The organism is Acinetobacter pecorum (assembly GCF_014837015.1).
In the GTDB taxonomy this organism is placed as follows: domain Bacteria; phylum Pseudomonadota; class Gammaproteobacteria; order Pseudomonadales; family Moraxellaceae; genus Acinetobacter; species Acinetobacter pecorum.
Map to the genome: position 1 here is coordinate 115,344 of NZ_JACSPT010000007.1, position 51,466 is coordinate 166,809.

The following is a 51,466-nucleotide window of genomic DNA, read 5'->3' on the forward strand; positions in this document are numbered from 1 at the left end:
GTAAGGGCTGAGCCCCCCAGATTACCCAGATCAATATTGATCACTCGATGTTCTACACCCGCACGTTCAGTTAACGCTTTTGCTGCATCCAGCTCGGTGGTTGAACGTTGACCATAGCGAAAACTGAGTGCGATACATTCATAGCGTGCCTGTGCCCAAGCCAGACATGTGGTTGAGTCTAAACCGCCAGATAACAGGACAATGGCACGAGGGCGCATAAGCTGATTCTCCAAAAAATACTTTACAAAAAATTAACGACCAGTTTCATCATTCCATAACAACTTGTGCAGTTGTAACTGGAAACGAACAGGGAGATGGTCTTCTAAAATCCATTGAGCTAAGTCACGTGCCAATTGTGGTAAATGAACTGCACCTTTTTCTACCGCAAATGCAGGCGAAAACCAAACTGTACTGACTTTCTCTTGAAGTTGATACTGTTCAAGCTGCTGCTTTGACCATTCATAATCCTCACGATTGCAAATGACAAACTTGATTTGATCGTGTGCAGTTAAATGATCGAGATTAGCAAGCAAATTTCGTGCAACTTCACCTGAAGTGGGTGTTTTTAAGTCGAGGACTTTGGAAACACGTGAATCCACCTTGGACACATCTAAAGCCCCACTGGTTTCAAGTGAAACCTGACATCCTAAATCTGCCAGACGCTGCATCAGGGGCAGGGCATTGGGCTGTGCCAGAGGTTCGCCACCGGTCACACAGACATAAGGTGTTTTAAAATCAAGCGTAGTCTGGATAATATCTTCCAGAGACTGACGCTCGCCACCTTCAAAGGAATAGGTGGTGTCACAGTAGCTACAACGTAGTGGACAACCGGTTAAACGGATAAATACCGTTGGCAGTCCTGCGGCATTGGCTTCACCTTGTAATGAATAGAAAATCTCCGTAATGCGTAAACCCGCAGACGGATCAGAAACTGGGATTGCAGAAGATCGAAGCGTATTCATAACAAAACTAACCAATGAAAAATAAATAACCGGGTATAAAAATAAAAATCCCTACGATTATTACTAATCGTAGAGACGAGGAGCGGTTGAAGCTCCGATGAACACAAATGTGTCCTCTAAGTTAAGACATCTTAGTCTTCGCGTAATAGATCGTTCAAGCTTGTTTTAGAACGAGTTTGTGCATCAACTTTTTTCACGATAATGGCAGCATACAGGCTGTAAGTACCACATTTAGATGGAAGGCTACCCGCAACAACAACCGAACCTGCTGGTACGCGACCATAATGGATTTCGCCAGTTGCGCGGTCATAAATCTTGGTCGACTGGCCAATGAATACACCCATTGAAATTACCGAGCCTTCTTCCACGATTACGCCTTCCACGATTTCAGAGCGTGCACCGATAAAGCAGTTATCTTCAATAATGGTTGGATTTGCTTGAAGTGGCTCAAGAACACCACCAATGCCCACACCACCTGACAAGTGTACATTTTTACCAATTTGCGCACATGAACCGACAGTTGCCCAGGTATCTACCATTGTGCCTTCATCGACATAAGCACCGATGTTGACATAAGAAGGCATCAAGATCACACCTTTAGCCTGGAAAGAACCCTTACGTGCTACTGCAGGCGGTACAACACGTACACCCGCTGCCTTGAATTGTTCTTCAGACCAGCCTGAGAATTTAGTATCTACTTTGTCATAGAAACGAAGATCACAAGCTTCCATTGGTTTGTTGTCGTTTAATTTAAATGATAACAATACTGCTTTTTTAATCCATTGATGAACAACCCATTCACCATCGATTTTTTCAGCAACACGTAAAGTACCATTGTCTAGACCAGCAATTACTTCCTCAACTGCTTGACGAATTTCAGCAGAGCAATCTGCAGCTGTAAAATTTGCACGGTCTTCAAACGCCTGTTCAATGATTGTTGAAAGCTGCGACATGATCTTCCTTCCAGAAAAAAATTTTCTAGATTTTACACTATATTGCAGGAAAAATAGTTGAAAGCACCAAAAATAGGTGAAAAATAACCAAAACTATAGAAGAGGTAAAATTATTAAAGTGATAATTATTATTTTCCATAAAATTAAAGTGTAGGAGAAGTGTTAGAAAATGCTTGCTTCTAAACAAGAAAAATTAATTTGTATCAAAAAATAACAAAAGATTAGCAAAATGTGAATAAAAAATATTTTTTAAGTCCTTTATATTGAGCCTATCACGAATAACTAATGATCAAAAATAAGTTCTTTTGAGGAGAGGAATAATGAAACCTTTGAATAATATTTTAGCAGTATCTATTTTAGCTATAGCCGCTAGTTCTGCTATGGCCGCAGATGAAATTATCGTAACAGATGAGGGCGTTACTGAATTCTCTTTCTTTAAACCAGCTTCTGTTCGTGCTGAAGTAGGTACTACCGGTTACGGTGGTGCAATTTCCTGGAGTGCTAACCCATATGTAGGCGTCACTTTAGGTTATAACGGTGGTGATATTTCCTGGTCTGATGATTTATCTATCAATGGAACAAAGTATGATTTGGATCTGGATAACAACCTGACTTACTTGAATGCTGAAATTCGTCCTTGGGCGAACTGGTTCTATATGGCAGCAGGGGTAGCATATACTGATAATGATTATGGTTTAACTCGCAGTATTGGTGGAGGTAACACTTTAAGTATTGATAACAATGATTATCAGCTTGCTCCAGGTGCTACTGAAGGTCGTGTGGATGGTAAACTATCATATAAAAACAGTATTGCACCTTACGTAGGCATTGGTTTTTCACCAGCCATTACCAACCGTTGGGGTATATTTGGTGAAGTTGGTGCCTATTACAATGGTAACCCAGAAGTTAATTTAACAGCTACTGGTCTTGCGCCTGTAACAGGTTCCCCTAGTGTAGCGGAAGCAATTCAGAACGAAGAACGCAAAATTCGCGAAGATAACAAGTATGAATGGTTCCCGGTAGCGAAACTCGGTGTAAGCTTCCGCTTCTAAGATTTGACCTTAAAAAAAACGAGCTTCGGCTCGTTTTTTTATGCATTTTTAAAAGTATTTTTAAAATCTTAAACTGGTTTTAAGTCTAGGACCCTCTCGTAAAAAGCTATGTATAAATCTATAAGCCGTGTAATAGGCCTATGTGGTATAAACGCAAACTTTAAAATTTTTATTAGATTGACCTGTTACTACATCCTAAGTTGCTTGCATCTGTTAGAGAGGTACTACTCTAATATTTGAACTGGTATCTGGAGTGAATGTTGCCCTCGGAGTTCCCGTTCCAGAATTTTATAACAAAGGTTTGATCGAATTGTTATACCTGACAGCTGATTTCAGGTTCAACCCAAGTAAAGAGAACTTCAGCTGTAATGAATTTTTCAAAATTAATATTTTCAATGCTTGTCTATATAAAAATAAAAAAAGAGGCCACTTAGCCTCTTTGATCAAAAACTGAAAATCATGCAGTTTATTCGTCTGGATAAGCCACTTTTTTCAGTGCTTTAATATCCGCATCTGGCGAGCAGAGTGAAATAAACTCGTAGCCATAACCACGCAGTAAGTGACCTTTACGTACTGCAATCCAGGTGGTATTTACTCCGAAAACATCGGTTTTAATCTGTTTTAAACGGTAATCACGCTCAGGGTCATAAGCCACATCGTTAACGATGCCGACGCCCATATTCATTTCTACATAGGTCTTGATCACATCAGCATCAAGAGCAGACATCACAATATCTACATCAAAACCGGCCTCTTCAAAAGCGGTGTCAATCTTGGAGCGACCGGTAAAACCACCATGGTAGGTAATGATCGGATAATTTGCCAAGTCTTCGATAGTGACTTTTTCTTTCTGGGTCAGAGGATGATTCTGTGGGGTAATAATACTGTGCTGCCAGTTATAGTAAGGCACACTGGCCAGATTATCTTCAGTGGTGAGTGCTTCAGTTGCAATACCGATATCCGCCTGACCTTGCAGCAGCATTTCCGTGATTTCAACCGGGCTTGCCTGTTGTAAAATCAGGTGAACTTTGGGGAATTCTTTTTTAAACTGACTGACAATCGGCGGCAGCACATAACGTGCCTGCGTATGCGTGGTCGCTATGGTCAAGGTGCCTTCATCGACTTTGTTAAAATCATCAGCCAGACGTTTGATATTGTCAGCATCAACCAGCATGCGTTCCACAATCCCTAAAAGTGCCTGACCTGGCTCAGTTAAGCCTAACAAACGTTTACCCTTACGGATAAAGAGCTGCACCCCGAGTTCATCTTCCAGATCTTTAATGTGCTTACTTACCCCAGACTGTGAGGTATAAAGTGCAGCTGAAGCTTCAGTTAAGTTAAAGTTCTGTCTAACTGTTTCTCGTATAATTCTTAATTGTTGAAAATTCATGATTTTCTTTACCCTTTAAGAGGATGGGGTATTTTAAAACCCCATCTTTTGATCTTAAGCGACCTGGTTTTCAAATAGATGCAAGTTAACTGCACTTAACCACACGGTTTGATTTGGGCGGAATTGATGTGCTCTCGCTTCATCAGGTGTGAGTAAAATTTCAATCAGGTTGCCTTGTCGATCATTCAGTTCTGCAACCACTTTGCCAGCAATCCACAATTCACGAATAAAGGTGGCCTGAATTGCATTGTCATGTGGCTGCGCATGAATGCGTAAGTCATCTGGACGTGCGAATAAAATAACTTCGCCTTGAGCAGCATTTTTTGCACCCTCAAACTGGATGCGGTCTTCACCGAGCTGGAGGAGGCCACCATGATTCTGACCTTCAAAACGATTTGCCTGACCCAAAAAGTCAAATACAAATGGCGTTTTCGGTGTTTCATAGACTTCACGTGGTGAACCGATTTGCTCCACATCACCTTTGTTCATCACTACGATCTGATCCGCAACTTCAAGTGCTTCTTCCTGATCATGAGTTACAAAGATCGATGTAATATGCAGTTCATCATGCAGGGTACGTAACCAGCGACGTAGCTCTTTACGGACTTTGGCATCCAGTGCACCAAAAGGTTCATCCAGTAATAATACACGTGGTTCAACTGCCAGAGCACGTGCCAGTGCAATACGTTGACGCTGCCCCCCAGAAAGCTGGGCTGGATAACGATCAGCCAGGAAACCAAGCTGAACCAAGTCAAGTAAACGCGTCACACGTTTTTTAATTTCAGCTTCTGATGGACGGGTTTTACGTGGGCGCACACGCAGGCCAAAGGCAATATTGTCAAATACCGTCATATGGCGGAACAGGGCATAGTGCTGGAATACAAAGCCGACTTCACGCTCCCGTACATGCACATTGGTAGCATCTTCGCCCTCAAGAATGACCTGACCGCCATCTGCCGATTCCAGACCAGCAATAATACGTAGCAGGGTGGTTTTACCACAGCCTGATGGACCCAGTAGAGCCACTAACTGACCATCCGGGAAATCTAGTGAAATGTTTTTCAGTGCATGGAATGCACCAAAGTGTTTTTCAATATTTTTAACTTGAATACTCATGTGGGCATTCCTTAAGAAACTGTTAAATCATCATTACGTTTGTCTTGTTTTTCCTGGCGCAGTTCTACCCAGGTTTTTAGAACCAAGGTCACAATTGCGAGGAGAGCCAGAAGTGAAGACACGGCAAACGCAGCACTGAAAGTATATTCGTTATAGAGAATCTCGACGTGAAGCGGCAAGGTATTGGTTTCGCCGCGGATATGACCAGAAACCACCGATACTGCACCAAACTCGCCCATGGCACGTGCATTACATAGAATTACACCGTAGATCAGGCCCCACTTGATGTTTGGCAGGGTCACTTTCCAGAAAGTCTGCCAGCCAGAAGCACCGAGTACAATTGCCGCTTCTTCTTCTTCAGTACCTTGTGCTTCCATTAACGGAATCAGCTCACGGGCAACAAAAGGTACGGTAATGAAGACGGTTGCCAGAACAATCGCAGGCACCGCGTACAGGATCTTGATGTCATTGTCCATCAGCCAGGAACCCATCCAGCCTTGGGTACCAAAAATCAGTACCAGCATTAACCCGGCAATTACGGGTGAAACCGAGAAAGGCATATCGATCAGGGTGGTGAGGAATGACTTGCCACGGAAATTAAACTTGGCCACTGACCATGCAGCAGCAACACCAAATATGACATTGAGTGGTACTGCGATTGCAGCAGTCAACAGGGTGAGTTTCACTGCCGACAAGGTATCCGGATGTACCAGAGCCTGGGTATAAACACCTATTCCCTGTTTGAAAGCTTCTACAAAAACCAGAATCAGCGGCAGAATCAGACAGCTCAAAAAGAAAAGCAGTGCAATGGTAATCAGGGTATAACGTACCCAGGTTGGCTCGCGGGTTGCATCACGGGATTGCAGCTTTTCAGCCAGCGCATTGCTGTTGGTATTTAAACTCATCGTGCAGTTCTCCCGGTACGGCGGCTTGCCCAGGCTTGCAGTAAGTTAATCAGGAACAGCAAGACAAAAGAAATCAGCAACATCACTACTGCAATGGTGGTTGCACCTGCATAGTCATATTCTTCCAGGCGAGAAATAATCATTAAGGGGGCAATTTCTGTTTCAAAAGGCTGGTTACCAGCAATAAATATCACGGAGCCATATTCACCAACACCACGGGCGAAGGCCAAAGCGAAGCCAGTGATCAGCGCAGGCAGAAGGATTGGAAAAATCACTTTGGTGATAATCTGAAAACGGTTGGCACCCAGTGCAGAAGCCGCTTCTTCCAGTTCAGTTTCCAGATCACTCAGTACCGGTTGGACGGTACGCACTACAAAAGGCAGACCAATAAAGATCAGCGCTAATGTAATACCAATCGGGGTATAGGCGACTTTGATACCGATCGGTTCTAGATATTGACCAATCCAGCCGGTCGGTGCATATAAAGAGGTCAGGGCAATACCCGCAACCGCGGTGGGTAAGGCAAATGGCAAATCTACCAAAGCATCGACAAGACGCTTGCCCGGAAAGCTGTAACGTACCAGACACCAGGCCAGTAACAGGCCAAATACTACATTTACCAGTGCGGCAAAAATCGCTGCGCTGAAACTGAGTTGCAGTGATTTTTGGATACGTTCAGAGCTCAGGATCTCCCATAAGCCTTCCCAGCCAATGCCTAGTGATTTAATAAAAACAGCAGACAGGGGGATCAGAACGATTAATGACAAATACGCTAGGGTAAAGCCTAGAGAAAGACCAAATCCTGGCAGCACTCGGGATCGCTGCGACATGATTACTCCTCAAAAGAGAGAATGCTCGTTAAAAATAACCAGCGAAATTAGAAAATAAATTTGGCACAAGCATAGTTTGCAGCGACTAAAATGCAAATTTAAAATAATACTTGCTATCATCAACTTTACTGATATAAGGCATAGCGTTTTCTGAAATCAAATATTGTTTAATTTCGGGAAAAGGACCGAAGCCTGAAGCGACATTGACATGACCGACTGCCCCCAGATTGACCGGTTTGATTTTCCAGGCCTGGGCCAGTAAGTGCGCATCTTCAAAGCTTAACCATGGATCATTTTCACTGATCAATAATTTGGTAGGTACTTGAAGTTTGAGCTGTTGAAAATAGGCGCTGTAGTCTGTTTGACTATCACGCGCAAAACCATTTTCCCCAAATCGTGCCGGATTAGCTGGAGCTACCAATAGCAGATTTTTTACTTTTGCATTGAGTTCCGGATGTTGGGCAAGGGCAGCTACACTGGTCAGACAGCCAAAGCTGTGTGCCACAATCTGTACGTCTTCTGGAATAGCTTGCAGGATATTGACAAATTCAATGATCCATTTCTGCAAAACCGGATGATTCCAATCCTTTTGTTGCACACGAGAGCATCGAGTTAGCCGTTGTTGTAACCATGTTTGCCAGTGATTGTATTCGCTACCACCGACACCTGGAACAATAAGCGTATGGGTCATATCAATGCTCCTCAGAGACCAGCTGTGAATTACTTTGCGCTGTTTGCCTTTACAATTTGATCAAACACGCCACCATTTTCAAAATGTGTTTTCTGCACTTTATCCCAGCCCCCAAATTCCTGATCAATGGTGACAAGTTTTAATGGCTTAAATACCTGGCTGTATTTGGCCAGAACTTTGGCAGTACGTGGACGATAGAAGTTACGTGCCGAAATTTCCTGACCAAGGGGGGAATACAGGAAGTTTAAATAACCCTGAGCCAGGTATTTGTTGCCTTTTTTAGCAGCATTTTTTTCTACAATCGCAACCGGCGGCTCAGCCAGAATCGACAGTGATGGGGTTACAATTTCAAACTTGCCCGGCTGTTCACGAAGGGCAAGATGCGCCTCATTTTCCCAAGCCAGTAAAACATCCCCAATCCCGCGTTCAGCAAAAGTCGTGGTTGAGCCACGTGCTCCAGAATCTAGCACTTTGGTATTTTTATAGATTTTACGGACAAATTCTTGCGCAGTTTTATCGTTTCCACCTGCCTGATGCTTGGCCCAAGCCCATGCAGCCAGATAATTCCAGCGCGCACCGCCTGAGGTTTTCGGGTTTGGCGTAATGATCGCTACACCGGGTTTAACCAGATCTCCCCAGTCTTTAATCCCTTTGGGATTGTTTTTGCGCACCAGGAAAACGATAGTTGAAGTATAGGGTGTCGAGTTATTGGGTAAATTCTTTTGCCAGTCTGCAGGTAACAGTTTGGCTTTCGCTTCCAGTACATCAATATCAGCGGCCAGAGCTAATGTCACGACATCGGCATCCAGTCCATCAATTACCGCGCGAGCCTGTTTGCCTGAACCGCCATGCGATTGCTTAAAATTGATTTTTTGACCGGTACGGCTTTCCCAGTATTTGCCAAAATTCTTATTTACATCTTCATACAGTTCACGGGTCGGATCATAGGATACATTGAGAAAATCACGTGCTGCTGCACCAAATGAGGTTACCGAGATAACAGCTGCTAAAACCCCAAGTTTTAATGTATTTGAAATGCTCATCTGGACTGAATCTCTGATATGTTCTGTAACATAAGTGCAGAATAAACTCATTCTTTATGCATAAAAAATAATTAAAAATGAATTTTATATGAAAAAAAGAGATAAATAACCTCTTAAGTGTTTGAAATAAGAATGGCCTTATGAATAAAGGCCATAATGAACTGCATTTAAAGTATTATTTTGCGTGATTGGCTTTAACAATCTGGTCAAACACACCGCCATTGTCAAAATGCTGTTTCTGAACTTTGGTCCAGCCACCAAACTCTTTATCAATGGTTACCAGCTTCAATGGCTTGAATACATTATTGTGCTGCTTCAGGACATTCGCATTACGTGGACGGTAAAAGTTTTTCGCCGCCACAGTTTGCCCAGCAGGTGAATAGAGGTAATTTAAATAGGCTTTGGCGAGGTTTTCATTACCGTCTTTTTTTGCATTTTTTTCTACAATCGCCACCGGTGGTTCAGCCAGAATAGACAGAGAAGGGGTAATAATCTCAAATTTACCCGGTTGTTCACGGACAGCTAAATGCGCTTCGTTTTCCCAGGCCAGTAATACATCCCCAATCCCACGTTCAGCAAAAGTCGTTGTGGCACCGCGTGCTCCAGAATCCAGTACTTTGGTCTGTTTATAGATTTGACGCACAAAGTCTTGTGCTTTAGCATCATTGCCACCTTTTTGATGTTTGGCCCATGCCCAGGCAGCCAGATAATTCCAGCGTGCACCACCTGAAGTTTTTGGGTTCGGGGTAATAATGTCTACGCCCGGTTTAACCAGATCTCCCCAGTCTTTGATCCCTTTTGGATTGCCTTTATGTACAAGGAAAACGATAGTTGAAGTATAGGGTGTCGAATTCTGCGGGAATTTCTTTTGCCAGTCTTTAGGCAGCAAACCTCGTTCTGCAATCTCATCAATATCTGCTGCCAGTGCCAGTGTCACAACATCGGCATCCAGTCCGTCAATCACGGCACGTGCCTGTTTGCCTGAACCACCATGTGACTGTTTATAGTTAATATCCTGACCGGTGGTTTTTTTCCAGTATGCGCTGAATTCCTTATTGAAATTATCATATAATTCACGAGTCGGGTCATATGAAACGTTTAGGAAATCTTTTGCAGAGACACTAAAAGCGCTTGCTGATACCAGTGCTGCCAATACCCCAATTTTTAATTTACGAATGCTCATTTTTGCCTCAAGTTTTTTAGCTTTTGTTAGATGAGGCAAGAATAGCTTGAGTTTTTTTGCATAAAAAATAATTAAAAAAGAATTGGATGTGAGTAAAAGAGATATATAGGTGAAGCCTGGATATTACTGCCCAATTTATATTTTAGAGACCGTAAAAATATGCTGTATTTAAAAAATGCCCAACGTGTCAGTCATATAGAGGTGCTGGATCGTGGCTTTCATTATGGTGATGGTTGTTTTACGACGGCCCGGATTCGACATAACCGGATTGAATTGTATGATCGTCATTTGACACGTTTGCAAAACAGCAATCAGAGCTTAAGCCTGAATGCCAATCTCGATCTGATCACGGAAAGTTTACAGCTTCTAGGGAAATCACAGGGTAAGCTGAACGGGACATTAAAGATTGTGCTCAGTCGTGGAGTGGGTCAGCGCGGTTATAGTTTGCCGGATCATCCAGCAGATCTCTGGCTGTTTTATTATCCTCAAGACATACAGGATTTTAGGTTTGAACAGATTCAAAGTGGCGTATTGCAGCGGGCAGTGGGATTGACCATGCCCAGTCTGGTTGGACTGAAAACCCTGAACCGCCTGGAGCAGGTTTTACTGAAACAGGAAGCAGATCAACGCGGCTGGCCTGAGGCAATAGTGACAGATGTACAAGGTGGCATTGTCGAAGGGGTGAGCAGTAATTGTTTCATTCTTATAAAGAATACATGGATTACGCCGGAACTCCGTTATAATGGCGTCTTCGGTGTCATGCGTGCAGAAATTCTACAACGTATGCAAGATCAGGGTATTGTCTGTGAACAACGATATATGGGTATGGATGAAATTTCCCATATTCGGAGTCTGTTTTTCTGCAATGCACTCAGCCCGATGAAAATTGTCACACAATTTGAGCAGCGCGCCTTGGATGGCAATGCTTGTATTGAACTTTTTAACCGTCTTCGATTAAACCAGATGTCTTAATATGTCAGCTTCCAAACCTAAAGCCAAAAAGAACAATAAGGTGAGATCTTCCTCATCTTTCAAAGGAATTGTCTTAGTACTGATTGGTATTGCTTTGATTTTGGGGTTAATCCTAAAGAGCAGTTTGTGGAAAGATTATCCTGTTGAAGGAAAAAAACAGCTGCTCGCGATTGAATCTGGTCAAACCTATTCCGGTTTCATTGATCGCCTGGCCAAAGAAGATCAGGTGAGTTTTCCGATCATCCTGAAACTGTATCAGCGCATCATGATTCATGACACCATGAAAGCGGGCGTGTATGAAGTACGCCAAGGCATGAGTTTTCGTCAGGTATTGGAAATGATTTCCAATGCAGACAATGCCCAGATGAGCCGGATTCTGGTGATTGAAGGCACAACATTTAAACAGCTGGTCGATATCCTGAAGAAAAATGATCTGGTTACTAAGGAAGTGCTGCATCTGCCTACTGCGCAATTACTGAAAGAACTCAATATTACGTATTCACATCCCGAAGGGTTGTTTGCACCGGATACTTACTTCTTTGCCAAAGGTGAAACAGACCGCAAAATTCTGACCAATCTGTATCAGCGACAGATGAAAATACTGGATGAAGCGTGGGCAAAACGCGCGGCTGATCTACCGTATCAGAATAAATATGACGCGCTGATTATGGCATCAATTATTGAAAAAGAGACCAGTATTGACCGTGAGCTGGAACAGGTTTCCGGGGTGTTTATACGCCGTTTAAAAAATGGTATGCGTTTACAGACTGATCCAACGGTAATTTACGGAATGGGTGACAGCTATAACGGTAATATTACCCGCAAGGATTTACGCACACCGACGCCGTATAATACCTATACCATTTCAGGGTTGCCGCCAACACCAATTGCCTTGCCAAGCAAGAAAGCCATTGAAGCAGCCATGCATCCGGATAATTCTGAGAATCTGTACTTTGTAGCGACCGGCGATGGTGGACATAAATTCACCACCAATCTGAATGATCACAATAAAGCAGTGCAGGAATATCTGACGATTTTACGTTCGAAAAGTAAGGAATGAGTATGTTTATTAGCTTTGAAGGCACAGAAGGTGTGGGTAAAACTACGCTCATTCGTTCGATCTATGCAGATTTTATTGCACAGGGCAAGGACGTTATTCTCACTCGCGAACCGGGGGGAACACTAATGGCCGAGCAGATTCGTTCGCTATTGCTGACAGTGAATCATGAAGAAACTATGGCACATGATACCGAGTTACTGTTGATGTATGCAGCACGTGCACAGCATCTGGCACAAGTGATTCTGCCTGCATTAGAAGCCGGAAAGATTGTGCTATGTGACCGTTTTAGCGATGCCAGCTTTGCCTATCAATGCGCGGGTAGGGGCCTGAGTGAAACCAAGTTGCAGGTACTGAATACCCACTTTGTTGCACGTATGCCAGACATTACCTTCTGGTTAGAAGCCCCTATTGAGCTGGGAATGAACCGTGCACGTGAACGTGGGGCACTGGATCGTTTTGAACAGGAGAAAGTCACTTTCTTTGAGAAAGTGAGGGCAGGTTATGAAAGCTTGTGGCAACGTTATCCAGAACGCATCAAACGTCTGGATGCGACCCAAACCCCTGAACAGGTATTTGAGCAGGCCTTAAGTTATCTAAAATAAGCTGGGTCTTAAAATACTTTTTTTATTTGAGTTTTCTCTAGGGTGATTCGTGAAAAATCTTCTATATTAAGATGAATATAGAAGATTTTTTATAATATGAGAACGACTAAAACTGAAATAGAACAATTTTTACAACAAGAGTTTCCACAAAGCCTGGAGAAGTGCCGGATTGAGGAAATTTCTCCGCGTGGAGCTACTTTGCTGTATCAGGTGAGATCAGAGGAATTGCGTCCAGGCGGCACCGTTTCTGGTCCAACCATGATGACCTTGGCAGATTTTGCTCTTTATGTTGCGATTCTGGGTGAAATTGGATTGGTCGGTTTGGCCGTGACCACTAACTTGAATATCAATTTCTTACGTAAGCCTTCAGGTGGAACCGATATACGCGGAGAATGTAAGCTGATCAAGGTCGGTAAGGCGCTGATTGTGGGAGAAGTCTGGATTTATTCGATAGATCATGAAGAACCTGTGGCGCATGTGACCGGAACATATTCAATTCCACCACAACGTTAAATATTTGAAAGTTAGAAGACTGGCTATAAATAGCCTAAGCTAAGTTGAAGCAAATAAAAATTTAAAAATAAAAGGAGATATGCTGCCGATCAGCATATCTCCCCAGATTATTTAAATATTGACCAGTGGGGTTTCGACTTCAAAATTTGGTGGGGTAAGTACAGTTTTGCGTAGTTCAGGCAATAGCGCTGGATAATCAAGCGTGAAATGCAGACCACGAGATTCTTTACGGTGCATGGCACAGCGTACAATCATCTCGGACACTAACACCAGATTACGAAGCTCGATCAGGTTTTTACTAACCTGATAATCCTGATAGTACTCGGTGATTTCTTTTTTTAGCATTTCAATACGATGCAAGGCACGTTCCAGACGCTTCGTCGTACGTACAATCCCGACATAATTCCACATGGTTTGCCGTAACTCGTCCCAGTTTTGCAGAATCACCACATCCTCATCCGGGTTGGTTACCTGGGAATCATCCCAAACTGGTACTGCGGGAAAGGTATAGGCAGGATTGAAATGAGTTTGGATATGTTCGGCCGCACTCATACCATAAACAAAGCATTCTAAAAGTGAGTTACTGGCCATACGGTTAGCACCATGCAGGCCGGTATAAGAGGTTTCCCCAATTGCATAGAGTCCGGCAATATCAGTCTGACTATTTTCATCGACCACCACGCCACCGCAGGTGTAATGGGCTGCCGGAACAACTGGAATCATGTCCTTGGTAATGTCGATCCCTAGTTCAAGTAAACGGGCGTACAGGGTAGGGAAATGCTCTTTGACAAAGTTTTCATCTTTATGGGTAATGTCCAGCCAGACATGCCGAATACCGAGCCGCTTGATTTCATAGTCGATGGCACGTGCCACGATATCACGCGGTGCGAGTTCCGCGCGCTCGTCAAAACGCAGCATAAAGCGTTCGCCATCTGGCAGGCGCAGATAAGCGCCTTCGCCGCGCATTGCTTCAGTAATCAGGAAAGAACGTGCTTGCGGATGATAAAGACAGGTCGGATGAAACTGGTTAAATTCCATATTGGCGACCCGGCAGCCGGCACGATAGGCCATGGCAATACCATCACCTGTGGCAATGTCCGGATTTGAAGTATATAAATAAGCTTTCATGGCACCGCCACAGGCTAGGGCGGTAAATGAGGCCAAGAAGGTATGCACTTTTTCAGTTTGTTCATCTAGGGCATATAAACCCAGAGCACGATTATTACCGTCTAACCCCAGCTTTTGTGAACAGATCAGGTCAATCGCAATATAATTTTCAAAGATTTTAATATTCTGTTTTTCTTGAGCCCGTTGGACCAGAGTAGTGGAAATCGCTCGACCCGTGGCATCGGCAGCATGAATAATTCGGCGCTGTGAATGACCACCTTCACGGGTAAGATGTAACTGTTCCTGTTCGTCGAGGGTAAATTGCACGCCGTGTTTTAGCAAGAATTCAACTGACGGTTTCCCACCTTCTACTGTCTGTTTTACCGCTTCCATTTCACACAGTTGTGCACCTGCAATCATGGTGTCATCAATATGCTGTTCAATTGAGTCCATTTCATCGAGGACTGCGGCTACCCCGCCTTGTGCATAAAAGGTACTGGCATCTGTCAGGGTAGATTTCGCTAAGACTGCAATATTAAAATGGTCTGGGAGCGATAAGGCTAAGCTTAAACCGGCACCGCCGCTGCCCACAATAATGACGTCAAATTGATGGGTAAGAGATGAATGAGACATGTCCATCAGCTAATTTTAAAAAAGTTTGGTAATAACAGCGCTTTTTTGTGCAAAAGGCAAGCATTGAAGTGCTCATTTATTGATGAAAAAAATTAATCAAAGTCTTAACTTAGGGTTTTGATAATGAGATATTGTCCAGAGAGACGTTTTGAAACATATTATTACTTAAACTTTACAGTGTTTGTGATAAAACCTATTTACATAAATTTATCAACAATTTGAGTGAATAATTTATATGAAAATTCTAGACTTAAAAAAAGGATTATTTGCAGCGACCCTCACCATGAGTGCTGCACAGTTGCAGGCGGTCACGCCGGTTGATTTTTCAAATCTGGTGGAGCAGGTCAGTCCTGCTGTAGTCAGTGTCAATGTCGTTAAAAAAATGAGCGAAGAAGAGCTCTTACAACAACAAGTTCCAGAAATTCTGCGCCGCTTTTTTGGCAATCAGGTGATTATTCCGCAGCAGCGTATGCCACAGGAAAAGACGGGCTATGGCAGTGCATTCTTTATCAGTAAGGATGGTTATCTGCTAACCAATCATCATGTGGTTGAGGATGCTTCCAAAGTCACCATTACCCTGAATGACCGTCGTGAAATTGATGCCACTGTTGTCGGTAGTGATGCACGAACTGACGTAGCTTTGCTTAAAGTTAATGGCTCGAATTTTCCAGAATTACGGACAGGAGATGTCGGACGCTTACGTGTTGGTGAGCCTGTACTCGCCATTGGTTCGCCATTTGGCTTTGATTATTCCGCTTCTGCCGGAATTGTCAGTGCCAAAATGCGCAACATGATGGGTGAAACTGCAGTCCCTTTTATCCAGACTGATGTAGCTCTAAACCCAGGTAATTCCGGTGGCCCTCTGTTTAACCAGCGTGGTGAAGTAGTCGGTGTTAACTCACGGATATTTAGTGGAACCGGTGGGTATATGGGTTTGTCCTTCTCGATTCCGATTGATGTCGCGATGGAAGTTGCGGATCAATTGAAGAAGAATGGTAAAGTGACGCGTTCATATCTGGGCGTAAGTTTGCAGGATATCGACCGTAACCTGGCTGAATCCTATAATCTGCCTAAACCAGAAGGTTCTCTGGTAACTCAGGTTGCACCAAACTCTCCGGCTGCACGTGCAGGTCTGCGTGCCAGTGATGTCATTTTAAAATACAACGGTACCCCAATTTCACGTACCAGTGAATTGTTGAACTATCTGAACCGTACTGCACCCCAGCAGCAGGTACAGCTTGAAATCTTGCGTGATGATAAACGTCGTAGTCTTTCAGCGACTTTAAGTGCGGCACCAGATGATACGCCAGCAAAAGCAGGCACACAGGCTCAGCCGAATAAAGGACCAATAATCGGGGTTTCAATTCGTGATCTTAGTCCGGCAGAGTTAGCGCAGTTAGAAATCAAAGGTGGGGTAGTGATTCAGGATGTACGACCGGGGGGTATTGCGGCACAGGCACGAATTATGCCGAATGATGTGATCACGCAAATTAATAATCAGAAAGTACTGAATTCTAATCAGTTTGTGCAAGAGGTGTCTGAACTGAAAAAGGGTAGCATTGCGCGCGTGACCTTGATCCGTCAGGGTCAGCTTGCGGTAGTCGGCATGCGTATCTCATAAGATTGCTGGATTTTCTTGAAAAACCGCTTGTAGAAGCGGTTTTTTATTTTTTGCAATTTACCCCAGCGATAAATTCGGTAGACTCTATAACCTTAAAATCATGGAAAGGATAATAGCAAAGTGAGCGGTATTTTTGATCTTGCTTTAAAGGTTCAAGCCAAACATATTGATGGATTAGGTCATGTGAACAATGTGATCTATGTGCAATGGATGCAGGATGTCGCATCAGCTCATATTGAAAAACTGGGCTTGGGATTAAAGCAATATGTGGAACTGAAACATGCCATGGTCGCGGTTGAGCATCAGGTGCAATACCGTAAGGCGGCTTTTGAAGGCGATGAGATTATTCTGCGCACCTGGCTGAATGATCTTAATGCCCTGTATTCCTTTAGACAATACGCATTTTATCGGCCCCAGGATCAGACCCTGTTGTTTACCGGCAGTACTCAATGGGCCTGTATTGAAATGGCCACAGGGCGCCCAAAACGCATGTCACCGACATTTACCCAGGCTTATCAGCCACTTTCAGAACATATAAATCCTTTTGATTTTTCAAGTTTACATTTGGATTAATGAGACAAAATTTTCCAGTTTGAGCAGTACATCTGGATAATATTGAGGAAGAAGGGGAGTTGGGGAACTATTTTCTAATCATGGTGATCCAGACTTCATCTGACTGATATGTATGCGACATAGGGAATAAAGGAAAAAATATAATTCTTTTTCTAGATCACCATTCTGCTATAATCCTTCGCAATTTCTATTCGGCTTTTGTTATGTAATATTTTTAAATTACATAGCGCGTTTTTTCTCAAGGTAACCCATGGCGCAAGCTAAAAAATCTGTTGATATTAAAAACATTCGTAACTTCTCGATTATTGCGCACATTGACCACGGTAAATCGACCCTAGCGGATCGCTTTATTCAAACTTGTGGCGGCTTGCAAGATCGTGAAATGCAGGCTCAAGTCCTTGACTCAATGGAGCTTGAGCGCGAACGTGGGATTACCATTAAAGCCACTTCGGTAACCTTGTACTATACTCATCCCAATGGTCAAGAGTATCAGTTGAACTTTATTGATACGCCGGGACACGTCGACTTCTCTTATGAAGTATCACGCTCGCTCGCTGCCTGTGAAGGTGCATTGCTGGTGGTAGATGCTGCGCAGGGCGTAGAAGCACAGTCGGTTGCCAACTGCTATACCGCAATTGAGCAAGGTCTGGAAGTACTCCCGGTATTGAACAAGATTGACTTGCCGCAAGCTGAGCCTGAACGTGTGATTCAGGAAATTGAAGATATTATTGGAATTGAAGCTACAGAAGCCCCGACCTGTTCTGCAAAAACAGGTTTGGGTATTGAGGGTGTGCTTGAAACACTGGTCAATGTAATTCCTGCACCGGAAGGTGATCGTGAAGCACCATTGCAAGCCCTGATTGTAGATTCATGGTTTGATAACTACCTGGGTGTCGTTTCTCTGGTACGCGTCAAGCAGGGTCGTGTGCGTAAAGGCGACAAGATGTTGATTAAATCAACAGGTCAAACGCACATCATTACTTCTGTGGGGATCTTTAACCCGAAACATACTGAAACAGGTATGTTGGAAGCGGGTGAAGTTGGTTTTGTCATTGCCGGTATCAAAGATATTTTCGGTGCGCCAGTCGGTGATACGATTACCTTGGCAACCACACCTGAAGTGGCAACATTGCCGGGCTTCAAAAAGGTGAAACCGCAGGTTTATGCTGGTCTATTCCCGATTGATGCCAGCGATTTTGAACCTTTCCGTGAAGCTTTGCATAAGCTACAAATCAATGACTCGGCCTTGTTCTTTGAACCTGAAAGTTCAGATGCACTGGGTTTCGGTTTCCGTTGTGGCTTCTTGGGTATGTTGCACATGGAGATCGTACAGGAACGTCTGGAACGTGAGTACGATCTTGACCTGATTTCTTCTGCGCCAACCGTAATTTATGAAGCGGTGATGAAGAATGGCCAGACAATTTATATCGACAGCCCATCCAAAATGCCAGATGGTTCAACGGTTGAAGATTTACGTGAACCGATTGCTGAATGTCATATCCTTGTGCCGCAAGAATACCTAGGTAACGTCATGACATTGTGTGTTGAGCGCCGTGGTGTGCAAAAAGATATGAAGTTTATGGCGAATCAGGTTTCAATTACTTTCGAAATTCCAATGGCCGAAGTGGTCATGGACTTCTTTGATAAATTGAAGTCATGTTCACGTGGTTTTGCCTCTCTCGACTATAACTTTGTCCGTTTTGAAAGCTCCTCTTTAGTCAAAGTAGATGTCTTGATCAATGGGGAAAAAGTCGATGCCTTGGCGATGATCTGTCACCGTAACGATGCACGCCATCGTGGTATTGCATTGGTTGAAAAGATGAAAGACTTGATTCCACGTCAAATGTTTGATGTGGCGATTCAGGCGGCAATTGGGGCGCAAATCATTGCCCGTTCTACTGTAAAAGCCATGCGTAAAAACGTATTGGCGAAATGTTATGGTGGTGACGTGTCACGTAAGAAAAAACTTCTGTCTAAACAGAAAGAAGGTAAGAAGCGCATGAAACAGGTGGGTAGTGTAGAAATCCCGCAAGAAGCGTTCTTAGCCGTATTAAAAGTCGAACGCTAAAATAATAAGGATATAAGCCCATGGATTTTGATTTTAATTTGATTCTTGTGCCTGCGACTCTGTTTTTTGTCGCAGTATGGTTGCTAGACAAGTTTGTCTTGAAACAAAGGCAAACCCGGGGCAAGGGTAACGAGAATTTCATTATCACTTGGGCTTATGATTTTTGGCCGGTACTTGCCATTGTGCTAATCCTGCGTTCATTTTTATATGAGCCTTTTAATATTCCATCCGATTCGATGGTGCCGACCCTGGAAACTGGCGACTTTATTCTGGTGAACAAGTTCGACTATGGCATCAAACTGCCTATTGTGAATACCAAAATTATTGATACTGGTAGTCCAGAACGTGGTGATGTCGCGGTGTTCCGTTATCCGCCTCAACCTTCCATCAGCTATATCAAACGAATTGTCGGCTTGCCAGGTGATCATATTGTTTATGATCATGGTCAGCTGAGTATTAATGGAAAAAAAGTAGCAAAAGTTCCGGTTGAGTTTAGCCGCGAAAAAGACCGTTTAGATACACCGACAGCTATTTATCATAAAGAAACCCTGGGTGAACATACTTTTACCATGCGTGAGCTGGAAGGGGTTAATGTTGCTCGTCAGGCACCTTATATTAACTATCTGGAAAATGGTAAATATTCAGGTGAAAATGGTTTATATTGGGAAGTAACAGTGCCAGAAGGTCACTACTTCGCGATGGGGGATAATCGCGATCAGAGTGCTGACAGTCGTTTCTGGGGGCTTGTTCCGGAAGAAAACTTAACAGGTCGTGCATTCTATATCTGGATGCATAAAGAACCTGGCTTTAAATTGCCATCGTTTAGTCGAAACGGAACAATTGATTAATTGTTTCAAGCAGGAAAATAAAAAATGAGACATCAACAAGGTGCTTCTTATATTGGGGTTTTAATTGCAATCGTGGGCTTTGCATTTCTTGCAAAAGTGGCGATTGCGGTGTGGGGGCCATACTTTGATGATCGTATGGTCGATGGTGAGATTGAGGCGCTGTTAAAAAGTGCTCCTGCAAATATCACGCCGGAGAAATTTAATTCTGATCTGTCTAAGCGTTTAGAGATGAATAATATTCGTAATTTTGACATTAAACAGAATGTTATTCTCGATAATGCGCAAGCGATGGTCGTAAGAAAGAATTATGAAATTCGTAAAAATTTCATAATGAATATCGATTTAGTGATGAAGTTTGAGAAAGAGTTTGATCAAAGCACAGTCAAAGCTAAATGATGAACGTCTTGCCAAACGAATCGGCTATCAGTTTAAACAGGCTGATTTGCTGAAACTGGCATTGACTCATCGTTCAGTCAGTCATAAACACAACTACGAACGCCTGGAATTTCTGGGCGATTCGCTTTTAGGGATGATTATTGCGAATTATCTTTTTAATGCCTATCCAAGCGAAAATGAAGGCCGGTTGACGCGTATGCGTGCCACCTTGGTTCGTCAGGAAGCATTAGGAAAAATCGCCAATGATTTAAAACTGAGCCAGAATTTAATTCTCAGTACCGGTGAATTGAAATCTGGTGGTCATCATCGTGAGTCTATACTGGCAGATACGGTAGAAGCTATTATTGGTGCGATCTATGTCGACTGCGGTGATCTCACCGTGCTAGAACCGATTGTGTTAAAATGGTATGAACCCTATTTAGACCATATTGAGCCGACAGACCAGCTTAAAGACCCTAAATCCCGCTTACAAGAGTATTTACAAGCACGTAAGAAACCTCTCCCGGTTTACGAGGTTGTGGATATTCAAGGTGATGCACCCAATCAGCATTTTAAAGTGGAATGCCAGATTGCGGGATTACCGACTATGCAAGGCGAAGGTGCGAGCCGGCGTTTTGCTGAACAAGCCGTTGCGGCGGATATTTTGAAACTTTTGGAGCATAAGTCTTAATGACTACTCATTCCGATCACATTGATGCTGATCACGAGTCGCAAAGCGACAGTCACGACCTGGTAAATCAATTTTTTAGTGCACAAGGCACTGAGATTCCATCGGATTACCGCAGTGGTTTTGTTGCTATTGTCGGTCGTCCAAACGTGGGTAAATCCACATTGATGAACCATATTTTGGGACAGAAACTTTCGATTACTTCACGTAAGCCACAAACCACACGTCATAAAATTGTGGGAATTGATTCACGTGAAAAATCTCAGGCAGTATTTGTCGATACTCCAGGGATGCATAAAAAAGAAGTACGTGCCATCAATAAAATGATGAACCGTGCAGCGCACTCTGCACTGCGTGATGTTAATCTGGTGCTATTTGTAGTAGATGCCCAGAAATGGACACCGAATGATGACCTGGTTCTGGAAAAGCTGAAAAACGCTGAAATGCCAGTGATTCTGGTGATCAACAAGCTGGACACCTTTGAAAACAAGAACGAAGCTTTGCCGCTTATTCGTGAACGCGAAAAGCTGATGAACTTTGCGGAAATCGTGCCGGTATCTGCGCTTCGTGGTGCCAATCTTGAACATTTACGTGACACGATTGCCAAGTATCTTCCATTCCAGCCACCACTGTATTCGCTGGATCAACTGACCGATCGTTCAGAGCGTTTCCTGGCATCTGAAATTATCCGTGAAAAGATCATGCGTCAGTTGGGTGAGGAGCTTCCGTACGATTTGACCGTTCAGATAGAATCATTTAAAACTGAAGAACCGGTCTTGAATGAAAAAACCGGTCGTATGAAAGCCGCCTGTACCTATATTGATGCCACGATTTTTGTCGATCGCCCGAGCCAGAAAGCGATTGTGATTGGTGAGAAAGGTGTCAAACTGAAAAAAATCGGTATGGATGCGCGTCTCGATATGGAAAAAATGTTCGAACAGAAAATCATGCTGACGCTTTGGGTGAAAGTTAAAGGTGGCTGGTCTGATGATGAGCGTGCATTAAAAAGTTTAGGTTATAGTGATATCTAAGCGATAAAAATTTGTAAGACCCTTTAAGGAATGCCGTGATGATAAAAGTGTTAGCAGTCGTTACATGTATTGTATTTCTGCAAGGCTGCATTCATAAAGTAGTCACGGTTCCTGTCAAAGTGGCTTATAAAACCACAAAAGTCGCAGTCAAAGGCACTGCGGCTGTTGTGGGTGCCGTCATTCCTGATGGGGATGACGAAGAAGATGAGAAAAAATCAAAAAAGAATAAAGATTAAAGAAGTAATCTATGCGTAATGAAGTACTGCATGGATATTTAATTCATCATCGCAAATATCGCGATCGCAGCCATATCGTACATTTATTTACTCAGGAATATGGCCGTATTGACGGAATTTTAAGGCAGACGCCGCCGCCACAATATCAGCCCATTCGTTTGCAAGCCTCAGGTAAGTCAGAACTCAAAAATTTTACGAAGCTGGAAATTGTTAATCAGCCCATTTTCTTTTTCGGGGATGCATTCTTTTCAGGATTTTATCTGAATGAGATTCTGCTGCGACTGTGCCCACTTGAAGTCGAAATGCCGCAAACTTTTGCCAAATATGGCGAAACTCTAGTGGCCTTGCAGCAGCTTTCTACGCAAATTGATCCGAATACTTATCTCAAGCAGATCTTGCGTCAATTTGAACATATCTTGTTGGAAGAACTTGGCTATGGTCTGGATTTTTCAGTCGATGCCAATCAGGCGCAGATTAATCCTGAGCAACATTACTATTTTCAGCTTAATGATGGTTTCATGCCCTCTGCCAAAGTTTCACGTTCGACCATGTCTGGACAGCAGATTTTAACTATGCTGAGCCATGAAAATGGTAGGGATTTTAATCCAGAACAGTTACAATTATTGACGAAGCTTTATCGACAGGTCATCACTGCCTTACTCGGTGATCGACCACTCAAAAGTCGGCAATTGTGGATCCAAAATTCTCAATCTCAATCGTAGTTAGGAAAATATTATGGCTGCATTACTTGGTGTCAATATTGACCATGTCGCAACTTTAAGACAAGCACGTGGTACGACGTACCCAGACCCAGTCAATGCTGCATTGATCTGCGAACAGGCGGGGGCAGAGGGCATTACCCTGCATTTGCGCGAAGACCGTCGTCATATTCAGGATGATGATGTACGTCGTATGCGTCCGGTATTGACCACGCATATGAATCTGGAAATGGCGGTGACGGATGAAATGGTCGCTTTTGCTAAAGAAATTCAACCGCAGCATGTCTGTTTCGTGCCTGAAAAGCGCCAGGAAGTGACTACTGAAGGTGGTCTGGATGTGGTTGGCCATTTTGAAGATGTGAAAAAAGCCACTCAAGAACTGACTGCGATTGGCTGTGATGTGTCGTTATTTATTGATGCAGACATTGCCCAGATTGATGCTGCAGTTGCTTGCGGTGCACCGACGATTGAAATCCATACTGGTGCCTATGCCGATGCAGAAACTCCAGAAGCGCAACAAGCGGAACTTGAACGCATTGTGAAAGGTGCTGAATATGCTGCATCTAAAGGTCTGGTGGTGAATGCAGGTCATGGTCTGAATCTGGAAAATGTCACTCCGATTGCTGCGATTCCGCAAATTCATGAATTAAATATTGGTCACTCAATTATTGCAGATGCAGTTTTTGTTGGTCTGGCGCAAGCTGTACAACAAATGAAGGCTGCAATTAAAGCTGCGCGTTAAGATTTCAAGAAACATATGTCAAATAATGATTACGATGAACTCATGAAGCCTGTGATTGGTTTCCTGGGTTGTGAAACTCCTAAAGCCTGGGTGGATGAAGCATTAAAAAATTTAGATATTTTGATGCAAGACCATGCCAACTGTGAAAAGAAAGCCGCCAGTACCGCGATGAACCTGATGTTCCGTTACAGTTTCTTTGTGGATTTGCAGGTCAAGCTGGCACAGCTGGTCCGTGAAGAAATGCTGCATTATGAGCAGGTACTTGAACTAATGGCAAAACGTGGTCAGCAGTGGACTGGTCTCAGTGCAGGACGTTATGCCGGTGGCTTGCGTAAAGAAATCCGTACTTATGAGCCAGAAGCACTGATTGATGTGTTGGTGATTGGTTCATTTGTAGAAGCACGCTCCTGTGAACGTTTCTATGCACTTGCACCGCATGTTGATGAAGAGCTGGGGCGTTATTACCGTTACTTGCTCAAGTCTGAATCGCGTCATTTTGAGGACTATTTGGCCTTGGCGATAGATGTGGCAAGAGAGGCGAAGCTGAAAAATCCAAAAGAGGATATTCAGGCACGGATTGAGCATATCAGAGAAGTGGAAAAGAATCTGATTTTAAGCCCTGATGATATGTTCCGCTTCCATAGTGGTGTGCCTACCAAAGCAGCTTAGAAGCTATATTAAGATTAAGAAAATCCTCCATTGACTGGGGGATTTTTATTTTCTGATGAGGGTTGGTAAATCTCAGGCAATAAAAAAGCCCAAGTCTTAAATGCTTGGGCTTTCTTGAATTTGGCTCTCCCACCTGGGCTCGAACCAGGGACCTGCGGATTAACAGTCCGTCGCTCTACCGACTGAGCTATGGGAGAATCTGAATGCGATTATAGAGAGATTTCAGCAGGGGTCAAGCAAAAACTGTCATATTTCTAACAAATTCAATTTATATGATTTTAATTTAAACAATCATATAAAATTCATAAAAAAAGCTTGTCAGAATAAATATCACTTGCTAGATTAAAAATATAAAGTCGTTTGACCAGATGGTCAAACAGTGTGGATTTAAACCTACTTGCCAGCACAAAAATGGCTAAACCGGAGAAAGCGAATGAATACGCTCACCATCCCTCAAATTTTCTCGCAACTATCTTTTTATCAAGATCATTATCTCGAAATCATTCAAGATTCTGCACAGTATTTTACCCCTGTTGCAGATGCGAAAATTGATTTATGGCCATTTGCGGCTAAGCAGTTGTACTTGGGCGACTTGCTACAATTGTGGTTTGCAGAAAAATGGCTGGTTGAAAAAGAACGCCAATTCAGCTTTGAAGTATTCCTGAATATGCCTGAAACACGACCAAAAGAGCTCATTATTTATGCCATTTCAGGCAATCTACTAACTGGTACAAATCAGTCTAAAGTTTGGCAGGTCTCCTCTGCGCAGACCCAGAAACTGAGTGTTGCAAATGTCTCCAAACATTATTTCGAATATTGTGCTCTGACCCGCCCCAAACCTGCCAAAGTGGCGCAGACAGGATGGGGGATACTGTAAATCCCTGATTAGGGAAGCTGCCTCGATTTAACGTGTAATCACACAGGCGGCTGTTGCATAAGCATAAAGCTCGCCATTTTCATCGATGATTTTTCCTTCTGAGATTCCTAGTTTTTCACCGAGGTTAATGACCTTGCCAATGGCATTTAACGGTTTATTTTGCGGGATGGGACGACACATTTTAATATTGAGATCAACAGTGCCATATTTGGCGCCTGCTTCTAAAAGTGTATGAATTGCACAGCCTGTTACGGTATCCAGTACAGTCGCAGCAAAACCCACGTGTACATTACCCAGCGGGTCTAAATGGTGTTGATCTGCTTGTACCTCGAACGTGATCTCACCACTTTCAATTAAGGTGGGGCGCATTGGAATGGTTTGGCTCATGGTTGGTGCGGGAATTTTTCCATCCATCATCGCTTGTATCATTTCAAAACCTGAAAGATTCTTAATATCCATTGCTTGTCCTTATTATTTTAATTTCTAGTTTGGAACTTATATTTTATAGAGAGGGGTATTGGATTAACAAATTAAAGATTGTATAAGGAAATGTATAAAGGTTTTTACGTATAGCCAATATAGTAAAATGATTAAAAATAATAATACCGACGAGAAACAGCCATGAAAGCAAAATTTTTATGCGGTGCTTCTCAATTTGAAGTAGAGCTTAAAAACCACGAAGTGGTAGCATATCATTGTTCGATGAGTCGCCCTCAGACCTGATGGAACTTGAATGTCTGTTGATATAAAGAATATTCATTTTATTGACCAGCAGCATTTATCAGTCACCAATATTTTCGAATGGGCGGAATAATCCTAGAAAAAACGACAAGAGCTGAAATTATTGTTATGTTTCAGCAGCCTAATTCCTGGAAATAATAAGATTAAGATAAGTAAAGAATGAATCTGTTGTATCTGGCGAAAATATTCAATATGAAGCTAAAGCTCTCAATAAATCATTATAAACCCGCAAGTAAAAAATACGATTCCTGTAAAAGGGTCAAACTCTATTTTCGTAGAGCGATTAAAAACTCAAAAGAATAAATTGCAATTTCTAAACTAATCGAATTATTCTTCTTCAGAAGAAAAATTGAAGGCGGTTGCATGAATATTTTCTATAAAATTAATAAATTTAAAGATTTATGGCACAATAATGGTATATATTTTTACTGATATATCTCAGTTTTAAATAATCTGCCAAAAAACGAAAATTTATAAAAAAATTAAAAATCGAGTGCTAGGGTAATGAAACAGTTTTTGCATCTTTGGGTGCCTATTTTTCTCAGTAATGCCATTATTATGCTAAGTGGTTTATTCGATGTGATTTTCCTGTCACATTTTTCATCTCAGCATGTTGCTGCTATGGCTGTGTGTCTTTCAATTTATTCATTGTGTTTTGTTTCAGGGATTGGAATTCTGCAAGGCATGATGCAAGAACTGGCTGAGGCCAAGGGGAGACAGGCTTTTTCTGATATACAGCGGATTGTGAAACAAGGTGTTTTGATCGTACTTATCGTGTCTGTTTTTGCGGCTTGGCTATTTACCCATGCCACACCCTTACTCAATCTTTTAAAAGCCGATGATGAACTGCAAGCCCTGATTACACCATGTTTGATGTTAATGGCATGGATAATTCCAGGACACCTTTTATTACGTATTTTATATATTCTGACGCAAACTTGTGGACAGGCTAAACGGGTATTTTATGCTAACATTTTATATTTGATTTTCAAGGTTTTATTAGGATATTGCTTGATTTTTGGTATTGAAGGTTACATTGCTGCTTACGGTGTGCAAGGTGCTTTTATTTCAAGCTTGATTATACAATGGTTAATGTTATTTATTTATTATTTTGTATTTCTAGAGAAAAAATTAAGAATTCAATGGTCAGGCACATTTTTACATTGGGCTACTCTAGTTAAAATTCTCAGAATTGGTGTGCCTAATGGTATTGTCACGTTTGTGGATGTATTTGCAGTCAGTGCGATTGCACTGCTGATTTTACCCTTGGGTGACATTGTTATAAATTCCCATCAAATTATGCTGGGTCTGTTGGGCTTGATGTTTATGGTGCCGCTGTCAATGGGATCTGCCTTTAGTATTTTGGTATCGACGAAAATTGGTGCAGAACATATTGAATCAGCATGGCAGTTAAGCAAAAAAGCAGTGGTAGTTGTTCTGTCGATTGGATTGTGCCTTGCTAGTTTTGTCTGGATATTTCAGCGTTGGATTATTGCTTTATTTAGTGGTGACCAGCAGGTATTGGCGGTGGCATTCAGTTTGATGATGCTCGTGTGTTGGATGCATATCTTTGATGCCATTCTGGTGATTAGTGTCAATATGCTGCGCTGCTGGAAAGAAGTGGTGTTGCCCATGTTTATTTTTACCACTACAGTTCTGGTGCTTGGTTTGGGTGGCGGCTGGTATATTGCCTATCATCCTATTTCATTTATGAATATTGATTTCAATGCTTTGGGAATATATGGCTTTTGGTGGATGCTTGCTATTGCCTATACGGTTGCTGCCTGTTTATGTTTGCTATGCCTGAGCCTAAAGTATCGATATTATATTCGTCGCACATAAAAAAACCCGCGAATTTCGCGGGTTTTTCAAATCTGATGTTTCAGTCAGATTATTTGGCAGCTTTTTCAGCTTCGATTGAAGCAATTGCTTCATCTACGCCTTCGATAGAATCAGCAGCTTTCTTGATACGTGCCAGTGCATCTACCAGTACTTCGTCGGCAGTTGCGTAAGAGATACGCATGAAGCCGCCTAGACCGAATGCATCACCAGGAACCACTGCAACACCAGTTTCTTCCAGTAACCAAGCAGAGAATTCTGTGCAAGATTTAAGACCTTTGGCACGAATTAACGGTTTGATGTTTGCATATGCATAGAAAGCACCATCAGCAGGTAGGCAAGAAATACCTTTGATGTCATTCAAGCCATTTACAACCAGGTCATGACGGCGTTTGAATGCTTCAATCATTGGCTCAAGCACGTCTTGGGGGCCATTCAATGCAGCTTCAGCAGCAACTTGCGAAATTGAAGTTGGGTTCGAAGTAGATTGAGACTGGATTTTCTTCATCGCACCAATCAGTTTAGCAGGGCCCGCTGCGTAGCCGATACGCCAGCCAGTCATTGCATATGCTTTAGACACACCATTCAATACGATTGTACGGTCGTAAAGGTCAGGTGCAACTGTTGCGATGTTGTAGAACTCGTCCTCCCAACGGATTGGTTCGTACATGTCATCAGATGCGATAAATACTTCTGGGTATTTACGCAGTACTTCAGCCAAAGCAAGAAGTTCTTCTTTAGTATAGATCATACCTGTAGGGTTAGAAGGGCTGTTTAATACCACTAGACGAGTTTTGTCAGTGATTGCAGCTTCTAATTGTTCAGGCGTGATTTTGAAGCGTTGCTCTTCACCACATTTCACAATTACAGGTACACCTTCAGCGATGATGACCATGTCTGGGTAGCTTACCCAAAATGGTGCAGGAATAATCACTTCATCGCCTTTATTTAACAAAGCCAAAGCTAAGTTAAAGAATGATTGCTTACCACCACAAGATACTAGGATCTGGTTTGCAGCATATTCAAGGTTATTGTCACGTTTGAATTTGGCAATAATGGCTTTTTTAAGACCTGGCGTACCGTCAACAGCGGTGTATTTGGTGAAACCGTTGTTAATTGCTGCAATTGCTGCATCTTTGATGTGTTGAGGGGTATCAAAATCTGGTTCACCTGCGCCCAAACCAATCACGTTATGACCTGCAGCTTTTAATTCAGCAGCTTTGTTAGTCACAGCAAGCGTAGGGGACGGTTTGATGGCATTCACACGATCAGAGAGACGTACGTCCACGGCAGTATTCCTTCTTACTAGGGATAAAAAAATAAAAAGCACATTATCTTAGCCTAAAATGGTGCAGATAGGGCAAAAGAATTTAGAAAACTTTAAGGAAAAAATGGTGTATTGACCGAACTTTATCTTGAATTTCGATATGCTCGGAGTAGGAGAGAAGAGACTTGATACATCTCGGTCATGCATGTGGATGCATGAAATATAAAATAAAAATGGCCACTTTAAAGTGGCCATTGTGCTGCACTAAGATTGTAGTTATGCCGTAAAGCGTGACAAATCCTCTTCTGGACGTGCTGTCAAAATTTCCACACCAGTTTTGGTTACTAGAACTGTATGTTCGTATTGTGCTGACAATGAATGGTCTTTGGTGACCACTGTCCACTTATCACCTAATAGTTTGGTTTTCCAGTCGCCCCCATTGACCATCGGTTCAATGGTAAAGGTCATGCCTTCTTCAAGGATCATACCGGACTCTGGCTGGCCATAATGCAGGACTTGCGGTTCATCATGGAAAGTCGTACCAATCCCATGTCCACAATATTCACGTACTACGCCAAAACGTTCGGATTCAACATACTGCTGAATGGCATGACCGATATCACCAATGGTTGAGCCCGGTTTTACAGTTTCAATACCACGGTACATAGCTTCTTGGGCTACATTACATAGACGGTTGGCAAGGATCGTGGTTTCACCACCGACGATGTACATCATATTGGTGTCACCATGATAGCCATCTTTAATCACGGTCACATCAATATTCAGGATGTCGCCTTTTTTCAATTTTTTGCTGTCTGATGGAATGCCGTGACATACCACGTGGTTCACAGAGGTACAAATCGAATGTTGGAAGGCAGGTCGACCCGGTGCAGCACCATAGCCTAAACATGCTGGAATGGCCTGCTGCTGATTGACAATATAGTCATGACAAATCGTATCAAGTTCCAGTGTAGTAACACCAGGAACAATATGCGGTTTGATCATATCCAAAACTTCTGCCGCCAGTCGCCCCGCTACACGCATTTTTTCAATTTCGTCAGGGGTTTTGATAAGTCGACGTGGAGCTTGATAAGTGTTGTTCATGATCTCTAAAAACTTTTGGAAATTTGTGTGTGACTATGGTATAAATAGCCGCCCATTTTATCAAATGCTTTTTCGTGAATAAATTTCACGGGCTTTGTGCGATGAGGCAAAAAAATCCGCACATATATCGACACATTACTCTGGGTGCCCTTTGGGGTGGAGAATGCGGGTATATGGAGGCCTAACCCAAACTTTAAGGTAAAGAAAATGGCAGATTACAACGTAAGCATGCGCGACCTTCTTCAAGCTGGCGCGCACTTTGGTCACCAAACTCGTTTCTGGAATCCAAAGATGCGTGAATACATCTTTGGTGCGCGCAACAAAATTCACATCATTAACCTTGAGCACACTGTTCCTGCGTTAAATGATGCTTTGAACTTTGCAAACAACTTGGCTAGCAAAAAGAACAAAGTTTTGTTCGTTGGTACTAAGCGTGCAGCTTCTGCAATCATCCGTGAACAAGCTCAACGCGCTGGTCAACCATACGTAGATCACCGCTGGTTAGGTGGTATGTTGACGAACTGGAAAACACTTCGCCAATCTATCAACCGTTTAAAAGACCTTCAAACTCAATCTCAAGACGGTACTTTCGCTAAGCTCACTAAACGTGAAGCTCTAGAGCGTACTCGTGAGATGGAAAAACTTGAGCGTGGCTTAGGCGGCGTTAAAAACATGGGTGGTTTACCTGACGCATTGTTCGTAATCGACGTTGATCACGAAGCGATTGCAATCAAAGAAGCTAAGAACCTTGGTATTCCTGTAATCGGTATCGTTGATACAAACTCTAACCCAGACAACGTAGACTACGTTATTCCGGGTAACGATGATGCGATCCGTGCAGTAACTCTTTATGCTTCTGCTATGGCTGATGCGATTATTGCTGGTAAAGAATACGCTCAATCACAAGCAAATGCACAAGCTAAAGCAGAAGAAGCTCCAGCTTCTGAGGCTTAATGCGTTTGACGCTAGCTTGTCATTCTTGCGACATGTGATGGTGGCAAAGTAAGCGTTATGTATGCAGGCGGCCCATGAGAACTCCTCTGGGCCGTTTCTGTTCTAAAAAGAATTCATTTTCTACCGAATTTAGGAGATTAACATGACTGCAGTTACAGCAAGCATGGTTAAAGAATTGCGCGATCGTACTGGTCTAGCAATGATGGAATGTAAAAAAGCTTTGACAGAAGCGGGCGGCGACGTTGAACTTGCGATCGATAACCTACGTAAATCTGGTCAAGCAAAAGCTGCTAAAAAAGCAGGTAACATTGCTGCTGATGGCGCAATCACGATTGCTCAAGAAGGCAACAAAGCACTTCTTCTAGAAGTTAACTGCCAAACTGACTTCGTTGCGAAAGACGAAAACTTTGCTGGTTTCTCTGCGAAAGTTGCTGCTGCCGCTCTTGCTGCAAACGTAACTGAGCCTGCTCAAATTGCTGAATTGAAACTAGAAGATGGTACGACTGTTGAAGAAGCGCGTATCGCTCTTGTTCAAAAAATCGGTGAAAACATCCAAGTACGTCGTGCAAAAATTGTTGAAGGCGAAAACCTTGCAGTTTATAAACACGGTCTTAAGATCGGTGTTGTTGTTTCTTACACTGGTGATGAAGCAACTGGTAAAGGCTTGGCAATGCACGTTGCTGCGTTCAACCCAGTCGCTGTAAATGCTGAAGGCGTTTCTGCTGAGCTTATCGCGAAAGAGAAAGAAATCGCTGAAGCGAAAGCACTTGAATCTGGCAAGCCAGCAAACATCGTTGAGAAGATGGTTGTAGGTTCTGTTGAGAAATACTTGAATGAAGTTGTTCTTGAGCGTCAAATGTACGTAATCGACAACGACAAGAAAGTTGCTGACGTTCTTAAAGCAACTGGTACGACTGTAACTGATTTCGTTCGTTTCGAAGTTGGTGAAGGTATTGAGAAAAAAGCAGAAATGAGCTTCGCTGACGAAGTTGCTGCTGCTCAAGCTGCTGCTGCACAATAATTTGTCTCTTGACTAATTGTTGAGTAGAAAAAAGCCCCGTTTGGGGCTTTTTTTATGCCTAAAATTTGCGGGTTTAGGTCAGCAAATGATTTCTAAAAATTTAATAAAGGTTAAGATAAAAAAATATGCGTAAATCATCATGTCACCCAAAACACATGTTGCTTTAGTTTCGATTATTACCCTTTGTGATGCGTTATATGTCTATCTTGAAGAGCATGAATAGAGTGGAAAATTCAATGTGATTGACTGCGATGCAGTATGAGACTGAGTGAAAGTGTTCAGATCATGGCTTAAACCACTAGAAAAGAGCCTATCAATAAGGCTCTTCTCATAGGATAAATCGAATGTAGCATCAGATGCTCATGATTACGCTGTTATGACGCGATTTCCATTTTGGTAGGATTTTACCTAGATAGGCATCCATGCACCAAATTGGGCCAATGAGGAGGAATTGGAGGTCTTTAAGGAAAGAAGGCTTTTTGCCTTCAACTTTGTGCCCATAAAATTGTCCAATCCAAGCCAAGACAAACAGGGCGATAAAAAAACCTGTACCCACTGGCAGAATCCAGATGAGCCAGGCCATGACCAAAGTCAACGTAGTCATGGCCACAGCCAAAACAAGATCCAGGCGTGCATAGAAAATAAAAGCCAAAATCAGTAACAGGGCAGTCAGTAAGGCGCTAAAATGCGCCAGAATGCCAATAATCGAAAAATAGATCGTCGGTACGCAGACCCAGTGAATCAGTTTATTGGTTTTATTTTGGTGGCTGTCACTATATTCATCAAACCATTCAGATATTGTTTTCATTCTTCGCTCCATTCCATGAACATGTTTTGCGTATTAGGCAATATAAAGCAGAATTTGCATGCGGTCAAAAGTTAATCATGTAGGCAAATGAATTTTATCCGGTCTGAGGAACATGCCAAAATTTTTTTAAATCATTTAAAAATAGCGTTAAACCAAACTGTTTATATTCTCATACAATATCAAGTGCAATAAAAAAAGCCACATTGCTGTGACTTCTGTTAAATGTGTTGCAGGTCAAACCTTAAGAATTTGGACCAGCGACACGCTCAATACTGACTTTTGCAGTACCGGCACTGGTAATACCTAACTGTTTTGCAGCACCGTAAGATAAATCAACGACACGGTTACCATGGAAAGGACCGCGGTCATTAACTTTCACCACGACGCTTTTGCCGTTATTACGGTTGGTTACACGAATATAGCAGTTCAATGGCAGGCTACGATGAGCAGCAGTCATTGCGTTCATGTCAAAGGTTTCACCGCTTGCAGTTTTACGGCCGTGGAATTGACGACCATACCAAGATGCTGTACCAGTCTGACTGAATTTACGTACAGTATTTGAAGCCACTGTATTCAGTTTTTCAATCACTGAAGGCTCTTCTGCAGGAATTTCAATTTTCGCTGCGATAGTTTCACGGCGAACTTTATCGCCAGAACGCTCAGTGATTGAAAGGCTGTTCAAATTGGTGAAATTTGAATTGAAGCTTTGAGCTTCTTTATTGAGTACTCGCGTTGCAAGGCGCGAATTATCATTTTCATTGGTGAATGAAGATGACGGAACCATATCTGCCTGCGATTGCGTCAGCGTGACAATCGTGGCAATGGCCATAAAAGACTTCAAAATTGAAGAATGCATCGAATCAACTCCTAACAGCATATCTATTTGGTTGTTCATAAATGGCTGAAAAACCATGTAAACATGCCTGATATTTAACTTATGCAACTACATTTAACGAAATGGATAATATTCATGCTGACAACACCCTGTCTAGTGTTTAATTAAAATAGTTAAAAAAAGAACGCAAAATAAACAATGATTGATTAAAAAATAATCAATATTGTAACATAATATTAAAATTGCTTAAAATATGCTCAAATTGGCCCATAAAAATGTTGACTTTCATAATTTGTATTAATTATTAGTGTTAACGGTTGGTAATTTCCGTACCTAATAACCACAATGCAGTGGCATACATACGGCTGCGATTATAGGTGGTAATCACTTGAAAATTTGGATAAGTGATGTAGTAAATCTGGCCATAATTCTCTTGTAATTGAATCACATTGACCAAGTCCAGATCATCAATTTTTACAATCGGATTCATCGGACTAATGCCTTGAGTTTTGAGTACACCATAAGGGATAGGCTGGGTGAGATCCTTGGCAATTACTGCATCTGGATTTGAACCGGTATAACGTGCCGGAAAGGCAATCGGCTGATTACGCTGCCAGCCATGCTGTGCCAGATAGTTGGCAATCGAACCTATCGCATCTACTGCTGAATTACGCAGGTCAATATGACCATTACCATCGTAGTCCACACCAAACTTTGGAATATTGCTAGGCATAAACTGTGGATAACCGACAGCGCCGGCATATGAGCCCACTATAGAAGAAGTTGCCACCCCATCTTTATAAGACCAGGCAATCAGGGCAGCCAGTTCATCCTGAAAATACTGGGCACGGCGCTCATAACCAAAACCTAAGGTTGCCAGAGCATCACGAGTGATAAAAGAACCCTTGTTGCTACCAAAACCGGTTTCCACGCCTAAAATGCCTAGAATGATTGATTGCGGCACACCAAACTGCTGTTCAGCACGGTTAAGCGTATCCGCATATTGCTGTTTAAAACGTACGCCACGCTGAATGGTAGATTCAGACAGAAAATTGGTCTTATACGAATACCACGGCTTACTTTCACCTGGGCGATTCATGATGTTGATGATATTGGGCAGGTTACGCGTCCCGCTCATGGCTGAATCGACTTGCTGGGCACTCAGTCCATAGCTTTGCATGGCATTTTGCTTAAAACTTGCGTAAGAAGGATGATACTGGAAATCGTTGGCCAGGCTAAAACTGCTAAGACCAAATGCAGTGAATATGATTGAAAGCTGTTTCAACTTTTTATAAAAATCCGATTTCAACATCTTGCTACGATTTCCAGTTTTTTTAGATGGGTTGCTGGCGATGTCATTTGAATCATGCCATGAAAAAGATTGATAAATTTTTTCAATCTTAGGGCTTAAAGTGCCAGATTAAAGATAACATTCGGATGATTAAGAGACCTAGCCGCTTATACAAAAATAGCGAAAGTTTGGCTATTTTTGCGGCAGTATGGCTTGCGCGGCAGCTTATCTGTAACAATCTATTTCACTGATCATAAAAAAGCCTGACAAAAGTCAGGCTGGTTTCTCAAGATTTACAGAAAATCAGAGATTAGACTATCCAAAACTATTCTGTATAGAACAAAGTGTCGTGATATTCGGCCATGGCGCGCAGCTCATCTTTATTCAAATTCAGAATGATTTTATCTGCTGCCATATTAATGGCTTTGATCACTGCAGATGCGCCAATATCTGCAGCCTTACGTTTGATCATGCCAAGATCCAGGGTTTTATTAAAGTCGACCATAAAATGTCGTACTGTCGCTTCACCAAATTGCTTGTAAAGATTGCTAAATGCCTGTTTGTCGATACTCTGACCGGCTTTGAGTTCCGCATAATGATGTTTCAAATTCGTCACCAGATTGGCATCGAGCGACTCACCGACACGTAAATGTCCATCAGGATCTTTAAACAGGCTGCGCTCAGAGAAGGTAATGGATTCTCTAACCACCTCATTCGGCGCTTTACTCAAAAGCTGCTTCAGTAACACTGCAACAGTCGACTTGATATAACCTGCCAGTTTTTCCGCAGTATCGCGTTTATCGCTGGCAGGAAAGCGACGCACCAGCTCGGTGAGAATCGCATCAATAATTTCATCATTGATCATTAATGCAGTTTTATCACGCAAGGGGTAAAGCGGTTCACTGGAATTTTTGTTTTGTTGTGCAGTCTGAATTGTATTTAAAAGCTCTGCAGAAGGAATAAACCCAAAAAATGGCATTGTTAAACCTCAATGTTTTTATTGTCGCGCTAAACGAATAGGGCGAGGCATCCATGTTAAATCTGATACACGGCAAGGGTTGATATCCAATCCACCCCGGCGTGTATAGGTTGCGTAAACCATCAGCTTTTCAGGTTTTAGCTGTTGCCAGATATCGGCAAACATTTGTTCCACACATTGTTCGTGGAAACCATTATGCTGACGGTAGGAAATAATATAAGCTAAAATGCTCTTATAACAAGGTTTTTTACCCTGATAACGTATAAAAACTGTTCCCCAGTCCGGCTGGCCAGTAACTGGGCAGTTACTTCTAAGTAAATGTGAATACAGCTGGATTTCGCCTTCTGCTGCATCATCCGAATCCAAAGCCAATAAACTGGCATCTGGATAATTTTCCAGGCGCTCAGGTGTAAGCTCATCAATACAGATGCCTTCAGGTTTACTAATCTCTAACTCATCGACCTGAAACAGTTGCAGTTTGACTTCAGCCTCGGCCGCAACAGATAAATCTTTTTCTACGATCGCGATAAAGGCATCTTTAGATGCAAATTTGGCAAAATTCAGGCTATTAAAATACAGCTTCAAGGATTTGGATTCGATCAGATTCGGCGAGGACGCTGGCAAGCTGATCCGTCCAATAGCGACTTGCGGCACACCCGCTGGATTTAACCAGGAAATTTCAAATACATGCCACCAGTCAGTACCTTGCTGAATCGCTTCAATATGTGCGTATTGTTCACGGGCAGGCGCGCGCGAAATTGGAAACAGAACATCAGGCTGATATTCAGTAGGATAATTGGTATCTTTACCAAGGAGAGATTGTTCTACACTCATTATTCACGCATTCCTGAACCACGGGAGAGTAAATGATAGGCCACTGCATACAGCACGGCACAACATAAGGTAATCACTGTCAGTGAAACGCTGACATTGACATCGCTATGTCCTAAAATGCCATAGCGGAAGGCATTGACCATGTATACGACAGGATTAATCAAGGATAAATTTTGCCAGAATGGACTTAAGCTCGATATGGCATAAAACACACCGCCCAAATAAGTTAGTGGTGTTAATACAAAAGTGGGGATGATCGAGATATCATCGAAAGATTTAGCATAAACAGCATTGATAAACCCACCCAAAGAAAACAGCAGGGACGTAATCAAGACGGTATATATAGTCACAAACCAGTTGGTGATATATAAGTCAGCAAAAAATAAGCTCACTGCACTGACAATGATTGCAACCAGTATCCCACGAATCACACCGCCCAGCACATGACCCCATAAAATGGCATGCATCGGTACGGGACTCATGATCAGTTCTTCAATGCTTTTCTGGAATTTTGAGCTGAAGAAGCTGGAAGAGACGTTGGCATAGCTGTTGGTGATCACGGCCATCATAATCAGACCGGGCACAATGAACTCCATATAACTATAGCCGCCCATTTCTCCAATGCGTGAGCCGACCAGATTACCGAAGATCACGAAGTACAAGCTCATGGTGATTGCAGGTGGCAACAGGGTCTGCGGCCAGATGCGCATAAAGCGACGGACTTCTTTATAGACAATGGTATATAAAGCGACGCTGAGTTGATTAATGTTCATTGCGCAGCTCCATCCAGATTTTTCTCGACCATTTTCACAAAAAGTTCTTCCAGACGGTTGGATTTATTGCGCATGCTGCGCACCTGAATATTCTGTGATTCCAGCAACTGGAACAGATCATTCATGGTGTGTGCCTTGTCCATGGTGATTTCTAAAGTCATCGGATCGATCAGGTTAAAACGCACGCCGATAATATCCAGATGCAGCGGTTCAATCGGTTCGGCCAGATCGAAAATAAACGATTCTTCATTGAGCTGACTCAGGAAGTTTTTCATGGTGGTGTCTTCTTTAATCACACCGCGGTCAATAATCGCAATGCGGCGACACAACATTTCCGCTTCTTCTAGATAATGCGTGGTTAGAATGATGGAAGTACCTTGTTCATTCATCTCGTTCAAAAATTCCCACATTGAACGACGCAACTCAATATCAACACCTGCAGTCGGTTCATCGAGAATCAGCAGTTTCGGTTCGTGCATCATGGCGCGCGCAATCATCAGGCGGCGTTTCATCCCGCCCGATAACAGGCGGGCCTGAGTGGAACGCTTTTCCCATAAACCCAGTTTGGTCAGATAAATCTCCGCCCGTTGCTGTGCAATTTTTTTTGGAATGCCGTAATAGCCTGCCTGAGTCACTAAAATATCGAAGGTCTTTTCAAACTGGGCAAAGTTGAATTCCTGAGGGACTACACCTAGGCATTGTTTGGCCTGTGAAGGGTGGGTGTCCAGATTATGACCAAAAATCTCGACGGTACCGGATGTTTTTTTTGTTAATGAGCTGATAATACCGATGGTGGTCGATTTTCCTGCGCCATTGGGGCCCAAGAGTGCATAAAACTCACCTTCTGGTACATTTAAGTTAATTCCTTTCAATGCCTGAAAGCCATTGCGATAGGTCTTTGACAAATCCCTTAAGATCAGTGCATCAGTCATGAATATCTCAAATGGTGAAAAGTTGAGATATTGTGAGTGATCTAGCAAAATAAGCCAAGTGATTCACATGCAATTCTGTGTTGCTATTTTGGAACATTGTATAAAGCTTAAGCATAAAAATGATGAAGTTAGAGATAGTTGCTTTACCTTATGCTTTTTTTTGTTATGATGTGCGCGATCCAAAAAAGATGCGCTCATAGCTCAACTGGATAGAGTACAGGTCTCCGAAGCCTGTGGCGTGGGTTCGAGTCCCGCTGAGCGCACCATTTAATTTATTGTATATAACTGAAAAAAAATAAATTAATAACGAACGCAGTTTCGTCCATCATCTTTCGCCCGATAAAGATTGTTATCGGCAATTTTCAAAACGTCTAGTATGTTTTTAGAGCTGTCTGGCCAAGAGGCTATGCCAATCGAAATGCTGATGTTGCCAATGTTCTCAATCTCTTTGGACGCAATTTCTTTTCTGAACCGTTCCGCACTTTCATAAACTTCATCCAGATTGCTGTTTGGGATAATGACGATAAATTCTTCACCGCCATAACGGCAGCAAATATCCTCTTTACGAAAATTTTGCTGCATTGTATGGGCAATATGTTTTAAAACCATGTCACCTTGATCGTGACCATAATTATCATTCACTTTTTTAAAGTGATCCACATCCATCAGCAGGACTGAAAAAGGAATGTTCATTTTTATATTTTGAGTCATAACATAATTCAAGCCGCGCCGGTTCATCAGCCCGGTTAAAGGATCTGTATTAATATGATGATCCATTTTGCTCATTTGTTGTGAAAACTTGCGGATACTTAATAATAGTGCCAATTTGAATTTTGTGACCTCATAATACCAGGGCTGTATAGCTTTAATTTTTGAACTGATTTCTGCCTGATTCAATAGACTCGCCATATCTGCCAGCTGGTTTAACGGGGCCGAGATAGAATCAGAAAGCTTCCATACAATATAAAAAACCAGCAGGTAAAATAAAAAGAAGCCTGCGGCCAATTTATAAAGAATAGAATTGGCCTGTTTAAGTAATTCATGAGTAGGCTGTTGGGAAACCACAATCCAGTTTGAAGTCGGAATATGAGAAAAACCCGCGAGATTATCAACTCCCTGGCTATTCACTAAACGAATTTGACCATGCTTATGCGCATGCATATATTCTAGGCCAGAATTATTGCTGGCCGATTGACCGATTCTTTCAGGATCGGGATGAAAAATTATTTCATTTTCATTATTAATCACATACATATAACTATTTTTATAATTCTTATAGGTCGTTAGAAGCTGATTGATCACATTTTTTTCTTTTAAATAAATTGCAGAACCAATGAAACCCTGATAATGATTTGACTTATCAAAAATAGGTTGAGAAATAAATACGATCAAATTTTTTCGGACAGAAAAATACGGAGAAGATATATAAGTCGATTTTTTATGAAGAGAATCACTAATCCCCGGAGTATGTTGTATTTTACTTCTATCAATATTCAGAATATTCGGTGAAAAATTGATTAATCGGCCTTGGGGGTCGCTGATGACTACACTGTTATAGTGCTCAGACTGATATTTTAATTTATTGACCTCAGCTTCTCTAAGCTCATTGTTGTTAAAGTCTTGACCTAATATTTTTGCGCTATAGTTTAGCTCAAGAAGCATGTTTCTAAAGTGATTGTCTGTACTCAATGCAATTTTATGGGCATGGTCAGCATTTAAGATGAGAGAGTTATCGATTAACTGATTTTTTACGATTTGATAGCTAATAATGAGCGAAATAATAAAAAGGCTGGACACACTAAAGATAGCCAATAAAAGTATTAACTGCCTTAAATTGAGATCAAGGTATTTCCTAAAATTATTAGCTGACATAAAAATTTAGACATATCTCGATGTATTTATGAGCATTGTATTGTATTTATCTTCAATATTTAAAGCTGATATAAAATTAAATTTCCATTAGGGCAGCGTTGTTATCTTGAGCAGAATTAAAATTTCCAGACTGTTTGTATATAAACCTACTGGAATCTTAAAACCGGATAATGTTCTGAATATCCAGTCATGCTATACATTAAAAAATAATGTCGGGCTGTTTAGACAAATTTTTGAATAAACATACGATATGAGTAGATAGGAGGAAGAGTTTGGACAAAGTTATGAGGTATTTATCTTTATAAGTAGATGAGGTGATTACATGCAATCTATTTTAGAAATCGACGCGAGCCTGTAGAGATACAATATATTTTTACATCATCATCTTTCTGAAGGCGGGTGTAGATTAGGAATGCGATTACAGTTTAATTTTTAATATATTATTGAAAATAAATAGGTTTCTATCTAAGTGTATAACATGCCTTTGTATATAAAATCATATTTTAAAAATAGAAAAAATTTTGAAGAATAGGTGGATTCAAGTAGAGGGTTTTTCAATAAAATAGCCAATAATATTTTAGTCTTCTACGAAAAAATCACAATTAAAATCTTGTATAAGTCTTTTTTAGAAGTGTAAAAGGGTATTGTCTGCTGAAAAAAAATTGCTATATTGAACTCATGGTAGGTCGTAAAACCAATAAGACGCTACCGAATAGTTGGACGGATCAATGATAGTTAGTTGAGTTTGATGTTTATCATCAGACAATAAATCTAACACTAGCCATCCAACACAGAGCTCGCAGAAATGCGAGCTTTTTAATTTCTGTCTAAAATAATATTGCACTAATTTTAATATTTTACTTCTTGCAATTCATCCTTATAAAAAAGTTTACATTGCCAAATTCGCTAACATCTTTAACCTTAATCGTTGGACTAAGTGTGGTATAAAAAACTGCAAATTGGAGAATTTAGGAGGAAAAGAAATGTCTAAGATAATCGATATTAAGGTGAAAGATCAATTTAGCAAAGTGATTGAAGTGAAAGCCATGCTACGTTCCTTTGCAGAACATAACAATGATCAGGTAGTTGATTTAGTTAAAAAAATTGAACATATCGTGGTGGATGGAGAAACAATTCTGCCGAGTATTGAGCTGTTATTTGAAAGCCAGCAGTCTTCCAATATTTATCGTGTTGTAGAATAATTCAATCAGTGGGCATCAGATAGGTAGTGAAAATTGAACTTATTCATCCGACATCACCGATCCAGCATATAAAAAACTCACCTAATTGGTGAGTTTTTTATATGTCGGCAATTACTCACCTTGCACATAATTTATCTAGCTGTAAATAAAGCAATCTCTCATGATAATAAAGAGCTGATTTAAATAACTAACCGTTTAAATCTGCTTAAGTAATATGTTCACATCATATTTTTCAAATTCTTGCAAAATTTGCATTAAAGTCCGCTGAGCTGTTGGATGTTCAGGAGTTAAGGAAATTTCCTGACGGGTGGTGCTGTCAAAACATTCGATGGCTTGAATCAGCCAATGATGTTCGAGAGGACTTTTTTCAATCAACACACGGCGCGGTTGCAAGTTGTCGCACATCTGACGTGGAAGCACATAGGTAATTGCCAGTTGCACAAGTTGCAGTTCTTCCGCCGGGCTTAAAAAAGTAATCACCCAGTTGCCGACTTTGCTGAGTTGCATAGGATTATCAAACGCATCGAATTCTAAATAGCAGGACATATATATGATCCAATCGAATGTCTATGCTCATTATATGGCGGGATTATAATTATTTTTCTATCACGCTTAAGTCTGATATTCAGGGCTTTAAATTTGATCTGAATATAAATATTTATAATAACCAATCAGTTATATTATAAAATCAAAGAGAACTTATTGTTAAACTTGCTCATTTAAGAGTTTTAAAGACTCAGAAGGTTTTATTCATGAACTTCATTTCGCTGTAATTGATCTAGAGCAAAATTGATCTGCTTCAGAATATGATTCAGTTCTTGAGGGGCAATGCGGCTTTCCTGAAGTGAGGTGGTCCATTGCATTTGACAAAGTTTCAAACTGCGTGCATCCCGAGCTAGTGAAATATGCTGTACTTGCTGTTTGGCCATCAAGCCGCAGTATTTTTGTAAGCTTTCCATCATCAGGTATTTGAGGTCTTCAAAATACAAAGCCTGCGGTTCTGGCAGATGGGAATGATTGTCTTGATTCATCCCGCTAGATGAATTTAGAAGGCGATGGCTCTCGGAATGCGCCAGGTCAATTTTTGTATCTACTTTTATCTCAGCTGTTTTCTGACAATGTATTAAATCGCCGGTTTCAGCTGGCCCAATTAATTCCATGGCATAAAGTTGATCTAAAATTTCGGCAGGAGCAAGTTGCTGTTTTAAAGCGTCATTTAATAGGTTGAAATCCTGGCTGCCGATCAGAACCAATAAGCGGCGTTGACGTGCGGTGAGTGGAAGAGAGCGATCCTGGAGTACCTCGATCCCACGTTGAGTCTTATAAAAATGCATCATAGCTGAATAGATAGTTGCTTAAATTCAGCTTGAGCATAGTCTGTCAGAATTACACTAATATGAAGTATTTATTAAAATACCGAAGCGTATTTCGATAAGATTTATAATGTGGTAATCGCCGTATTTTCAAGGGCCTTACGTAAATAAGGATCAAGTTCGTCCTGACGCAATAACCATTGTACGTAGTCAGCCGGAAGTTCTGCAATGGCAGTACCGCGATGTTTACCAAAATTTATGGTACGTGGAATTCGGGCATCTTCAGAAGCCTCGAATAATTCCTGCATACTATTGATTTTTAAATGATGGACAATGTGCATCAGAATATTGGCAGTTAAAATGATGTCCATGTCAGCACGATGCGCTTTACGGATCATTTCACGCGCTCGCTCACTGCCTTTGGTGATCATGTAAATCAGGGCGGAAATATTATGTGCTTCTGCATCGGGCCAGACCCGGCGTGCTAAAGCCAGTGTACAGATCGCCTTGATTTTCGAGGTATCAACATCGCACTTTTGAATGGCACGGAGGTCATAATCAATATTATGACCGATCATGTAGACTGTCTCATTCGGCAGGCTAAAAGTGCTGTAATGCGGCTGGCCTTCCAGATCCGATTCCAGAATATGATGCACGGCCATGGCAGCAAAAGAAATGGGTTCGTCACAGGTATAGAGCTGATCAAAAAGACGGCTTTTATCCAGGCTGATTTTATGATCTACAATTTCGACAGGCGCATAGGCAATTTCAATGGGTTGACCATTTAAAGTATGCGTTTCGGTATCAAGGATAATGGCCTGCATGTCGGAAATACACCTGAAAAGAGAAGAGAGTAAAATCTAACATTATTATTTTGCTACTGACAATTGAATTGCTTTATTTCTGTATTGATTGCAGGCTTTTTAACTGGTGGCGACCATGTGTATGGTTTGGGAAGATGGAAGTTTTGCCTCGTTTAAGTTTGTTAATTTAATAATAAATTTAAACTAATGTAAATTTAACACAAAAATAACTCATTCTTTTCTTGATATTCTTTAGATAAATTGGGAAATTAAGTCTAGTTTTATCGTTTGTTTAGGATAAAACCAGAAAAACTCATTAGATATAATAAATAAGACAAGGATAAGATCGATGAAACGTCATGTACTGACCTGTACTCTTCTCACATTAAGTTTAGCCTTAACCGCTTGTAACGATGATAGTGATAATGATCTTTTTTACGAGGCAAAACCTGCTATTCCGGTAAATAATATAGATAATCCGGTGGTGGCAACACCTGCAGCTTATACTCAAACAGATTTTTCAGGGATCGCTGACGAAAGTGTGATCATGACCTATAAGATGTTAGGGGTTAATGGTAAAGAAACACAGGCCACTGCTTTAGTTTTTACACCCGAGGGAATGCCTCCAGCAAAAGGATGGCCGATCGTCGCATGGGCACATGGCACGACTGGTGTAGCTGATCAATGTGCGCCAAGTCGAAATGAACTTAATCCTTTTATCAAAAATATGATTAGTGGATTCCTTCAAGCTGGCTATGTCGTGGTTGCACCTGATTATGAAGGATTGGGAGAGCCGAGTGGCAAAGAACTCCATCCTTTCTTGAATCTTAAGAGTGAGGCATATTCGCTGACCGATGCAGTGGTGGCTGCAAAAGATTATTTAGGGCCAGAAGCTTCTAACCAATGGATGGCGGTTGGACATTCTCAAGGGGGCCAAGCAGCTTTAGGCGCGGCCCAGTATGCAGCACGTGCCTCTAAAATGACCTATAAAGGTACGGTCGCTTTAGCACCCGCTTCTAATTTCAGCCTGATTTTGTCAGGAGGTGAACAGCAGGCAGGACAGGAAACAGATCTGAATAAAAAAATTGAAACTTTAGCGTCTTTAGATACTTTTACTGCACTGATTGTTGCGGGGTTGCGAAACCCGAATCCAAATCTGCAATATAGCCAGATTTTCAAAATGCCAACCGATAACATTGCGAAGAATGCTGAAACAGATTGCTATGACATATTGGGCAAAAAATTTGGTAATGCAATGGGAATTTATCTTAACGATAAAAAGACCTTGGAAGGATACCCGCGTACTCAAGCTAATTTTATGAGTATTCCAGTGGTGAAAACCTTTCTGGAAAAGGATTCTCAGCCTTTACTGGTGAAAGTTTCTACACCGACCATTATTTATCAGGGTTCAGCAGATAGTACCGTTCCGAAAGCAGCAACAGATGTTTTAGTTCAATTAGCGAATCAGAAAAAAACCTCAGTACGTTATATTACGGATGAATCAAATACGACTAAATGGGATCATGGCAGCGTCTATGCACTGAATATTGCTAATATTATTTCAGATGTAAAATCTCTAATGCCAATTCAATAACTTATTTTTATCTAAATGGCTCATGTTTTTGAGACATGAGCCATTTTTATTGCAAAGTGGAGAAAGTTCATGATCGAAAATTCAAAACTTCATGCTACAATACGCGCCAATCTTAGCACGGCTTAAAAGCCCTAAATCAATAGGACCTCGCTAATGTTTGCCAATATCTCTATCGCTGAATTTGATCCAGAATTAGCTCAAGCAATCTCGAATGAGGATGCTCGTCAAGAAGCTCATATTGAGCTAATCGCTTCTGAAAACTATTGCTCACCAGCAGTCATGGAAGCTCAAGGTTCAAAACTTACTAACAAATATGCGGAAGGCTACCCAGGCAAACGCTACTATGGCGGCTGCGAATATGTAGACGTTATCGAACAATTGGCGATTGACCGTGCTAAAGAACTCTTTGGTGCTGATTATGCTAACGTTCAGCCACATGCTGGTTCACAAGCAAACTCAGCAGTTTACTTAGCGCTTCTGAACCCAGGCGATACAGTTCTGGGTATGAGCCTTGCTCACGGTGGTCACTTGACTCACGGTGCAAAAGTAAGCTTCTCTGGTAAAACATATAATGCAATTCAGTACGGTTTAAACCCTGAAACTGGCGAGATCGATTACGAAGAAGTTGAGCGTTTAGCGCTTGAGCACAAGCCACGCATGATCGTTGCCGGTTTCTCTGCATACAGCCAAATCGTTGACTGGCAGCGTTTCCGTGACATCGCGGACAAAGTAGGTGCTTACCTGTTTGTTGACATGGCACACGTTGCAGGTCTGGTTGCTGCAGGTGTTTATCCTAGTCCGGTGCAAATTGCTGACGTAACTACGACGACAACTCATAAAACACTTCGTGGCCCACGTTCAGGTCTGATCCTTGCGAAAGCAAACGAAGAGATCGAGAAGAAACTTCAATCGGCTGTATTCCCGGGTAACCAGGGTGGTCCTTTGGTTCATGCGATTGCGGCGAAAGCAATCTGCTTTAAAGAAGCTATGGCGCCTGAATACAAAGCTTACCAGCAACAAGTTGTAGTAAATGCTAAAGCAATGGCTGAAGTATTGATGGCTCGTGGTTATGAAGTCGTTTCTGGCGGTACTGAAAACCACTTATTCTTGTTATCTTTAATTAAACAAGACATCACAGGTAAAGAAGCTGATGCCTGGTTAGGTGCTGCTCATATTACTGTGAACAAAAACTCTGTACCAAACGATCCACGTTCTCCGTTTGTGACTTCAGGTATCCGTATTGGTACACCTGCTGTGACTACTCGTGGTTTCGGTGAAGCTGAAGTACGTGAACTTGCTGGCTGGATCGCTGACATTCTGGATGCCAAAGGCGACGAAGCTGTCATCAGTGCAGTTAAAGAAAAAGTTGCAGCGGTATGTGCTAAATTCCCAGTTTATGCATAATTGCTTATAAACGGAAAGGAGCTCCCAACCGGGAGCTTTTTTTATAGCTGTATAAAGTAAGGCTGCAGAATATGTTTGTACTTGATCGAGCTCAATTTCAGTTGAGATCACTATGTACAAAATGATGTTTTAAGTTCTATAAATGTCTGCCTGAAGACTATGATGTAAGACTAAATTATCAATAAAATCATATTGAGTTTTTCTAAATCTGGCTTAAAGTTTTCATCAACTCTCTTTATTTTTAAATGTTTTAAAAGAGTGGACCATTCGCTCCATGTAGTGCTTCACACCATTTACAGGGTCATTTTTCAGAATCTGATGTTTTAAAAATATTGGATATCCTGCTGGATGGCACGCTAGATAAAACACTTGAGTAAATCCCATGTTACTGTAAGGAAATACTGAAAAAGTGCTATGAATGACATCATTCTTTTTTATTTAAATATTCTATGGATTGGTGGCATTTGAATTTAGGCAAATCCTATATTTAAAGATGCTGCCGGCAGTTAATTGATTAATTTTTCACTTATGAATTAAACAAGGTAATAAGAATGACTAAACCCAACATTATTTTATCTGAGCAGGATTTGCAGCGTCTAGAAACGATGCTGGAGAACCAGAGCAAGCTGAGTGAAACCATGATTCGCTTAGAGGATGAACTGGCACGTGCCGAAGTAGTTGAGCCAAAAGAGATCGCAAGCAATATCGTGACCATGCATTCACGTGTCCTGTTGACGATTGCACCTTCAACCGAAGCGGTTGAGGTGACCTTGGTTTACCCACATGAATTTAACGGTGAAAAAGGGCAGGTCAATGTGGTCGCACCCATAGGTGCAGCCATTCTGGGACTTGCTGAAGGTCAGACCATTGAATGGCCACAGCCGGATGGTCATACGATGAAAGTGACTATCGAGAAAGTGCTCTATCAGCCGGAGAGCGAAGGGGATTATCTCTAAGCCCGTTGAACATCTTTTAAAAGCCATAGCAATATGGCTTTTTTTGTATATGGATTTTAAGTAAAACCTAGTATTGTAAGCATTTAGATCAGATTGAATACATTTTAAAATTCTAAATGCTTAAAGTTAAATAATTCTCAAAATGCTACGGAGCCATTTATCTCTCCAATTGGATTGTATTGCCAAAATCATAATTAAAATAAAGATAAAACATGGATTTAGTTAAAGTGATGTAACGAATTTCTGGATAAATATACACAACGTCGCCTGTTTTTTTGCTACATTCAAAGATGTTCAAGATTTCTTTAGTTCACTTTTTAAAGGATATCGTCTCTCCTATGTCGCGCTTTGAAGCCCTGCCTGCCTTAACTGACATGACGTTTGATCGTGAGGAAATTCTGGCGATCAAACGGAATGAGCTTGTACCTGTACTGGCTAATCAATATGGGCTGAACCATTATGCTGATGCCTTGATTCAGGCTCAGTCGGTTCTGCTGAATGGGGTCGATCCGCACTTGACCCAGCAACTGAGTCAGACCATTGAGCAATTGATTCAGGCACTGGCAGAATCTAAAAAGTATCTGAAAAAACGTAAATTCAATGCTCTTCAGAAATGGCTGGGCATTGATCTGGATTATGGCTCTAGTCAGGTTGAGTATTACCAGCGACTGGATCGTCTGCTGGATCAGGCTGATCACTTAAGCCGCAAATTGCAGATTGAAATCCAGAAATCGCAATCCCGATTCCAGCAGATTTTAGGTTTGCGCGAACAGATGGCCAAGCATATTGTCGCGGCAGAAGAGTTTCTGTCCGAATATCCGCAATTTGTGAAGAATCAGCATCCTCTGGATAATTTTTCAGAACGTCTCTCCAAGAAAATCAATACCCTGCGAACCTTGCAGAGTAGTAATGACATTGCCATTACCCAGATGCAACTTTCCCAGCAGCTTTCCTTTAGCTTGCTGGATCGCTTTAAGGAGGCTCAACAGGTATTGATTCCGGCTTGGCAATATCATGTCAAACAAAGCCAGACGAAACACTCGACAAGTGATCTGGAAAAACTTGATAATAGTCGTGAGCGTCTGATTAAAACGTTAAAAAAATCCCTCGAGAAACCCTCGAAATCATAACAATATAAGGTGAACTATGACCAAGTCTGATTTAGTAAATTTACCTGTTGAAAGCTCGAGTGAACTGGTCGAACAAAAATTCCAGCAAATGGACCTGAAAGAACTGGGCCTGCAGCCTGCTGACTTTCAGGAAGTGCTGGCTGCACGTAAAGAATTACAGAACATGAGCCATAACAGCGTGGCGGAATATGGTAAAAATATTGCGACCAAAACCTCGACCTATACCGATGAATTACTGAATCTGGTTCAAAATAGGGATCTGGATGCCACAGGACAAAAGCTGAATCAGGTCGTGCAGGTGGCGCAGCAGCTGAACACCAGCAGTATTCTTAATAAAAAGAAAAGTTCAGGTTTTTTTGGCAATATCATCAGCAAATTTAAAGGTGCAAAAGATAACTTTGATGCACATTTTAATACCACCAAAGAGCAGCTAGATGTGCTGGTGAAAGAAATCGAAACTTCACAATCCGGACTGAAAGCGCGAGTCGATACCCTGGACAAAATGTTCGATGGAGTGCAGGAAGAGTACAAACAGCTCGGCATTCATATTGCCGCAGGCCGTTTACGTGAACAGGAGCTACAACAGGAAATTGCCGCTTTAACCGCCTTGCCACAAGACCAGACCACCACACAGAAAATTTATGATCTGAATCATCTGGCCAATAATCTGGAAAAGCGTATCAGTGACTTACAGGTCTTGCAGCAGTCTGCCATGCAGACCTTGCCGATGATCCGGATTATCCAGTCAAATAACCTGATGCTGGTCGACAAGTTCTATGCAATCAAGAATATTACTTTGCCGGCATGGAAAAACCAGATCAGTCTGGCAATTTCCTTAAGCGAACAAAAGAACAGTGTCCAGCTGGCCAATACTATTGATGATGCTACCAATGAGCTGCTGCGCCGTAATGCAGACCTGTTACATCAGAACTCGGTCGCTACGGCTAAAGCCAACCAGCGCTCGGTGATTGACATCGAAACGCTTGAACATGTGCAAAATACCCTCATTAAAACTGTAAATGATGTGATTCAGATCCAGAAAGAAGGTGTACAAAAACGTACAGAAGCGACCGTGCGTTTAAAAGCTTTACAGGATAATCTGAATCATTTGGTAATTGAATCAAGTACCAGTGGATCCAAGCCCAACTAAATCAGGTAGGGCTAAAATCTGTAAGAAGGAGTAGAGATTGCCGCCCTTAGATGAATATGCCGTCAAACCTCAAGACATCAAGCAGGGTGTAATCGCACTCAAAAGACGTCAACGCAATTTGATGTTATTGGGTTTGACCACATCTACCGTATTTATAGCCTCATTGATCAGCCTGTTTTTCCAGCAGGAGCTGGTCTATGGCTTTTTTGGTCTGAGCACTGAAGTTCAGCAATTGCACTTACCAGTCAGTGTCGACGCTGCACTGGCTAGCATTGGTGACAGTCCAGATTATTTTTTTAGTTTGTTAAGCTGGATTGGCTGGCTAATTATTAAAATTTTTTCTTCTTTCATTGGCGCATTTATTGTAATGAGCCTAATGAAAAAGCTACGTTTCTTTTATGTGCGTTTTCAGTCTTTCGTGCTGAAATTTGTCGCATGGCTGATTGCATTTATTCTGATCTGGTCAGGATTAACTTACTGGCAGCATGATCTGCGGAATGATGAGGATGACGCTTATCAGCAAGTGGTATACTACGATAGCAATATCAATGACAGTGAAATTGCCCGTTATCTGTCCGATTCAGAGATTGCTGCACCAGTAAAGTCTTATTTACTGGCACAAACGGCACTGTTACATAAGCCCGTCGATTTCTCTGCAGCACGGCCTTATGTGGCCCAAGTGGTTGAGGCCGAGAAAAAAGATGCCAAGTTTGAGCAATATGGGTTCAAACCTGAACAGATCTGGACCATGCAGCAACAGGTCTATGGCAAAAGTTTGACTCCTGTGGCGCAAAGTGTAGAGCGTCAAGCACAGCAAGCTGATGAGGTCAGTAAGATCGTGAATATCGTAATCATTGGTATTGCTATCTTGTCTGCATTGCTCAGTCTTGTTCTATTTTTACTGGCTCATTCGATTAAAGGACGTTCATTGCGGATTGAACAACGAATTTTCTAAACTAAAAAATGCTTCTGGAAAGGGAGCATTTTTTTTTAATCTTTAAATTTATCTCTTTATAATTTGAATCGGTCATAATGTATAAAATTATTAATAGAATAATAATCAAATTTTTAATCATAAAATCCGATTAATAAAATAAAAACAACCTGTTTTACCTATTCAATCGATTATCCTATCATGGCTGTATCAAATAAACATTTACTCCTCTGGAGGCGTTAGCAATGTTAGACCAAAATACTTCTGCCCA

52 protein-coding genes and 2 tRNA genes (1 of these 54 running past the window's edge) are annotated in these 51,466 nt (G+C 41.8%); 28 read left to right on the forward strand and 26 right to left on the reverse strand.

Annotation, left to right across the window (positions count from 1 at the left end):
* The 3 genes from queC to dapD all read right to left on the reverse strand — a co-directional run.
* On the reverse strand, positions 1-218 hold the beginning of the coding sequence (queC, locus tag H9629_RS07215; protein ID WP_064102789.1) for a 7-cyano-7-deazaguanine synthase QueC. The gene continues 451 nt to the left of window position 1, outside the view; only the first 218 of its 669 coding nucleotides appear in the window; it begins with the start codon at positions 216-218; its stop codon lies off the left edge, out of view.
* Positions 219-251: 33 nt separating this feature from the next.
* Positions 252-962 (reverse strand): 7-carboxy-7-deazaguanine synthase QueE, encoded by a 711-nt coding sequence (gene queE, locus H9629_RS07220; RefSeq protein ID WP_064102788.1) that lies wholly within the window; start codon positions 960-962, stop codon positions 252-254.
* A gap of 131 nt (positions 963-1,093) precedes the next feature.
* Positions 1,094-1,915 carry a 2,3,4,5-tetrahydropyridine-2,6-dicarboxylate N-succinyltransferase gene (dapD, locus tag H9629_RS07225; RefSeq protein WP_064096223.1) on the reverse strand — a complete coding sequence of 274 codons (822 nt, stop codon included), beginning with the start codon at positions 1,913-1,915 and terminating at the stop codon, positions 1,094-1,096.
* Between the two features lie 320 nt (positions 1,916-2,235).
* On the opposite strand from dapD, the gene carO reads away from it, so the two are divergent.
* Complete coding sequence (carO, locus tag H9629_RS07230) at positions 2,236-2,967, forward strand: ornithine uptake porin CarO type 6 (protein WP_064096222.1); 732 nt, start codon at positions 2,236-2,238, stop codon at positions 2,965-2,967.
* Positions 2,968-3,433: 466 nt separating this feature from the next.
* Here the strand turns inward: carO and H9629_RS07235 are convergent, their stop codons facing one another.
* From H9629_RS07235 to H9629_RS07265, 7 genes are all read right to left on the reverse strand, one after another.
* A complete protein-coding gene (locus H9629_RS07235; protein WP_064096221.1) occupies positions 3,434-4,357 on the reverse strand; it encodes a CysB family HTH-type transcriptional regulator in 924 nt (307 codons plus the stop codon).
* A 54-nt stretch (positions 4,358-4,411) separates the two neighbouring features.
* On the reverse strand, positions 4,412-5,473 hold the full coding sequence (locus H9629_RS07240; RefSeq protein WP_064096220.1) for a sulfate/molybdate ABC transporter ATP-binding protein: 1,062 nt from the start codon (positions 5,471-5,473) through the stop codon (positions 4,412-4,414).
* An 11-nt stretch (positions 5,474-5,484) separates the two neighbouring features.
* The gene (cysW, locus tag H9629_RS07245) at positions 5,485-6,378 is read right to left on the reverse strand and encodes a sulfate ABC transporter permease subunit CysW (protein WP_064096219.1); all 894 of its coding nucleotides are present in this window, start codon (positions 6,376-6,378) and stop codon (positions 5,485-5,487) included.
* On the reverse strand, positions 6,375-7,208 hold the full coding sequence (cysT, locus tag H9629_RS07250; RefSeq protein ID WP_064096218.1) for a sulfate ABC transporter permease subunit CysT: 834 nt from the start codon (positions 7,206-7,208) through the stop codon (positions 6,375-6,377). The genes cysW and cysT overlap by 4 nt, the downstream gene beginning before the upstream one ends.
* 85 nt (positions 7,209-7,293) lie before the next feature.
* On the reverse strand, positions 7,294-7,899 hold the full coding sequence (locus tag H9629_RS07255; protein WP_064096217.1) for an alpha/beta hydrolase: 606 nt from the start codon (positions 7,897-7,899) through the stop codon (positions 7,294-7,296).
* 29 nt (positions 7,900-7,928) lie between these two features.
* On the reverse strand, positions 7,929-8,942 hold the full coding sequence (locus H9629_RS07260) for a sulfate ABC transporter substrate-binding protein (RefSeq protein ID WP_064096471.1): 1,014 nt from the start codon (positions 8,940-8,942) through the stop codon (positions 7,929-7,931).
* A gap of 175 nt (positions 8,943-9,117) precedes the next feature.
* Complete coding sequence (locus tag H9629_RS07265; protein WP_064096216.1) at positions 9,118-10,125, reverse strand: sulfate ABC transporter substrate-binding protein; 1,008 nt, start codon at positions 10,123-10,125, stop codon at positions 9,118-9,120.
* A 159-nt stretch (positions 10,126-10,284) separates the two neighbouring features.
* Between H9629_RS07265 and pabC the strand changes: the two genes are divergently transcribed.
* From pabC to H9629_RS07285, 4 genes are all read left to right on the forward strand, one after another.
* Entirely contained in the window at positions 10,285-11,097 is an 813-nt protein-coding gene (gene pabC, locus H9629_RS07270) for an aminodeoxychorismate lyase (protein ID WP_191730804.1), read from the forward strand.
* A gap of 1 nt (position 11,098) precedes the next feature.
* Entirely contained in the window at positions 11,099-12,157 is a 1,059-nt protein-coding gene (gene mltG / locus H9629_RS07275; RefSeq protein ID WP_064096214.1) for an endolytic transglycosylase MltG, read from the forward strand.
* A 2-nt stretch (positions 12,158-12,159) separates the two neighbouring features.
* Positions 12,160-12,759: a dTMP kinase gene (gene tmk, locus H9629_RS07280; protein WP_191730805.1), complete on the forward strand. Its 600-nt coding sequence runs from the start codon at positions 12,160-12,162 to the stop codon at positions 12,757-12,759.
* A 96-nt stretch (positions 12,760-12,855) separates the two neighbouring features.
* On the forward strand, positions 12,856-13,272 hold the full coding sequence (locus H9629_RS07285) for a PaaI family thioesterase (protein ID WP_191730806.1): 417 nt from the start codon (positions 12,856-12,858) through the stop codon (positions 13,270-13,272).
* Between the two features lie 111 nt (positions 13,273-13,383).
* On the opposite strand, the gene nadB is transcribed toward H9629_RS07285, so the two are convergent.
* Positions 13,384-15,012, reverse strand: coding sequence for an L-aspartate oxidase (nadB, locus tag H9629_RS07290; protein WP_191730807.1), 1,629 nt, complete (start codon positions 15,010-15,012; stop codon positions 13,384-13,386).
* A gap of 235 nt (positions 15,013-15,247) precedes the next feature.
* Here nadB and H9629_RS07295 point away from each other — a divergent pair, with 235 nt between their 5' ends.
* The 11 genes from H9629_RS07295 to miaE all read left to right on the forward strand — a co-directional run bounded on the left by H9629_RS07295 (position 15,248) and on the right by miaE (position 24,582).
* Entirely contained in the window at positions 15,248-16,633 is a 1,386-nt protein-coding gene (locus tag H9629_RS07295; RefSeq protein ID WP_191730808.1) for a Do family serine endopeptidase, read from the forward strand.
* 120 nt (positions 16,634-16,753) lie between these two features.
* Positions 16,754-17,206, forward strand: a complete 453-nt coding sequence (locus tag H9629_RS07300) for an acyl-CoA thioesterase (protein ID WP_191730809.1) — start codon at positions 16,754-16,756, stop codon at positions 17,204-17,206.
* A 250-nt stretch (positions 17,207-17,456) separates the two neighbouring features.
* Positions 17,457-19,274, forward strand: coding sequence for a translation elongation factor 4 (gene lepA / locus H9629_RS07305; protein WP_004279065.1), 1,818 nt, complete (start codon positions 17,457-17,459; stop codon positions 19,272-19,274).
* A gap of 20 nt (positions 19,275-19,294) precedes the next feature.
* Entirely contained in the window at positions 19,295-20,122 is an 828-nt protein-coding gene (lepB, locus tag H9629_RS07310; protein WP_064096208.1) for a signal peptidase I, read from the forward strand.
* 24 nt (positions 20,123-20,146) lie between these two features.
* Positions 20,147-20,518, forward strand: coding sequence for a DUF4845 domain-containing protein (locus H9629_RS07315; RefSeq protein WP_191730810.1), 372 nt, complete (start codon positions 20,147-20,149; stop codon positions 20,516-20,518).
* On the forward strand, positions 20,490-21,188 hold the full coding sequence (gene rnc, locus H9629_RS07320; RefSeq protein WP_004279062.1) for a ribonuclease III: 699 nt from the start codon (positions 20,490-20,492) through the stop codon (positions 21,186-21,188). Before H9629_RS07315 ends, rnc begins: the two co-directional genes overlap by 29 nt.
* Positions 21,188-22,216, forward strand: coding sequence for a GTPase Era (era, locus tag H9629_RS07325; protein ID WP_064102773.1), 1,029 nt, complete (start codon positions 21,188-21,190; stop codon positions 22,214-22,216). The genes rnc and era overlap by 1 nt, the downstream gene beginning before the upstream one ends.
* Positions 22,217-22,254: 38 nt before the next feature.
* Positions 22,255-22,452, forward strand: a complete 198-nt coding sequence (locus H9629_RS07330) for an NF038104 family lipoprotein (RefSeq protein ID WP_064102772.1) — start codon at positions 22,255-22,257, stop codon at positions 22,450-22,452.
* An 11-nt stretch (positions 22,453-22,463) separates the two neighbouring features.
* The gene (recO, locus tag H9629_RS07335; protein WP_064102771.1) at positions 22,464-23,174 is read left to right on the forward strand and encodes a DNA repair protein RecO; all 711 of its coding nucleotides are present in this window, start codon (positions 22,464-22,466) and stop codon (positions 23,172-23,174) included.
* Between the two features lie 13 nt (positions 23,175-23,187).
* Entirely contained in the window at positions 23,188-23,913 is a 726-nt protein-coding gene (gene pdxJ / locus H9629_RS07340; RefSeq protein WP_064102770.1) for a pyridoxine 5'-phosphate synthase, read from the forward strand.
* 15 nt (positions 23,914-23,928) lie between these two features.
* The gene (gene miaE / locus H9629_RS07345; protein ID WP_191730811.1) at positions 23,929-24,582 is read left to right on the forward strand and encodes a tRNA-(ms[2]io[6]A)-hydroxylase; all 654 of its coding nucleotides are present in this window, start codon (positions 23,929-23,931) and stop codon (positions 24,580-24,582) included.
* Between the two features lie 121 nt (positions 24,583-24,703).
* Here the strand turns inward: miaE and H9629_RS07350 are convergent.
* Positions 24,704-24,779: transfer RNA gene (locus H9629_RS07350), tRNA-Asn, on the reverse strand.
* A gap of 236 nt (positions 24,780-25,015) precedes the next feature.
* Here H9629_RS07350 and H9629_RS07355 point away from each other — a divergent pair.
* Positions 25,016-25,459, forward strand: a complete 444-nt coding sequence (locus tag H9629_RS07355) for a hypothetical protein (RefSeq protein WP_191730812.1) — start codon at positions 25,016-25,018, stop codon at positions 25,457-25,459.
* Between the two features lie 27 nt (positions 25,460-25,486).
* On the opposite strand, the gene H9629_RS07360 is transcribed toward H9629_RS07355, so the two are convergent.
* On the reverse strand, positions 25,487-25,918 hold the full coding sequence (locus H9629_RS07360) for a PaaI family thioesterase (protein WP_191730813.1): 432 nt from the start codon (positions 25,916-25,918) through the stop codon (positions 25,487-25,489).
* A gap of 786 nt (positions 25,919-26,704) precedes the next feature.
* Between H9629_RS07360 and H9629_RS07365 the strand changes: the two genes are divergently transcribed.
* Positions 26,705-28,042: an MATE family efflux transporter gene (locus tag H9629_RS07365; protein WP_191730814.1), complete on the forward strand. Its 1,338-nt coding sequence runs from the start codon at positions 26,705-26,707 to the stop codon at positions 28,040-28,042.
* A gap of 49 nt (positions 28,043-28,091) precedes the next feature.
* Here H9629_RS07365 and H9629_RS07370 read toward each other — a convergent pair whose 3' ends face one another.
* Together H9629_RS07370 and map are read right to left on the reverse strand one after the other, a co-directional pair.
* Positions 28,092-29,327, reverse strand: a complete 1,236-nt coding sequence (locus tag H9629_RS07370) for a pyridoxal phosphate-dependent aminotransferase (RefSeq protein WP_191730815.1) — start codon at positions 29,325-29,327, stop codon at positions 28,092-28,094.
* A gap of 255 nt (positions 29,328-29,582) precedes the next feature.
* Positions 29,583-30,410 carry a type I methionyl aminopeptidase gene (gene map, locus H9629_RS07375; RefSeq protein WP_191730816.1) on the reverse strand — a complete coding sequence of 276 codons (828 nt, stop codon included), beginning with the start codon at positions 30,408-30,410 and terminating at the stop codon, positions 29,583-29,585.
* Positions 30,411-30,617: 207 nt separating this feature from the next.
* Between map and rpsB the strand changes: the two genes are divergently transcribed.
* Entirely contained in the window at positions 30,618-31,364 is a 747-nt protein-coding gene (gene rpsB / locus H9629_RS07380) for a 30S ribosomal protein S2 (RefSeq protein ID WP_064096196.1), read from the forward strand.
* 142 nt (positions 31,365-31,506) lie between these two features.
* Positions 31,507-32,385: a translation elongation factor Ts gene (gene tsf / locus H9629_RS07385; protein WP_064096195.1), complete on the forward strand. Its 879-nt coding sequence runs from the start codon at positions 31,507-31,509 to the stop codon at positions 32,383-32,385.
* 352 nt (positions 32,386-32,737) lie between these two features.
* Here tsf and H9629_RS07390 read toward each other — a convergent pair whose 3' ends face one another.
* From H9629_RS07390 to H9629_RS07420, 7 genes are all read right to left on the reverse strand, one after another.
* Complete coding sequence (locus H9629_RS07390) at positions 32,738-33,193, reverse strand: Mpo1 family 2-hydroxy fatty acid dioxygenase (protein ID WP_064102765.1); 456 nt, start codon at positions 33,191-33,193, stop codon at positions 32,738-32,740.
* A 241-nt stretch (positions 33,194-33,434) separates the two neighbouring features.
* Positions 33,435-34,049: a septal ring lytic transglycosylase RlpA family protein gene (locus H9629_RS07395; RefSeq protein WP_064096470.1), complete on the reverse strand. Its 615-nt coding sequence runs from the start codon at positions 34,047-34,049 to the stop codon at positions 33,435-33,437.
* A gap of 289 nt (positions 34,050-34,338) precedes the next feature.
* The gene (mltB, locus tag H9629_RS07400; RefSeq protein WP_191730817.1) at positions 34,339-35,340 is read right to left on the reverse strand and encodes a lytic murein transglycosylase B; all 1,002 of its coding nucleotides are present in this window, start codon (positions 35,338-35,340) and stop codon (positions 34,339-34,341) included.
* A gap of 304 nt (positions 35,341-35,644) precedes the next feature.
* Positions 35,645-36,298 carry a hypothetical protein gene (locus H9629_RS07405; protein ID WP_064096192.1) on the reverse strand — a complete coding sequence of 218 codons (654 nt, stop codon included), beginning with the start codon at positions 36,296-36,298 and terminating at the stop codon, positions 35,645-35,647.
* A gap of 18 nt (positions 36,299-36,316) precedes the next feature.
* Positions 36,317-37,132, reverse strand: a complete 816-nt coding sequence (gene queF / locus H9629_RS07410) for an NADPH-dependent 7-cyano-7-deazaguanine reductase QueF (RefSeq protein WP_191730818.1) — start codon at positions 37,130-37,132, stop codon at positions 36,317-36,319.
* A complete protein-coding gene (locus tag H9629_RS07415) occupies positions 37,132-37,905 on the reverse strand; it encodes an ABC transporter permease (RefSeq protein ID WP_064096190.1) in 774 nt (257 codons plus the stop codon). Before H9629_RS07415 ends, queF begins: the two co-directional genes overlap by 1 nt.
* Positions 37,902-38,837 (reverse strand): ABC transporter ATP-binding protein, encoded by a 936-nt coding sequence (locus H9629_RS07420; RefSeq protein ID WP_144724578.1) that lies wholly within the window; start codon positions 38,835-38,837, stop codon positions 37,902-37,904. Before H9629_RS07420 ends, H9629_RS07415 begins: the two co-directional genes overlap by 4 nt.
* A gap of 190 nt (positions 38,838-39,027) precedes the next feature.
* On the opposite strand from H9629_RS07420, the gene H9629_RS07425 reads away from it, so the two are divergent.
* A tRNA-Arg gene (locus tag H9629_RS07425) sits at positions 39,028-39,103 on the forward strand.
* A gap of 34 nt (positions 39,104-39,137) precedes the next feature.
* Here H9629_RS07425 and H9629_RS07430 read toward each other — a convergent pair.
* Positions 39,138-40,709 carry a sensor domain-containing diguanylate cyclase gene (locus H9629_RS07430; protein ID WP_064096188.1) on the reverse strand — a complete coding sequence of 524 codons (1,572 nt, stop codon included), beginning with the start codon at positions 40,707-40,709 and terminating at the stop codon, positions 39,138-39,140.
* A gap of 983 nt (positions 40,710-41,692) precedes the next feature.
* On the opposite strand from H9629_RS07430, the gene H9629_RS07435 reads away from it, so the two are divergent.
* Positions 41,693-41,911 carry a hypothetical protein gene (locus tag H9629_RS07435; protein ID WP_064102761.1) on the forward strand — a complete coding sequence of 73 codons (219 nt, stop codon included), beginning with the start codon at positions 41,693-41,695 and terminating at the stop codon, positions 41,909-41,911.
* A gap of 195 nt (positions 41,912-42,106) precedes the next feature.
* Here the strand turns inward: H9629_RS07435 and H9629_RS07440 are convergent, their stop codons facing one another.
* The 3 genes from H9629_RS07440 to H9629_RS07450 all read right to left on the reverse strand — a co-directional run bounded on the left by H9629_RS07440 (position 42,107) and on the right by H9629_RS07450 (position 44,048).
* On the reverse strand, positions 42,107-42,457 hold the full coding sequence (locus H9629_RS07440) for a hypothetical protein (RefSeq protein ID WP_064096186.1): 351 nt from the start codon (positions 42,455-42,457) through the stop codon (positions 42,107-42,109).
* A gap of 200 nt (positions 42,458-42,657) precedes the next feature.
* Complete coding sequence (locus H9629_RS07445; RefSeq protein WP_191730819.1) at positions 42,658-43,248, reverse strand: hypothetical protein; 591 nt, start codon at positions 43,246-43,248, stop codon at positions 42,658-42,660.
* A 101-nt stretch (positions 43,249-43,349) separates the two neighbouring features.
* Positions 43,350-44,048 carry a DUF3820 family protein gene (locus H9629_RS07450; RefSeq protein WP_064096184.1) on the reverse strand — a complete coding sequence of 233 codons (699 nt, stop codon included), beginning with the start codon at positions 44,046-44,048 and terminating at the stop codon, positions 43,350-43,352.
* 328 nt (positions 44,049-44,376) lie between these two features.
* Here H9629_RS07450 and H9629_RS07455 point away from each other — a divergent pair, with 328 nt between their 5' ends.
* The 6 genes from H9629_RS07455 to H9629_RS07480 all read left to right on the forward strand — a co-directional run bounded on the left by H9629_RS07455 (position 44,377) and on the right by H9629_RS07480 (position 51,216).
* Complete coding sequence (locus tag H9629_RS07455; protein ID WP_191730820.1) at positions 44,377-45,621, forward strand: alpha/beta hydrolase; 1,245 nt, start codon at positions 44,377-44,379, stop codon at positions 45,619-45,621.
* Positions 45,622-45,774: 153 nt separating this feature from the next.
* Positions 45,775-47,025 (forward strand): serine hydroxymethyltransferase, encoded by a 1,251-nt coding sequence (gene glyA / locus H9629_RS07460; RefSeq protein ID WP_064096183.1) that lies wholly within the window; start codon positions 45,775-45,777, stop codon positions 47,023-47,025.
* 551 nt (positions 47,026-47,576) lie between these two features.
* Complete coding sequence (gene rnk / locus H9629_RS07465) at positions 47,577-47,981, forward strand: nucleoside diphosphate kinase regulator (protein WP_064096182.1); 405 nt, start codon at positions 47,577-47,579, stop codon at positions 47,979-47,981.
* 338 nt (positions 47,982-48,319) lie between these two features.
* Positions 48,320-49,111: a hypothetical protein gene (locus H9629_RS07470; protein WP_064096181.1), complete on the forward strand. Its 792-nt coding sequence runs from the start codon at positions 48,320-48,322 to the stop codon at positions 49,109-49,111.
* Positions 49,112-49,127: 16 nt separating this feature from the next.
* Positions 49,128-50,261: a toxic anion resistance protein gene (locus H9629_RS07475; protein ID WP_064096180.1), complete on the forward strand. Its 1,134-nt coding sequence runs from the start codon at positions 49,128-49,130 to the stop codon at positions 50,259-50,261.
* Between the two features lie 37 nt (positions 50,262-50,298).
* The gene (locus H9629_RS07480; protein WP_191730821.1) at positions 50,299-51,216 is read left to right on the forward strand and encodes a hypothetical protein; all 918 of its coding nucleotides are present in this window, start codon (positions 50,299-50,301) and stop codon (positions 51,214-51,216) included.
* Positions 51,217-51,466: the final 250 nt, after the last annotated feature.

Excerpts from the sequence above, each read along its gene's own strand:
- H9629_RS07415 (WP_064096190.1), bottom strand. The coding sequence starts at position 37,905 with ATGAACATTAATCAACTCAGCGTCGCTTTATATACCATTGTCTATAAA.
- H9629_RS07285 (WP_191730806.1), top strand. The coding sequence starts at position 12,856 with ATGAGAACGACTAAAACTGAAATAGAACAATTTTTACAACAAGAGTTT.
- H9629_RS07395 (WP_064096470.1), bottom strand. The coding sequence starts at position 34,049 with ATGCATTCTTCAATTTTGAAGTCTTTTATGGCCATTGCCACGATTGTC.
- H9629_RS07235 (WP_064096221.1), bottom strand. The coding sequence starts at position 4,357 with ATGAATTTTCAACAATTAAGAATTATACGAGAAACAGTTAGACAGAAC.
- cysW (WP_064096219.1), bottom strand. The coding sequence starts at position 6,378 with ATGAGTTTAAATACCAACAGCAATGCGCTGGCTGAAAAGCTGCAATCC.
- rpsB (WP_064096196.1), top strand. The coding sequence starts at position 30,618 with ATGGCAGATTACAACGTAAGCATGCGCGACCTTCTTCAAGCTGGCGCG.
- H9629_RS07255 (WP_064096217.1), bottom strand. The coding sequence starts at position 7,899 with ATGACCCATACGCTTATTGTTCCAGGTGTCGGTGGTAGCGAATACAAT.
- map (WP_191730816.1), bottom strand. The coding sequence starts at position 30,410 with ATGAACAACACTTATCAAGCTCCACGTCGACTTATCAAAACCCCTGAC.
- pdxJ (WP_064102770.1), top strand. The coding sequence starts at position 23,188 with ATGGCTGCATTACTTGGTGTCAATATTGACCATGTCGCAACTTTAAGA.
- H9629_RS07440 (WP_064096186.1), bottom strand. The coding sequence starts at position 42,457 with ATGTCCTGCTATTTAGAATTCGATGCGTTTGATAATCCTATGCAACTC.
- H9629_RS07420 (WP_144724578.1), bottom strand. The coding sequence starts at position 38,837 with ATGACTGATGCACTGATCTTAAGGGATTTGTCAAAGACCTATCGCAAT.
- H9629_RS07260 (WP_064096471.1), bottom strand. The coding sequence starts at position 8,942 with ATGAGCATTTCAAATACATTAAAACTTGGGGTTTTAGCAGCTGTTATC.
- recO (WP_064102771.1), top strand. The coding sequence starts at position 22,464 with ATGCGTAATGAAGTACTGCATGGATATTTAATTCATCATCGCAAATAT.
- H9629_RS07330 (WP_064102772.1), top strand. The coding sequence starts at position 22,255 with ATGATAAAAGTGTTAGCAGTCGTTACATGTATTGTATTTCTGCAAGGC.
- mltG (WP_064096214.1), top strand. The coding sequence starts at position 11,099 with ATGTCAGCTTCCAAACCTAAAGCCAAAAAGAACAATAAGGTGAGATCT.
- mltB (WP_191730817.1), bottom strand. The coding sequence starts at position 35,340 with ATGTTGAAATCGGATTTTTATAAAAAGTTGAAACAGCTTTCAATCATA.
- tmk (WP_191730805.1), top strand. The coding sequence starts at position 12,160 with ATGTTTATTAGCTTTGAAGGCACAGAAGGTGTGGGTAAAACTACGCTC.
- pabC (WP_191730804.1), top strand. The coding sequence starts at position 10,285 with ATGCTGTATTTAAAAAATGCCCAACGTGTCAGTCATATAGAGGTGCTG.
- H9629_RS07475 (WP_064096180.1), top strand. The coding sequence starts at position 49,128 with ATGACCAAGTCTGATTTAGTAAATTTACCTGTTGAAAGCTCGAGTGAA.
- H9629_RS07450 (WP_064096184.1), bottom strand. The coding sequence starts at position 44,048 with ATGCAGGCCATTATCCTTGATACCGAAACGCATACTTTAAATGGTCAA.
- lepA (WP_004279065.1), top strand. The coding sequence starts at position 17,457 with ATGGCGCAAGCTAAAAAATCTGTTGATATTAAAAACATTCGTAACTTC.
- H9629_RS07240 (WP_064096220.1), bottom strand. The coding sequence starts at position 5,473 with ATGAGTATTCAAGTTAAAAATATTGAAAAACACTTTGGTGCATTCCAT.
- H9629_RS07390 (WP_064102765.1), bottom strand. The coding sequence starts at position 33,193 with ATGAAAACAATATCTGAATGGTTTGATGAATATAGTGACAGCCACCAA.
- miaE (WP_191730811.1), top strand. The coding sequence starts at position 23,929 with ATGTCAAATAATGATTACGATGAACTCATGAAGCCTGTGATTGGTTTC.
- tsf (WP_064096195.1), top strand. The coding sequence starts at position 31,507 with ATGACTGCAGTTACAGCAAGCATGGTTAAAGAATTGCGCGATCGTACT.
- H9629_RS07360 (WP_191730813.1), bottom strand. The coding sequence starts at position 25,918 with ATGGATATTAAGAATCTTTCAGGTTTTGAAATGATACAAGCGATGATG.
- H9629_RS07435 (WP_064102761.1), top strand. The coding sequence starts at position 41,693 with ATGTCTAAGATAATCGATATTAAGGTGAAAGATCAATTTAGCAAAGTG.
- H9629_RS07315 (WP_191730810.1), top strand. The coding sequence starts at position 20,147 with ATGAGACATCAACAAGGTGCTTCTTATATTGGGGTTTTAATTGCAATC.
- dapD (WP_064096223.1), bottom strand. The coding sequence starts at position 1,915 with ATGTCGCAGCTTTCAACAATCATTGAACAGGCGTTTGAAGACCGTGCA.
- H9629_RS07265 (WP_064096216.1), bottom strand. The coding sequence starts at position 10,125 with ATGAGCATTCGTAAATTAAAAATTGGGGTATTGGCAGCACTGGTATCA.
- H9629_RS07295 (WP_191730808.1), top strand. The coding sequence starts at position 15,248 with ATGAAAATTCTAGACTTAAAAAAAGGATTATTTGCAGCGACCCTCACC.
- carO (WP_064096222.1), top strand. The coding sequence starts at position 2,236 with ATGAAACCTTTGAATAATATTTTAGCAGTATCTATTTTAGCTATAGCC.
- H9629_RS07355 (WP_191730812.1), top strand. The coding sequence starts at position 25,016 with ATGAATACGCTCACCATCCCTCAAATTTTCTCGCAACTATCTTTTTAT.
- H9629_RS07430 (WP_064096188.1), bottom strand. The coding sequence starts at position 40,709 with ATGTCAGCTAATAATTTTAGGAAATACCTTGATCTCAATTTAAGGCAG.
- rnk (WP_064096182.1), top strand. The coding sequence starts at position 47,577 with ATGACTAAACCCAACATTATTTTATCTGAGCAGGATTTGCAGCGTCTA.
- H9629_RS07470 (WP_064096181.1), top strand. The coding sequence starts at position 48,320 with ATGTCGCGCTTTGAAGCCCTGCCTGCCTTAACTGACATGACGTTTGAT.
- H9629_RS07455 (WP_191730820.1), top strand. The coding sequence starts at position 44,377 with ATGAAACGTCATGTACTGACCTGTACTCTTCTCACATTAAGTTTAGCC.
- queF (WP_191730818.1), bottom strand. The coding sequence starts at position 37,132 with ATGAGTGTAGAACAATCTCTCCTTGGTAAAGATACCAATTATCCTACT.
- H9629_RS07365 (WP_191730814.1), top strand. The coding sequence starts at position 26,705 with ATGAAACAGTTTTTGCATCTTTGGGTGCCTATTTTTCTCAGTAATGCC.
- cysT (WP_064096218.1), bottom strand. The coding sequence starts at position 7,208 with ATGTCGCAGCGATCCCGAGTGCTGCCAGGATTTGGTCTTTCTCTAGGC.
- nadB (WP_191730807.1), bottom strand. The coding sequence starts at position 15,012 with ATGTCTCATTCATCTCTTACCCATCAATTTGACGTCATTATTGTGGGC.
- glyA (WP_064096183.1), top strand. The coding sequence starts at position 45,775 with ATGTTTGCCAATATCTCTATCGCTGAATTTGATCCAGAATTAGCTCAA.
- lepB (WP_064096208.1), top strand. The coding sequence starts at position 19,295 with ATGGATTTTGATTTTAATTTGATTCTTGTGCCTGCGACTCTGTTTTTT.
- H9629_RS07405 (WP_064096192.1), bottom strand. The coding sequence starts at position 36,298 with ATGCCATTTTTTGGGTTTATTCCTTCTGCAGAGCTTTTAAATACAATT.
- era (WP_064102773.1), top strand. The coding sequence starts at position 21,188 with ATGACTACTCATTCCGATCACATTGATGCTGATCACGAGTCGCAAAGC.
- H9629_RS07445 (WP_191730819.1), bottom strand. The coding sequence starts at position 43,248 with ATGATGCATTTTTATAAGACTCAACGTGGGATCGAGGTACTCCAGGAT.
- queE (WP_064102788.1), bottom strand. The coding sequence starts at position 962 with ATGAATACGCTTCGATCTTCTGCAATCCCAGTTTCTGATCCGTCTGCG.